This is a genomic window from Prevotella aurantiaca, assembly GCF_015262605.1.
GTDB classification, from domain to species: domain Bacteria; phylum Bacteroidota; class Bacteroidia; order Bacteroidales; family Bacteroidaceae; genus Prevotella; species Prevotella aurantiaca.
The window spans coordinates 1-57671 of sequence record NZ_JABZSJ010000004.1; the positions used below are offsets into that span (position 1 = coordinate 1).

General features: G+C 42.3%; 51 protein-coding genes, 1 tRNA gene and 2 pseudogenes (1 of these 54 running past the window's edge). 21 read left to right on the forward strand and 33 right to left on the reverse strand.

Features of this window, described 5'->3' with window-relative positions; all coding sequences use genetic code 11:
- Window positions 1–75 precede the first annotated feature (75 nt).
- Window positions 76–1821, reverse strand: a complete 1746-nt coding sequence (locus tag HXN26_RS01650; RefSeq protein ID WP_273158319.1) for a phospho-sugar mutase — start codon at window positions 1819–1821, stop codon at window positions 76–78.
- A 222-nt stretch (window positions 1822–2043) separates the two neighbouring features.
- Here HXN26_RS01650 and HXN26_RS01655 point away from each other — a divergent pair, with 222 nt between their 5' ends.
- From HXN26_RS01655 to HXN26_RS01665, 3 genes are all read left to right on the forward strand, one after another.
- On the forward strand, window positions 2044–2349 hold the full coding sequence (locus HXN26_RS01655) for a DUF4491 family protein (RefSeq protein ID WP_273158320.1): 306 nt from the start codon (window positions 2044–2046) through the stop codon (window positions 2347–2349).
- Window positions 2350–2352: 3 nt separating this feature from the next.
- Window positions 2353–2823, forward strand: a complete 471-nt coding sequence (rlmH, locus tag HXN26_RS01660) for a 23S rRNA (pseudouridine(1915)-N(3))-methyltransferase RlmH (protein WP_273158321.1) — start codon at window positions 2353–2355, stop codon at window positions 2821–2823.
- 528 nt (window positions 2824–3351) lie between these two features.
- Complete coding sequence (locus tag HXN26_RS01665; protein ID WP_273158322.1) at window positions 3352–4758, forward strand: hypothetical protein; 1407 nt, start codon at window positions 3352–3354, stop codon at window positions 4756–4758.
- Between the two features lie 144 nt (window positions 4759–4902).
- Here HXN26_RS01665 and HXN26_RS01670 read toward each other — a convergent pair whose 3' ends face one another.
- The 6 genes from HXN26_RS01670 to HXN26_RS01695 form a co-directional block, all read right to left on the reverse strand.
- The gene (locus HXN26_RS01670; protein ID WP_273158323.1) at window positions 4903–7491 is read right to left on the reverse strand and encodes a DUF5686 family protein; all 2589 of its coding nucleotides are present in this window, start codon (window positions 7489–7491) and stop codon (window positions 4903–4905) included.
- Window positions 7466–8773 (reverse strand): inositol-3-phosphate synthase, encoded by a 1308-nt coding sequence (locus tag HXN26_RS01675; protein WP_273158324.1) that lies wholly within the window; start codon window positions 8771–8773, stop codon window positions 7466–7468. The genes HXN26_RS01670 and HXN26_RS01675 overlap by 26 nt, the downstream gene beginning before the upstream one ends.
- A gap of 75 nt (window positions 8774–8848) precedes the next feature.
- A complete protein-coding gene (locus tag HXN26_RS01680; protein WP_273158325.1) occupies window positions 8849–9550 on the reverse strand; it encodes an HAD family hydrolase in 702 nt (233 codons plus the stop codon).
- A 6-nt stretch (window positions 9551–9556) separates the two neighbouring features.
- Window positions 9557–10510 carry a CDP-alcohol phosphatidyltransferase family protein gene (locus HXN26_RS01685; protein WP_273158326.1) on the reverse strand — a complete coding sequence of 318 codons (954 nt, stop codon included), beginning with the start codon at window positions 10508–10510 and terminating at the stop codon, window positions 9557–9559.
- Window positions 10511–10556: 46 nt separating this feature from the next.
- The gene (locus HXN26_RS01690) at window positions 10557–11345 is read right to left on the reverse strand and encodes a hypothetical protein (protein WP_273158327.1); all 789 of its coding nucleotides are present in this window, start codon (window positions 11343–11345) and stop codon (window positions 10557–10559) included.
- Window positions 11333–12070 (reverse strand): nucleotidyltransferase family protein, encoded by a 738-nt coding sequence (locus tag HXN26_RS01695; RefSeq protein WP_273158365.1) that lies wholly within the window; start codon window positions 12068–12070, stop codon window positions 11333–11335. Before HXN26_RS01695 ends, HXN26_RS01690 begins: the two co-directional genes overlap by 13 nt.
- Window positions 12071–12632: 562 nt before the next feature.
- On the opposite strand from HXN26_RS01695, the gene HXN26_RS01700 reads away from it, so the two are divergent.
- The 5 genes from HXN26_RS01700 (at window position 12633) to HXN26_RS01720 (ending at window position 19183) form a co-directional block, all read left to right on the forward strand.
- Complete coding sequence (locus tag HXN26_RS01700; protein WP_273158328.1) at window positions 12633–13988, forward strand: DUF5687 family protein; 1356 nt, start codon at window positions 12633–12635, stop codon at window positions 13986–13988.
- A 57-nt stretch (window positions 13989–14045) separates the two neighbouring features.
- The gene (locus HXN26_RS01705; RefSeq protein ID WP_273158329.1) at window positions 14046–14750 is read left to right on the forward strand and encodes an ABC transporter ATP-binding protein; all 705 of its coding nucleotides are present in this window, start codon (window positions 14046–14048) and stop codon (window positions 14748–14750) included.
- A 32-nt stretch (window positions 14751–14782) separates the two neighbouring features.
- The gene (locus HXN26_RS01710; protein ID WP_273158330.1) at window positions 14783–15655 is read left to right on the forward strand and encodes a GLPGLI family protein; all 873 of its coding nucleotides are present in this window, start codon (window positions 14783–14785) and stop codon (window positions 15653–15655) included.
- Entirely contained in the window at window positions 15652–16503 is an 852-nt protein-coding gene (locus HXN26_RS01715) for a GLPGLI family protein (protein WP_273158331.1), read from the forward strand. Before HXN26_RS01710 ends, HXN26_RS01715 begins: the two co-directional genes overlap by 4 nt.
- A 124-nt stretch (window positions 16504–16627) precedes the next feature.
- A complete protein-coding gene (locus tag HXN26_RS01720; RefSeq protein ID WP_273158332.1) occupies window positions 16628–19183 on the forward strand; it encodes a carboxypeptidase-like regulatory domain-containing protein in 2556 nt (851 codons plus the stop codon).
- A 298-nt stretch (window positions 19184–19481) separates the two neighbouring features.
- Here the strand turns inward: HXN26_RS01720 and crcB are convergent, their stop codons facing one another.
- Window positions 19482–19844 carry a fluoride efflux transporter CrcB gene (gene crcB / locus HXN26_RS01725; protein ID WP_273158333.1) on the reverse strand — a complete coding sequence of 121 codons (363 nt, stop codon included), beginning with the start codon at window positions 19842–19844 and terminating at the stop codon, window positions 19482–19484.
- 150 nt (window positions 19845–19994) lie between these two features.
- On the opposite strand from crcB, the pseudogene HXN26_RS01730 reads away from it, so the two are divergent.
- Window positions 19995–21929: pseudogene (locus tag HXN26_RS01730) on the forward strand (endonuclease MutS2); the annotation flags it as partial.
- A gap of 69 nt (window positions 21930–21998) precedes the next feature.
- Window positions 21999–22628 (forward strand): annotated as a pseudogene (locus HXN26_RS10885) (Smr/MutS family protein); the annotation flags it as partial.
- A gap of 513 nt (window positions 22629–23141) precedes the next feature.
- Here the strand turns inward: HXN26_RS10885 and HXN26_RS01735 are convergent.
- Window positions 23142–23214 (reverse strand) — tRNA-Met (locus HXN26_RS01735).
- A 320-nt stretch (window positions 23215–23534) separates the two neighbouring features.
- Here HXN26_RS01735 and HXN26_RS01740 point away from each other — a divergent pair.
- On the forward strand, window positions 23535–24293 hold the full coding sequence (locus HXN26_RS01740) for an SDR family NAD(P)-dependent oxidoreductase (RefSeq protein ID WP_025000129.1): 759 nt from the start codon (window positions 23535–23537) through the stop codon (window positions 24291–24293).
- 93 nt (window positions 24294–24386) lie between these two features.
- Here the strand turns inward: HXN26_RS01740 and HXN26_RS01745 are convergent, their stop codons facing one another.
- The 7 genes from HXN26_RS01745 to HXN26_RS01775 all read right to left on the reverse strand — a co-directional run bounded on the left by HXN26_RS01745 (window position 24387) and on the right by HXN26_RS01775 (window position 29990).
- The gene (locus HXN26_RS01745; protein WP_273158335.1) at window positions 24387–24653 is read right to left on the reverse strand and encodes a hypothetical protein; all 267 of its coding nucleotides are present in this window, start codon (window positions 24651–24653) and stop codon (window positions 24387–24389) included.
- Between the two features lie 98 nt (window positions 24654–24751).
- A complete protein-coding gene (locus HXN26_RS01750) occupies window positions 24752–25417 on the reverse strand; it encodes an RluA family pseudouridine synthase (protein ID WP_273158336.1) in 666 nt (221 codons plus the stop codon).
- A gap of 65 nt (window positions 25418–25482) precedes the next feature.
- Window positions 25483–26229, reverse strand: a complete 747-nt coding sequence (fabG, locus tag HXN26_RS01755; protein ID WP_273158337.1) for a 3-oxoacyl-[acyl-carrier-protein] reductase — start codon at window positions 26227–26229, stop codon at window positions 25483–25485.
- Between the two features lie 190 nt (window positions 26230–26419).
- Window positions 26420–27037 (reverse strand): TetR/AcrR family transcriptional regulator, encoded by a 618-nt coding sequence (locus HXN26_RS01760; protein ID WP_273158338.1) that lies wholly within the window; start codon window positions 27035–27037, stop codon window positions 26420–26422.
- A gap of 270 nt (window positions 27038–27307) precedes the next feature.
- The gene (locus tag HXN26_RS01765; RefSeq protein WP_273158339.1) at window positions 27308–28069 is read right to left on the reverse strand and encodes an MBL fold metallo-hydrolase; all 762 of its coding nucleotides are present in this window, start codon (window positions 28067–28069) and stop codon (window positions 27308–27310) included.
- A 9-nt stretch (window positions 28070–28078) separates the two neighbouring features.
- Window positions 28079–29083, reverse strand: a complete 1005-nt coding sequence (murB, locus tag HXN26_RS01770; RefSeq protein WP_273158340.1) for a UDP-N-acetylmuramate dehydrogenase — start codon at window positions 29081–29083, stop codon at window positions 28079–28081.
- Window positions 29084–29135: 52 nt separating this feature from the next.
- The gene (locus tag HXN26_RS01775; protein WP_025000123.1) at window positions 29136–29990 is read right to left on the reverse strand and encodes a DUF4348 domain-containing protein; all 855 of its coding nucleotides are present in this window, start codon (window positions 29988–29990) and stop codon (window positions 29136–29138) included.
- Window positions 29991–30153: 163 nt separating this feature from the next.
- On the opposite strand from HXN26_RS01775, the gene pheS reads away from it, so the two are divergent.
- On the forward strand, window positions 30154–31194 hold the full coding sequence (gene pheS, locus HXN26_RS01780) for a phenylalanine--tRNA ligase subunit alpha (protein WP_025000122.1): 1041 nt from the start codon (window positions 30154–30156) through the stop codon (window positions 31192–31194).
- Window positions 31195–31617: 423 nt separating this feature from the next.
- Here the strand turns inward: pheS and HXN26_RS01785 are convergent, their stop codons facing one another.
- The 6 genes from HXN26_RS01785 to HXN26_RS01810 all read right to left on the reverse strand — a co-directional run bounded on the left by HXN26_RS01785 (window position 31618) and on the right by HXN26_RS01810 (window position 35329).
- The gene (locus HXN26_RS01785) at window positions 31618–32199 is read right to left on the reverse strand and encodes an SMI1/KNR4 family protein (RefSeq protein ID WP_273158341.1); all 582 of its coding nucleotides are present in this window, start codon (window positions 32197–32199) and stop codon (window positions 31618–31620) included.
- Window positions 32200–32329: 130 nt separating this feature from the next.
- Window positions 32330–32761, reverse strand: a complete 432-nt coding sequence (locus tag HXN26_RS01790) for a hypothetical protein (RefSeq protein WP_273158342.1) — start codon at window positions 32759–32761, stop codon at window positions 32330–32332.
- Window positions 32762–32782: 21 nt separating this feature from the next.
- Window positions 32783–33289 (reverse strand): gamma carbonic anhydrase family protein, encoded by a 507-nt coding sequence (locus HXN26_RS01795; protein WP_025000119.1) that lies wholly within the window; start codon window positions 33287–33289, stop codon window positions 32783–32785.
- A gap of 55 nt (window positions 33290–33344) precedes the next feature.
- Window positions 33345–33920: a Maf-like protein gene (locus tag HXN26_RS01800; protein ID WP_273158343.1), complete on the reverse strand. Its 576-nt coding sequence runs from the start codon at window positions 33918–33920 to the stop codon at window positions 33345–33347.
- 80 nt (window positions 33921–34000) lie between these two features.
- On the reverse strand, window positions 34001–34519 hold the full coding sequence (locus tag HXN26_RS01805) for a KdsC family phosphatase (protein WP_273158344.1): 519 nt from the start codon (window positions 34517–34519) through the stop codon (window positions 34001–34003).
- Between the two features lie 36 nt (window positions 34520–34555).
- Entirely contained in the window at window positions 34556–35329 is a 774-nt protein-coding gene (locus tag HXN26_RS01810) for a Rossmann-like and DUF2520 domain-containing protein (protein WP_273158345.1), read from the reverse strand.
- 220 nt (window positions 35330–35549) lie between these two features.
- Between HXN26_RS01810 and HXN26_RS01815 the strand changes: the two genes are divergently transcribed.
- The 6 genes from HXN26_RS01815 to HXN26_RS01840 all read left to right on the forward strand — a co-directional run bounded on the left by HXN26_RS01815 (window position 35550) and on the right by HXN26_RS01840 (window position 41776).
- Window positions 35550–36443 (forward strand): GNAT family N-acetyltransferase, encoded by an 894-nt coding sequence (locus HXN26_RS01815; RefSeq protein WP_273158346.1) that lies wholly within the window; start codon window positions 35550–35552, stop codon window positions 36441–36443.
- A 70-nt stretch (window positions 36444–36513) separates the two neighbouring features.
- Window positions 36514–37266, forward strand: coding sequence for a 3-deoxy-manno-octulosonate cytidylyltransferase (gene kdsB / locus HXN26_RS01820; protein ID WP_273158347.1), 753 nt, complete (start codon window positions 36514–36516; stop codon window positions 37264–37266).
- A gap of 487 nt (window positions 37267–37753) precedes the next feature.
- Window positions 37754–38710 (forward strand): signal recognition particle-docking protein FtsY, encoded by a 957-nt coding sequence (gene ftsY / locus HXN26_RS01825; RefSeq protein ID WP_273158348.1) that lies wholly within the window; start codon window positions 37754–37756, stop codon window positions 38708–38710.
- Window positions 38711–38773: 63 nt separating this feature from the next.
- A complete protein-coding gene (gene rimO / locus HXN26_RS01830; RefSeq protein ID WP_273158349.1) occupies window positions 38774–40078 on the forward strand; it encodes a 30S ribosomal protein S12 methylthiotransferase RimO in 1305 nt (434 codons plus the stop codon).
- A 58-nt stretch (window positions 40079–40136) separates the two neighbouring features.
- The gene (locus HXN26_RS01835) at window positions 40137–40424 is read left to right on the forward strand and encodes an HU family DNA-binding protein (protein ID WP_025000113.1); all 288 of its coding nucleotides are present in this window, start codon (window positions 40137–40139) and stop codon (window positions 40422–40424) included.
- Window positions 40424–41776 (forward strand): HU family DNA-binding protein, encoded by a 1353-nt coding sequence (locus tag HXN26_RS01840; protein ID WP_273158350.1) that lies wholly within the window; start codon window positions 40424–40426, stop codon window positions 41774–41776. The genes HXN26_RS01835 and HXN26_RS01840 overlap by 1 nt, the downstream gene beginning before the upstream one ends.
- A gap of 726 nt (window positions 41777–42502) precedes the next feature.
- Here HXN26_RS01840 and HXN26_RS01845 read toward each other — a convergent pair.
- The 5 genes from HXN26_RS01845 to HXN26_RS01865 all read right to left on the reverse strand — a co-directional run bounded on the left by HXN26_RS01845 (window position 42503) and on the right by HXN26_RS01865 (window position 45865).
- Window positions 42503–43024: a hypothetical protein gene (locus HXN26_RS01845; protein ID WP_273158351.1), complete on the reverse strand. Its 522-nt coding sequence runs from the start codon at window positions 43022–43024 to the stop codon at window positions 42503–42505.
- Window positions 43025–43170: 146 nt separating this feature from the next.
- Window positions 43171–43752, reverse strand: coding sequence for a crossover junction endodeoxyribonuclease RuvC (gene ruvC / locus HXN26_RS01850; protein ID WP_273158352.1), 582 nt, complete (start codon window positions 43750–43752; stop codon window positions 43171–43173).
- A gap of 4 nt (window positions 43753–43756) precedes the next feature.
- Window positions 43757–44401, reverse strand: coding sequence for an MBL fold metallo-hydrolase (locus HXN26_RS01855; RefSeq protein ID WP_273158353.1), 645 nt, complete (start codon window positions 44399–44401; stop codon window positions 43757–43759).
- A gap of 54 nt (window positions 44402–44455) precedes the next feature.
- Complete coding sequence (gene rsmG, locus HXN26_RS01860; protein WP_273158354.1) at window positions 44456–45082, reverse strand: 16S rRNA (guanine(527)-N(7))-methyltransferase RsmG; 627 nt, start codon at window positions 45080–45082, stop codon at window positions 44456–44458.
- Window positions 45083–45097: 15 nt separating this feature from the next.
- Entirely contained in the window at window positions 45098–45865 is a 768-nt protein-coding gene (locus HXN26_RS01865) for an RsiV family protein (RefSeq protein WP_273158355.1), read from the reverse strand.
- A gap of 63 nt (window positions 45866–45928) precedes the next feature.
- Between HXN26_RS01865 and HXN26_RS01870 the strand changes: the two genes are divergently transcribed.
- Together HXN26_RS01870 and panB are read left to right on the forward strand one after the other, a co-directional pair.
- A complete protein-coding gene (locus HXN26_RS01870; protein WP_273158366.1) occupies window positions 45929–46552 on the forward strand; it encodes an HAD family hydrolase in 624 nt (207 codons plus the stop codon).
- Between the two features lie 18 nt (window positions 46553–46570).
- Entirely contained in the window at window positions 46571–47389 is an 819-nt protein-coding gene (gene panB / locus HXN26_RS01875; protein ID WP_273158356.1) for a 3-methyl-2-oxobutanoate hydroxymethyltransferase, read from the forward strand.
- A 412-nt stretch (window positions 47390–47801) separates the two neighbouring features.
- On the opposite strand, the gene HXN26_RS01880 is transcribed toward panB, so the two are convergent.
- Both HXN26_RS01880 and HXN26_RS01885 read right to left on the reverse strand, forming a co-directional pair.
- Window positions 47802–48875, reverse strand: a complete 1074-nt coding sequence (locus HXN26_RS01880; RefSeq protein WP_273158357.1) for a 4Fe-4S binding protein — start codon at window positions 48873–48875, stop codon at window positions 47802–47804.
- Window positions 48876–48892: 17 nt separating this feature from the next.
- The gene (locus HXN26_RS01885; RefSeq protein WP_273158358.1) at window positions 48893–50650 is read right to left on the reverse strand and encodes a 1-deoxy-D-xylulose-5-phosphate synthase; all 1758 of its coding nucleotides are present in this window, start codon (window positions 50648–50650) and stop codon (window positions 48893–48895) included.
- Window positions 50651–50964: 314 nt separating this feature from the next.
- Between HXN26_RS01885 and lipA the strand changes: the two genes are divergently transcribed.
- On the forward strand, window positions 50965–52788 hold the full coding sequence (lipA, locus tag HXN26_RS01890; protein WP_273158359.1) for a bifunctional lipoate--protein ligase/lipoyl synthase: 1824 nt from the start codon (window positions 50965–50967) through the stop codon (window positions 52786–52788).
- A 476-nt stretch (window positions 52789–53264) separates the two neighbouring features.
- On the opposite strand, the gene HXN26_RS01895 is transcribed toward lipA, so the two are convergent.
- From HXN26_RS01895 to HXN26_RS01910, 4 genes are all read right to left on the reverse strand, one after another.
- Window positions 53265–53645 (reverse strand): hypothetical protein, encoded by a 381-nt coding sequence (locus HXN26_RS01895; RefSeq protein WP_025000852.1) that lies wholly within the window; start codon window positions 53643–53645, stop codon window positions 53265–53267.
- Window positions 53646–53667: 22 nt separating this feature from the next.
- Entirely contained in the window at window positions 53668–54144 is a 477-nt protein-coding gene (gene ribH / locus HXN26_RS01900) for a 6,7-dimethyl-8-ribityllumazine synthase (protein WP_025000853.1), read from the reverse strand.
- A gap of 13 nt (window positions 54145–54157) precedes the next feature.
- Window positions 54158–54832 (reverse strand): tetratricopeptide repeat protein, encoded by a 675-nt coding sequence (locus HXN26_RS01905; RefSeq protein ID WP_025000854.1) that lies wholly within the window; start codon window positions 54830–54832, stop codon window positions 54158–54160.
- 197 nt (window positions 54833–55029) lie between these two features.
- Window positions 55030–57671, reverse strand: the 3' portion of a protein-coding gene (locus HXN26_RS01910) for a thiol protease/hemagglutinin PrtT (RefSeq protein ID WP_273158360.1). Its footprint extends 352 nt past the window's final position; the window shows 2642 of its 2994 coding nt (coding positions 353–2994); its start codon lies beyond the right edge, outside the window — the gene reads right to left on this strand; it ends in the stop codon at window positions 55030–55032.

Genomic DNA, 57671 nt, shown 5'->3' on the forward strand with positions numbered 1-57671 from the left:
TCGGAGCTTTGTGCATAAAAAAGAGGATGTATCAATTTTGACACACCCTCTTTTTGTATATTACAGCATTGCTGTTTATGCTAAACCAAGGCTCTTTTTAATGCCTTCAATCTTTTCGTAAGCACGTGCACGGCAAGCCTTAAAGTCGGTTGCAGTTTGCATATTGTCCTTTATTTCGAGATAGAACTTAATCTTTGGCTCAGTTCCCGAAGGACGAACGCTCACCTTTGTGCCGTCAGTGCAGAACCATTGCAATACGTTGCTTGTTTCAGGCATAACGAGTTTGGTCTTGTTTCCTTCAGCATCAGTAGCTTCAAGAGAAGCATAATCCTTCCACAAACAAACAGTACTGCCGCCCAAATCCTTTGGAGGGTTAGCACGGAAGTCGCGCATCATCTGCTGAATCTCGTCTGCTCCGCTCTTTCCTGGACGCTCAACGTTGATGGTAAACTCCTCGCTAAAGCCGTATTCAAGGTATATATCCATGAGCAAATCATACAGCGTCTTGCCCTTATCCTTAGCGTATGCGCAGATTTCAGCGAGCAAAGCACACGCACTAACAGCATCTTTATCGCGGTTAAAGTCCGATGCCATGAAGCCATAGCTTTCCTCTCCGCCTCCGATATAGTTCTTTTCACCTTCTGAGATGGCGATTTCGTGAGCTATCCACTTGAATCCTGTGTAGCAATCGCGCATTTCTATATGTTGCTTCTTAGCTATTTCGGCAATTACTTCAGTGGTTACGATGGTCTTAACGATATAGTCTTTCGGTGTCATCTTACCCAAAGCCTGTCTGTTTGTAATGATATACCAAAGGAATATCAAGCATGTTTGGTTACCATTGATAAGAATCCACTCTCCATTACTATCCTTACAAGCCATTCCAACACGGTCTGCGTCAGGGTCAGAAGCCATCAATATGTCGGCATCGAGCTTCTTAGCGTCGCGCAAACCAAGCGTAAGCGCTTCGGCAATTTCAGGGTTTGGACGGTCTACAGTAGGGAAGTTGCCGTCTTTCACCATCTGTTCCTCAACGCAATGAATGTTTGTAAAGCCCCAGTCGCGCAGTGCTCGTGGTATCATAACGCGGCCTGCACCGTGCAGCGGAGTGTAAACAATGCAGAGATCGTGTTGTCGTTTGATAACTTCAGGGTCGATACAAACCGTCTTTACATTCTCAAGATAAACTTTATCTACGTCTTCTCCGATGATTTCGATAAGGTCTTTGTTGCCCTCGAACTTCACATCTTCAATCTTAACGAGGTTCACTTGGTCGATAATACCCTTATCGTGAGGAGCCAATACTTGCGCACCGTCGTCCCAATAAGCCTTATAGCCATTGTATTCGCGTGGGTTGTGGCTTGCAGTAATGTTTACACCGCCTTGCGCTTTAAAGTGTCTGATAGCGAAAGAGCACTCTGGAGTAGGGCGTAAATCCTCGAAAAGATAAACCTTAATGCCATTTGCTGAGAAGATATTAGCAACTGTTTCGGCAAACAAACGAGAGTTGTTGCGGCAGTCGTGGCACACTACTACAGAGATTTGCTCTTTATCTTTGAAGCTCATCTTAAGGTAATTAGCAAATCCCTGTGTTGCCATTCCTACGGTATAGACGTTCATTCGGTTAGAGCCAGAGCCCATAATGCCACGCAAACCGCCTGTTCCGAACTCAAGGTCTTTATAGAACGACTCAATAAGAAGGTCTTTGTTGTCGCTGTCCAACATATCTTGAACGGCCTTGCGGGTTGCTTCGTCGAAAGCAGGAGCGAGCCATTGTTTTGCTTTTTGCTCGCATTGAGCAATAAGTTCTTTGTTCTGCATAGTTTCCTGATAATTTTTAGAGAGCGCTATTCAATGACTCTCGTATGTTATAATAATTTAGTTGATGCTACCTGCGCACTATTGCCGTTGAACAAACGAAGTTGTATCGCACGCATATAGTACTGCAAATATACAGAAAATAATAAGATTATTGTTCTAATTGTGGGAATATTTTTGTATTTTTGTGTCCAGTTTAAGAAATTAAAGCTAAAAAATAGAATCATGGAATTATATTATAAAGGTGTCATTCTTGCCATTTGTACCTTTTTTATAATAGGCATGCTGCACCCCGCAGTAATTAAATGGGAATACTATTTCGGCACAAAAGGTTGGTGGATGTGGCTCGTTGGAGGCATAATATGCTGTGTTTCGGCCCTGTTCATAGCCGAATTGTTTTGGTCGGCCCTGCTTGGTGTAACGGGAGCATCGTTGCTTTGGGGCATCGGAGAACTGTTCGAACAGGTAGACCGTGTAAGAAAAGGGTGGTTTCCGATGAACCCTAAGCGCAAAGATGCGTATAAAAAGTAAAGAATGAAGGCTACTTTAATATTAGTTGGAAAAACAAACGAAGAGGTGTTTGTGCGTGCCATTGCCGACTATACAGGGCGCATAGGCCACTATTTGCCGTTCAATATCATTACTTTACCCGAACTGAAGAACACCAAGAAGTTATCGGAAGCACAGCAAAAGGACCGCGAAGGCGAGATGATACTAAAGGAAATACAAACGTCTGATACGGTTGTGCTGCTCGACGAGCACGGTAAAGAGTTCCGTTCGGTAGACTATGCCGCATGGTTGCAAAAGAAACAGAACACAGCAAAGCGACTTGTGTTTGTTATCGGTGGCCCTTATGGGTTTTCTAAAGCGGTGTACGATCGTGCCAACGAAAAGATTTCGCTTTCTAAAATGACTTTCTCTCACCAGATGGTACGCCTGATTTTCGTTGAACAACTCTATCGAGCGTGCAGCATTATTAAGGGTGAACCATACCATCACGAGTAAAATAGAGAGATAGTTCTCTCGCTTTCTGCTCATTTCCTTTACTTTTTTGTGCCTTTTTAACCCTCTTTTTGTAAATATATAAACAGTATATTTCGGCCCCAAAAAAAGGGTTTGATACGTTGAAAAAACCGCACTCTTCTGTAAAGAAAAATACCATTGAAAAACGATACCAATTGTTTTGTGTTCTAAAAGTGCCTGTTTTGCGTTGCAAAAGAGCCTGTTTTACCACGTAAAACAACCCCTATTGCAAGGGTTTGAAAGTGAGATGGTTACACGATATTTTCTGTTTGGTGATTTCTTTACACTTGTATGATCTTTCAACAGTCTTGATTTCATCATTGCATTAAAAAACTTTCATTTTATAAAAGAAAAACTTTGGCATTATTTTGCATTACAAAAAATAATTAGTAACTTTGTGTCGTTAGCCACTAAACCGAATTGTATGCTCTGCATGCAGGGCGGCATTACGATGTGGTAACGCAACTAAGATTAATCACTAAGTTTCAGATAATTAACCAACAAATCCCCATGGATATTACAAAAAAACTAACGGCGTTTTACCATCATTTGAATGAAGACGAGGTAGATAGAACCATTTTATCCGTAAAACTCGGCGATGGGAAAACCGAATTCCTAAACAAGTTCAAAGAAAAGTATAGCAACCAATATGCTTTTTACTCGCTCACACCTATCAATTACCAACTTACAGCAAACGAACAGATTATTGAATACGTCAAAAGAGACTTACTTGCACAGTTGGTTTTAGATGGTTCGCTTAATCCAAGTATTAATGTTCCTGCTCCAATTTTGCTGCAATGGTACTTGAACGAACGGCCTTTGGATGTTATAAAAGATATTATGAGGTATGTTCCATCGGTGTTAAGGAATGGAAACGAGCTTGGAGCACTCTTAAAAGGTGCCATAAATATGGCTGAAGGAATTACCAATCAGTGTAAGAAATTGAAAGGATTTAAAGAATATTTAGAGGCAGCTGAATTTGATAAGGCTACGAAATCTGTTACGAAATATTCTGCTGAAGCCAATAATCTGACTGAATTGGACCCGCTGAATTGGCTGATAACGAGGAGCGTAGCAGGGAATAAGAAGACAACAGTGCTACTAATAGAAGACTTCGACCGCATTGACCCTGTTCATTTGTTCGGCATTTTCAATATATTCTCGGCACATTCTGATAAGAAACTAACAAGGAAGGATGTTGTAGAGTTTGAATATGACTCGGACAACAAGGCACAGTTCCTTAATAAATTTGGCTTTGACAAGATTATCTTCATTATGGATAGCGTAGCAATGAGCACGGTATTTAGGAATTATTACGGTGATGCTAACTATGAAGGATATATCAAAGAGTTTGTTTCAAAGCATACTTTCTATCACTCTGTAAGCGAACATGCAAAGAGTTCGTTGCAGGCTTATGTTAAAGAAGAATGCAAAGTGGACTTTGAGATCGTAACTAAGGGCTTGTCGGCAGTGGGTATTAAGCTGGAAAAGAACGATGCAAGAGAAGTTGTTAAGGTGCTTGACAACTTTGAAGATGCCTATATTAAAGAGGAAGTTAGCGTAACTGACGACTTCCACTTCCTATCTGACACGCCGCTTGTAAAGCTTATTGCTTTGCTAAGACGCTTGGGAGTGAGAGAAAATCAGCTGTTAGACTTCTTCACAGCCATTCAAGTGGAAGATAGTTTCATGGAGTTGTTGGGTTGTTTTGCCGTAACTAAAGATTCAATACAGCGACATGGAAAGATTTGTCACAATGGTGTGCTTTATCAAATGGTTGTAGATGAAGATGAAGGAAAATACAAATCGTTCGATCGTGTCATGAATATTCCAAGCATGGTGTCGGTAGATGACTATCGTTTTTTGGAGGTTGATATTAACAAGGTAATAGGAAAAGCTTTGGAATATGTAAGGTAGCGGAAGGTTGTAATGCTGTTTCAACCAATCACTGATGCCTATTATATATAAGGTGTAAATGCTTTTTAAAGAATAAAAAAAATGTAGAGACAAGCCGAAAGGTTTATCTCTACATTTTTTTATTGTTGTTTTAATCTGTCGTTTTTAGAACACTACATTGAAGCCAAGACGTATGCCGTGCTTTGAAATGCCAGGCAAGTTGGTGTAAGTAAGGCGTCGTACATAGTCAATTTCAAGCATTCTGAAGATGTTATGTATTCCCAATACAAGCTCTAAGTATGGAGTATTGGTCATTACATTGGTGCCTTCAGGGAACTTATATAGCTCGGTGTCAGCAACATTCTGTGGCAACAACGGATTGTTCTTGTCGGTAAGGTGTCCCCACATTCCCTTAAACGCAACATACTCGCGCCATTTCAGCTTCTTAACGAGTGGAATTCGGTTGAAGATTTTACCTTCCAAGTTCCACGCAAGATTGAATTGTGCAAAGCGATCGTTAAGGAATTCCATGTTCTCCATGAGGTTAAACGACCCTTGATGTTCGAAAAGTGAAGTGTTAACTGGAGGCATTATGAGCAAGTGATAAGGCACTTTGTTCCATTGTGCACCTGCCATTAAACGCATATCGAAGTTTCCCCAGCTTCCCAACCATAGGCGTTTGTAAGCTGAAAATTCGGTAAGGTTGTACGTAAACTGGCTTCCTAACACGTTTTTAAGACCGATTGTGTGGGTCAATGTAAACTGCGGAGCATCTAAATTCACCTCTATTCGACGCTGTTTCGAGTTGATATAACTCTGTCCTGGGCGGTAATCGAAGCCTAAAGTGAACGATGTCATGCGCACCTTATCAACAATCGAGCCGTCCATACGCTCATAAATGAGTTTTCCCATAGGGCGATTACTCTCGGTATTGAGCTTCAATTGCGTAGAAAGACCATAGTCGGTTTCCCATTGGAAGCCCAATCTTTGCCTATTAAATAGGTAGAGCTTCTCAACTTTTACGGGACGGAAGGTCATAAAAATATTGTCCTTGTTGTGTACAAGATACTTATCTGATGGCGATTCCAAGTCCCGATACGACTCAAATGAGAGGGTTCGGATTGGGAATTCAGTCGGTTGATACTCCGGTTTATTAAACGAATACGTTATTTTACTACCATAATAGTGGCTCTTTGACTTCGTTCCGTAAGCGTAATATCCCTCAGCAAACCAATGCGGACTAAGGTTTGCAGTGGTTCGAGCAGAGGCTCTTAAGCGTATTCCGTCTGTATAGTTCTTCGATATAAAGGTGTTTACAGGACCAATATCCACCTTACTTGGTGTGTTTTCAGACCCCGTTTCCACGAAATTCTCCATGAAAGTTTTAAATACAAACATAACTGTCTTGAAGCCTTTGGTACGTCCCATGCGCTTAATAAAGTCTCCCATGCCGTGTTCGCTCTTCGATAATGCAGTCGTACGGTGCTCTTCCCAGAAGCTATCATCCCTCATTTTCGCGTGAGAGTCGTACTTTTTCTTTGCTTTTCCCTTGAAAAGACTTGGCTCTATAGGCTCAAACGAATAGTTTTGAAGCCCCGTTGTGCGGATAATGAGCATCTGTTGGAGCATACTAACTATCTCTAACTCTGCCATCATGTCGTCTGTGGTGAGCGCCCATTGGCCATTTGGAAGCTTAGAGTACTCTTGTTTGAACTTCATAGCGGCTACAAAGTTCACGCCAGTGCCTGCAGGAAGCTGCATATCGCACTTTCTTACGTGCAGAGAACCATCGTTTAGCACATACAACTCGCCTCTAAAGCCAAAGTCTTGTTGGTTTGCGGGCATGAATTGGAGGCGTATACATTCGTCGTCGCCCACCTTTAGCGTGTCGTCGATATAGAAATGATAGAACGAAATGGCCGTCGAACCAATAGGAGATGGGAAGCGTGCCTGCAACAATTCTATCTGGTCGTCGTACAAATCTATGTCTTTAAACAAGTCTTTTATGATGGTATTCATCGCTTCGCCCGTCTGAATGAGTTGCGAAATACCCTTTGTGCTCTGACCTTTTATAATGTCTTTCTCATCTTTCGGAGACTTTCTGTAGATGTGTTGCGTTACCGTTTCATCTACAGAGATAGGCAATATCAACTTATTATTATAAGGACACATCTCCACTTGTTCCTTTAACCAAGGCAAATTCTTAAACATTCCCGTCTCCAATTGGGCTTGGGTGATGTTGTTAAGAGCCATTGTTACCTTCTGATACTTATCATATTGATAGAAGTCGTGGTTGGTTAGGTCTGTCTTTTGCTTTGCAGCGATGACTCGTCGCATAAGTTCCACGGCTGGATTGTCCTTTCTTGAATACCTATGGCGGCGCTTTGCCTTTACCACAACGCCATCTAATTGCTTCGAAGTAGCTATTAAAGTAATTAGAAGTTCGTTAGGAGACTTTTCCGTAATCTTTATTTTGCGTGGTTTATAGCCTACCGATGTAATTTCAAGGAGTTCTCCATCATGTCTTGCAATGGTGAATTGACCTTTTTGGTCGGCCGAAGTTGCAATCTTTAAACTTCTGTAAGTGGCATTTGCATACGCAATAGTATCTTGCGTTTGGGCGTCAATCACTGTGCAGTGCAGGTCTTGCGCCACTGTCGTTGTTATCCCTATAAATAAGCCGAGTAGCAAGAAAGCAATTCTTGCTGCTCGGTTTTTATGTGTAATCTTAGTCAATTTCTTCATCAGCTTCATAACCGCCCATCTCGCGGATTGCATTCTTCAGCATGGTGTATTGCTGGAAAAGGTTGTTAACAGCCTCCTCTTCCTGCGTGAAATCGTGCATTGGACTCTTGAGATAGAAGCTCAAGAACCTTTGAATACCGTAGCGTCCATCACGCGCAGCAAGGTCGCTTAAGAGCGCAAGGTCTAACAAAAGCGGTGCAGCGAGGATAGAATCGCGGCAGAGGAAGTTAATTTTAATTTGCATTGGATAGCCCATCCAGCCAAAGATATCAATGTTATCCCATCCTTCTTTATCGTCGTTGCGAGGTGGATAGTAGTTGATTCTTACCTTATGGTATATGTTTCCGTAAAGGTCTGGCTGTTCATCGGCTTTACAAATAGTCTCTAATGTAGAGAGTTTGCTTACTTCTTTGGTGCGGAAGTTAGCTGGTTCATCAAGCACGAGGCCGTCGCGGTTGCCCAAAATATTGGTTGAGAACCAACCATTCAAGCCCAATGCGCGAGTTCTAATGATAGGAGCAAAGCCCGATTTCACGAGAGTCTGACCCGTTTTGAAGTCTTTTCCCGCAATAGGCATGCGTGTTTTCTCCGCCAATTCCCACATAGCAGGAATGTCAACCGTAGTATTTGGTGCACCCATTATGAAAGGACAGCCTTCTGTCAGAGCCGCATAAGCATAGCACATAGATGGTGCAATATGTTCTTTATCGTTAGCTTTCATGGCTGCTTCAAGCTTTTTGAGTGTGCCATGGTACTCTTCTTCGTACGGCACATATATCTCTGTAGAAGCTGCCCATAGTACAACGACACGGCTAACTCCCTTTTCTTGTTTGAAGTTTTGAATGTCTTTGCGCAGTTCTTCCACCATTCCCCAACGTGTTACACCTTCTTTCACGTTGTCGCCATCGATGCGTTTCGCATAATTCTTGTCGAAAGCAGCCTTCAAAGGCTTTATTGCTTCCAGCTCATCGCGTACGGGTTCGATGTCTTTAGCCTTTAAAACTTCAGCATAAACAGCCGCTTGATAAGCGTTTTGTGGGTACACGTCCCATGTGCCGAATACGATATCGTTCATGTCGGCAATCGGTACGATGTCTTTGTAGTGGAGGTACTTCTTGTCTTTTCCTTTTCCAACACGTATTTTGTCGTACTGTGTCATGGCGCCAATAGGCTTTGCCAAGCCTTTGCGAGCCATTAAAACACCTGTTATGAATGTGGTTGTAACGGCTCCACAACCCACAACCATAATTCCCAATTTACCTTCTGCGGGTGCAACTTTTGCTTGTTTCATTTATTTATTAGTTTTAAATTTTAAAACGATTTCTAATTTCTTATATTGTAAAAGTTTTAATCCCTTTATGCTTTTTTATATATTTAATTCTGTCAAACTGCTTATCACACAATCTGCTACCCCCTGTTCTATTTTGTCAGGAGTCCAGCTTTCGCCTTTTATCCATACAGTTTTGCAACCTATGGAATGAGCTGGTACAATGTCTTTGTCGTAGCTATCGCCCACGACAACGATGTTTTCGGCAGGCAATTGTAGGGCTTTTACGCCCAATTCATAGATGCGTGGGTCGGGTTTACATACCTTTACCACTGCACTTTCGACTATTTCCTGGAAGATACCATCTAAATTGAACTCTTTCAGTACTACTTCGATGTTCCCATAGAAGTTGCTTACCAACACAATAGGGTATTTTTCCTTTATTTTTAGCAGCACTTCCTTGCTTTCGGCAACTGTTTTTACAACGTCACTGTATAGCATTTCCACCAGTTTAGCGCATTTATTGGCAAGCGAAAAGCCCGTTGCTGCAACCAGTCCTTGTTGTTGCAGATGCTCAAACTGCAGCCGTATCTTCTCTTCCAAAGTGCGATGGAAAGTAAAGTCGGACTGTATAATCGGATTTTTACCCAATGTTCGTTCGGCATAAACGTAGGCTTCACGATACTGTTCCTCCGTTACGGGGAACCCAAGTTGTTCGTATGCGTGCCAAATCTTCATGCCCCAATGGCAGCCAGACGTGTCTATCGTACCGCCATAGTCGAATATATATCCTTTAATCATAGTCCATCAATTGTTTAATAGTGCTCGCATCGCCTTACAATGGTCCTCGTGTCGTTTGTGCATATACATATAAATGATAGTGTAAAGCACTATTTCGATAAAGAGATATACCCACGGACAATTGGCTAACACCGTTATATAGATGAGTATTGCGCGCGAATTGAACGATAGAAAGTTCGTTAATGGCATCAAAGGGCGGCTCCCTTGCAAGAATTTAGCCTTCCATTCGTCGGGTATATCCTCTACATTGGCATACCGTTCGTTAAGTTCTTGTCTTAATTTCTGGAACTCTGGCGTTCTTTTTTCTTGGTTTTTGCAGTAGTGTTGATAGTTAGAATGGAACGCTTTGTCCCAAAATACACCCTTCTTTCCCTTCAAACTCTCCACGATAGCGTGCTCTGCGGCATAGCTATCAAGTTCCGAGCCAGCTTTACCCTTTAAGAAATACAAGTGAATTTGGCGGTAATAGTCGGCCAGCGAACTTTGTTGCGAATGGCAAACGATGCCTGCAATAGCAGCAAGAGCAAGTCCGAATAAGCCCCATTTCACGTCTATCCCTGGCATAGGTTGGTTCCAAATGCGCAACACAATGCCTAAATAGATGGATACAAACCACGTATCGCCTGCGAAACCATCTAAGCAGCGACCCTTCATAGAACGTTGATTGGTGAGTCGGGCAAGTTGTCCGTCGGTAGAATCGCATAGGTTTGCCAACACCAAAAGCACTATACCTATTATATTATACCATACATTTTGGAAGTAAAACATAGGTCCTGCGCCTACACCTAAGAAGATTGACAAGATGGTTATGGTGTTTGGCGTAACGCCTAAGCGGTACCATAGCAAGGCAAAAGCCAAGCCTACAGGTCTGGTAAAGTATATATCGAGCCATTCCTCCGTGTCGTCAGACTTCATAGAGGCCTTTAATAGTTCGCTAAAAGATTTATTTTCTATACTCATATTAGTTCATCTTACTGACCGAAACAGAACAAACATATTTCCGTTTCTATAAGTTTTGCCGTGCTGCTACACACGAAATGATAGCCTTTGCAGCCTCATCTTTGCACCGAGAGAAGCTCGGCCAATCGTTGAAATCGATAATGCAGAACGTTCCCTCAGCCGTTATAATGGCGTCGCCCCCATACACTGGTGTTTCAGCAAGTGTTGCTAAACGGTTGGTTGTCGCTGCCAATGCTGTGCTATCAAAGGCATAATGGTGTGCAATACCATTGCGTTGCTCGTCGCTAAACTTCGTTGCGCCATCGTCGGTAGGGTAGAAGTAGCGAAAAAAAGCAGTACCCTCAACACCATAAAACTTCACAAGGTCGCCCTCAACGTGTGCTTGTACCACCATGTTTGTAATGTTACGACTCCGGAAAACAGCCTTTGCTGCCTCCAGTTGAGCCTTGTTGGCACAGTATAACACATCGTTTTGCGTCTGTGCAGCCTCATCACCGCGTTTAATCCAGTATCCGTTGCTACCCTTTTCAGGCGGTGTGGGAATGTCGGCATGGTGCATCAGCGTTGTAATTCTACTGCGCTGGCAGTTTCTTATGCCCACTGGCGAGTTTACAATACACTTTCCGCTTCCATATTCTTCAAGCAATTGCAAGGTATTTGCCATGCGTCCCATGTTCAATATCGTGTCTGCTGCAACAACATCGTCAATGGTTAGTTCGCCTTCGGCTATTATTTTACCTTCCATCGGCAACGCCACTGCCGAAAGAATAGCAAGGTCTTTCTCTACCGAATTGGGCGAAAAGCGTGGGTCGCGTTGTATGGCTATTGTCCGCATTCCGTACTATTTAAGAACTGTTCAGCCTTTTCAATGTCGGAAGCGTGGTCAATATCGAGCACCTTCGTAAAAGAATGAGCCACCGTTTTGCGTCCGTCTGCAATCAATGCCCGCTGAAAATTGCGCATACGACTTTCGTTTCGCTGCATACAATCGTTGAGCGTGCAAATCGCCTGTGGGTGTAATCCGTAGATACCGCCCGATATGTAGCTGCAATTTGTCTCGTTATTATCGTAGAACCCCGTAATGTTGCCCTCCTCATCGGTGCCCACATAGAGTGGCTTTTCGTCGTCAATATAGGCCGTTACTCCCATATAAGCTTGCACACCTTTGGCAATTGCCTTTGTAAAAGCGTCGATATATGCTTTAAATTCGTCCTCACGGAAGATGGTATCTACCGTTGTTAGCACAAAAGGTTCGTCGGTTAGCCATTCGCTCAGCACTGCAAAACTGTGCATAGAACTGGGTGTTGATTTTACAATAAAGCGCAACGGAACCTGCTTTCCAGCTACTCCGTGCTGCTGAATATGGGCAAGATGCGCCTGCACATCGGTCATTTCCTCGTTGCAGATAACCACAATTTCGGTGGCATTGTTGCTGCAGAACACACGGATAAGGCGGTTAATAAGCTGTTCTCCATTGACTTTTACCAATGGTTTCGGTGCTGTTACGCCTTCTTTAGCAAGTCGTGAGCCGTTTCCTGCGGCAATAATGGCATACTTCATTACTCGTTTTACCACTTAATGAATATTGTTCTTGTTCTATTCAAAACACAAAGATACACCTTTTTTATTTAAAAAGAGAAGCCAAAATAAGGTTTTTTGCATTATCTGAAAAATATGAATGATAGTCATTTTTATGGCTTTAAAATACGAATAAAAGTGTTAAGATTTCGGAATAACGATATTCTTGTGTAACTATGTCATTATCAAGGTTTTGCAATATAGGCTCTTTTGCGTTGCAAAAGTGCCTGTTTTGCACGATAAAAGAGCCTGTTTTGCACTGCAATATAGGCACTATTGCAATGCAATACAACTTACCCTGCTTTTCACTTGTACTTTTCTTTACAAATTAAGGTGTTTATATGCGCATTTTAAACCCTTTTCGTTAGTGCAAAATTCATCTTGTTTTCCATCGAAAATGGTCGGTAAACGTTGTACTAATTTTAAGTAAAAACATAATAATAAGATATTTTTTTTGTTGCTCCATCAATATTTTCTTATCTTTGTACCAGAAAAGATATCTATAAATTCTACAATTAAACGCATGTTAAAACAACTTTTACTGATGCAAATAACGAAGAAGCGACGCAGCTTTAAGTGGAAAGACTTCTTCCTTGCAACCTACTTTTACTTTCTTGTAGCAGTGGTTATAGTTAGTGTTCTGTTTGGAATGGACGACAAAACATGGAATTTGTTAGCAGAAATAAAGTGGGAAAACATTATGCCTATCGTTGCATCATCGTTGCTTTTGCCCGATATCATATCGAAATTGATATTCTCTTCCGACTCGGCAATTATCGATTCGTACATAAAAACACGCCCTATTAAGAAACGAACGTGGATTCGTTTCGTATCAATTGCACAAATATTCAACTTCTGGACACTGGCTTGGGCGTTGCCACTTGCCATTATCTGCTTCTTTATCATGCCTTTTGGTCCTGCCATAGTGTCGGCGTTGCTGTTGCTTTCTGTATCTTTTATAAACAGTATGGCTGCCGTTATGTTTCGAACCGCACAGGGTTGGGAGTGGAAATGGGCCGTAGTTGTGGGCTGGCTTATGTGGTGGTCGTTGGCGTTTGTACACGGAATCAACTTCTTTGGCATGTCGTTGGGCGTACACATTACCTACTTCTTTGTGCTAATCGCCATAGGTATCTATCTCGAATTGCATTGTTTGGGCTATTTGCGCAGCTACGACGAGAACAAGAAAAAGAAGAAAGAAATCCGTAAATCGAGCCGTTCGGCGTTCTTTATAGAGATGCGTCCTTTCTTAAGAGGTAAGCGATTGCGTATGGTTTTTGTATTACCAGTAATCTTTTTAGCACAGTCTTTCTGGTACGCAGCGATTGGTTACGAGGACCCTGATGCTGTGGATCGTAACATGTTTCTACCCCTTGCTATCATGGTAATGCCTCTTATGGCTCTTCAACTTACGTTTGCATTAGAAGGAAACTACTTTGATGGTGTGTGGACGCGCCCTATTAGCATTGAGAAACTACTGCTTCGCAAATATTATACTGCCATTCCTATGGCGGTATTATCATTCTTAATACTGCTTATTCCTCACTTCTTGTACGATACAAGCATCATTCTTATGGTGGGATCATTATTATTTTCGGTAGGTTTTTCCAATCTATTGATGCTCACTTTCTGCTTCCATACTAAGGCAATTGATATTTTTGCATCGGGCTTTATGAACACACAAGGCAACGATTATAGTGTTTCAAGCTTCGCAACCACTTTGTCTCTGATGTTAATAACAATGGCTTTGGTAGGTGTTTTACCTCCAAATACTTGTGGAATCATATTCGGTGTGCTTGGTATCATGGGATTTGCTGTGCACAAATACGCTATTTCGTGGATTGCACACCGCTACGAAGCAAAGCGTTATAAGCACTTTGAACGTTACAGAAACAAGTAACGATAGTGCAAAACTTATACTTAAACAAAAAGAAACAATAGAAAATAATAGCCAAATATGGAAATAAAGATAGAGAATTTAAAGAAGGTTTACGGAACAAATACGGTAATTGACATTCCTAATCTGACACTTCACAAAGGTGAACTCATTGGTCTTGTGGGCAATAATGGGGCCGGAAAGACTACGTTAATGCGTCTGATACTCGATCTTATCAGTGCTACCGAAGGACAAGTGTTCTCTAATGGCAGTCCTGTAAACGAGTGTTTTGACTGGAAAAACTATACAGGCTCGTTCATTGATAAGGGTTTTCTTATTGAATACTATACCCCTGAGGAGTTCTTTGACTTTATTGCGGCAGCTTACAACATAGATGAAGCAACGCTTTCTGAACGCTTACAGACTTTCGAAGTGCTGATGCGAGACGAGATTATAGGCACGGGGAAACTCATTCGCGACTTTTCTGAAGGCAATAAACAGAAGATTGGCATCATCGGAGCAATGATAGTGAATCCTGAAATACTCATTCTCGACGAGCCTTTCAACTATCTCGACCCTTCGTCGCAGATAAACATAGCACGCATTATCCACGAGGTTAACAAACAACATGGTACTACTGTGCTGATATCAAGCCACAATTTGAACTTCGTTTCAGAGATTTGCAACCGCATAATACTTATGGAAAAGGGTATAATCTTAAAGGACTTGTTCAACGCCGACGAAGCTGCAGCCAAGGAATTGCAAAGCTATTTCGAAGGAATGTAGACGCAACGGCAGGAACATAATACAATAAAGATATGATACAGAGAATGCTTTTAACTACTTTCATCTGCCTTTCTGCCACACTTTCTACTTATGCAAAACCGAAAGAGGGAGGGAAAATAGACAAGGTAAAGTACGAAATTACCTATCGTACGAAAAGCATTACCGACACCACGAAGGTCGATTCGCTCGGCAATTTCATCTACAGCGAGGAGGATATGCGCCTCGAGGTGGGCGAGCAGGTGAGCTTCTTTTATAGTTATTCCAACACTCTCTACGAGCAACAGCGCATCGAAATGATGAACAAAGGCAACTTTTCAGTGCCTAATATGCGAGGTGGAAGCATCAATTGGAAGCTATTCAAGAACTTCCCAACAGGCAAAACAACTTACGTAGACAATGTTTTCCGTGATGGATTTCGTGTTGTAGAACCCATAGAGCAGCCCCAATGGGAACTGATATCCGACAGTACAGCCCGCATTCTCGGCTACGACTGCCAGATGGCACGCTGCAATTACAAAGGCAGACAATGGTTTGCATGGTTCACAACCGATATTCCAATCGACAACGGACCGTGGAAATTGGACGGATTACCGGGACTTGTGCTCCGTGCATACGACAATTCCCGCCACTATATCTTCGATTGCGTAGGCTTAAAGCAAACCGACGGCACGCGCAACATAGTGTTCGATGACTGCTTTAACAGCTACGAGGCAACCTCTATGAGCAACTTACAGCGACTCAAAGCCAACACCACGCCTATGGATATTATGAATAGAAGTGGCAAAGGTGTAACGTTCAAGGTAGTAAGCGGCAGTGTTAATGGCAAGCTAACCGAAGCACAGCAAGAGTCAATGCGCAAGCAAATGCAGAAAAGACAACCACAAAACCCAATAGAAAGATTATGAAACGTATTATTTTAACAACGGCAGCACTCGCCCTTGCAGTGCTTACGGTAAGTGCAAAACCTAACAAAAAGGACCAAAACAAAGTTATCGACAAACTCAAGTACACCATTACCTATCGGACAAAGAGCGTACGCGACACCACAAAACTCGACTCGGTGGGTCGCTATAACTACGGAAACGACGATATGCAGCTGCTAATTGGCGATAAGGTAAGCTACTTTTATAGTGCCACATATCGCGCTTACGAGGAAGAGTTGCGTAAGTCTGTCGATGCAAACAATATCGCAATACCGTCTTCAACCTCCGCACGAGGCAGCATTTCGATGGACTTCTATCGCAATTATCCTACAGGAAAGTCTACTTATTTAGACAAGGTGATAAGAGAAAAGTTCCGCATCATCGAGCCTTTAGAACAGCCCCAATGGGACATTATAGCCGATAGCACAAAGCAAATACTTGACTATCATTGTCAAATGGCGCGCTGTTCGTTCAAAGGACGTACGTGGACGGCATGGTTTACTACCGATATTCCATTGGATAATGGCCCTTGGAAGCTATGCGGACTGCCTGGATTGATACTCCGTGCTTATGATTCTAAGCAACAATACATATTCGATTGCGTCGGAATGAAGCAGGCTAAAGAAGGTGAAAACATTACTTACGACTCCAAATTCGATAAGTATGTCTCTGCAACAATGAAGGAATTTGTAGACTATCAAGCCAAAGCTGTGCCTGAAGATATGTTGTCTGCGGCTGGAATACAAATCGAAGTGCCAGAAGAAATGAAGGCTGAATTTATGAAACAAATGGCAAAACCCATGCCGAGCAACCCGATAGAGCTGTACTAAATTGCTTTTTCTGCTCCACAAAACTTATTGATTAAAAGGCTCTGAAAGACTTTTTGCCACTATAAAAGTCTTGTTCAGAGCCAACAAAGCTATCTTTACCAAAACACCTATAACGCTATTTACAATGAAAAGAATACTAATAGCAACAGCTAAAACAACCGCACTATTCAAGTCGAAGTGGGGCAGGGTGAGGGCTATTGTTTCTTTCCTATTCCTTATTTTCACTCTTTCTGCTTCGGCACAAGACCATATTTCGGGTGTTGTTGTGGATTCTTTAACCCACAAGCCTATCGCAAAAGCCAACGTAATGTTGCTAAAAGGTGGCAAGGTGGTTACCTTTTCACGCACCAACGATAGGGGAGAATTCAGCCTTTCGCATAACAACGACAACCTTAAAGACTTACAGCTGCAAGCCACAGCAATGGAATACCAAAAGAAAAGAACCCATATTACCGCCTCAACGGGCAACCGTATTGAGATGGCACAGAAGGTTTTTGAGATGCAAGAGATAACGGTGAAGGCGGGACCCATAACCAATAACAAGGATACAATAACGTTCGACCTCACTCGTTTCGCCTCGGAAAGAGACAATTCGTTAAAGGATGTGCTTGCAAAACTGCCTGGAGTACACGTCGGAAGCGACGGAAAGATAAGCGTAAACGGCAAGGATATCAGTCGATTTACTGTAGAAGGGCTTGATCTTAGCAACGGAAAGTACAACAAACTTACCGAGAATATAAAAGCAAAGGACGTGAAAAAGGCGGAAGTAATAGAGCATGACCAACCCATAAAGGCCTTGCGCAACAAGGTGTTCAGCGACAATGTAGCAATGAATGTAACGCTGAAAGACGAAGCTCGCGACCGTCTTTCGATAACGTTGCGCCCCTATCTTGCCATCGGGAAGCCTACTCACGTGGCTGGTTCTGCCAATATGATGAGTATAGGAAAACGCAAACAGATGATGTACGACGCTATATACGACCGCAGAGGTAGGGATGTGGCGCAGTCGGGCTTTGCTTTTGTCATCGATTACATGGCTCCGCAACCTGCCAATCTCTCGTCGTGGTATTCCGTTCCAAGTCTTAAAGCTCCGATAGATGCCGACCGCCTGCGCTTCAACACGTCGCAAAGTTATAGCATTAACCGACTAATAAAGACGAAAAACGATAACGAAATGCGTATAACGACAGACTATTTCCGCAACGTTGTTCGTCAAAATACGTATAACAACTCTACCTATTACTTTGCCCAAACGCCTACCACGACCAGCGAAAAACATCATTTAATGTTGAAAGAAGATGTTTTCAACTTCACTATTGATAAGAAAATAAACACCGAAAAACGTTATGGCTCGATGCATTTCAGTGTGAATGCAGAGCAGAGCGATGCCTTATCGAAACTCGAAAGTACGGGTCATACTAATCTTTCGCAGCGAGTTCGTACGCCAGAAGCGAATGTTAAAGGCTACATTACCACTTCGCAGAACAGCGAGCGAGGCACCCTTACACTGCAATCAATAGTAGATTACCACTACTCACGTAATGATTTGTATATCAATACAGACCAAAAAAGCATTCATTCGAACCTTTGGCACAATAATAACGAGGTGAGTTGGCGCACTTCAAAGAACGGTTTCACACAGAATTACAACTTTTCTGCAGACTTGCAACACTTGAATGTACGCAACGGACACACACAGTTAGAATTCAGTTCGTCGCCTTCGCTCAACTACGAAAAGGGAAAATGGCGTGCAACCATGCGGCAAGGGTTCAACTTAAAATATCTTACGCAGCAACGCAAATGGTACTTCCAGACATCTCCCTCACTGTATGTAAACTATAAGAAGAGCACTCGCACCGAAACGAATGCATCATTTGGCTACAACCAATCCATACAAGGACTGTCTGATTTCGCCCTTGACAGCTACCAAACTAACTACCGCACATGGCAGACATCGCCCACTTTCATGCCACGTACCAATTCGCTGAACTTCTCTTTTACGCACAATTATAAGCGTGTTGTTAAGGAATTCTTCTCTAATTTCTCGCTTTCTGCTAATCGAATGTGGAGCAATTCGGTGATGGATATGCAGATTCAAAACGGAAACTACCTAATGACCTATGTGCAACACAATACAAAAAGCACTAATTTAAACGGGCGATTTTGGTTTTCAAAAGGCTTTTATAAACACCATTTCAAGACATCGTGCGGCATAACAGCAACTTATAGCGACGGCGAACAATACACTGGCGGTAAAGTTTTGGGCTATGAATACCGTTCGTTAACGCTATCGCCATCGCTCACTTATTCGCCATCATGGGCGTATATCAGCTACAATGGCGATTTTATAATGAGCAAATCATCATTCGATAATGCTTCTTTGGCATCACGTTTCAATTGGAAACAGAGCTTAACGCTTACTTCTACCATTCGAAAAGTGGACCTTTCGCTGTCTGGTATATACTATCACAACCAGTTAGAGGGCGCTACGCTCAACACATTTCTTGCCAATGCGAAAGTAACATGGCGACAAAAGAACTTCCTTATCTTTGCTATGCTATCCAATTTGTTCGACAAACGCAACTACATAGAGACTTCCTATAATGGCATTGGAGTCTTTACGAACAGCTACGAACTACGCCCAAGAGAGCTTATTATTAGCTGTGAATTTAGCTTTTAAAGCGTGATGAAAGTGTAATAAAAGTGTAAAGATTTTACAAGAGAGAGTCTATCGTATAACTATCTCTTTTCCAACGCTTTGCAATACCCATTGTTTTACAATGTAAAAGCGCCTGTTTTGTCGTGCAAAACAGGCGCTTTTGCGCTGCAATATAGGCACTTTTGCAACGCAAAAGCGATTCTATCGTTTTTAGCATGTACTTTCTTTACAAAATGAAAACGTTTGTTCTGTATCTTTTTCTATATTCAATGGGAAATCTGTGGTATTTAGTTTCCCTACCTTTTACAGTCCAAACGCACTAAAAAAGTTTTGCAATAAGCTGTCCAATTACTACTGCAAGGAAGCCAGCAACAATGCTTCCAATAATGTAAAGCAATGCTGTAGTAGGTCTTCCGTCCTTAAAAAACATGACATTCTCGCTGATAAACGTTGAGAAAGTGGTGAAACCACCGCATAATCCAGCCGTTAATAGTAGGCGATTACTGGTGCCAAGCGATGCGAATACGGGCAAACCAGAAACAAAACCTATGATAAGGCAGCCCAAAACATTCACGATAAACGTGGCTAAGGGGAAGGGTGAAGTGATATATCTCCCTATTAGGTATGACACAGAATAACGTACCATGCCCCCAAAGAAGCTGCCTAAACCTACAAGTATCATATTTTTAACCATCTCTTTTTTGTGCGCAAAAGTACAAAAATTACAATTAAAAAACAAACTCGCATCGGTATTAAAAAGAAAAATAGTAACTTTGTCGCTCTAAATATGCCTATATTAAGGCACACGATAACGACAATTTTACAAACAAAGATGATATATCCCAACAATTTTGAGCAGAAAATAGGCTTTAACGAAATACGTACGCTTTTGCGAGAACACTGTCTTTCTACACTCGGACAAGAACAAGTGGACAGCATGGAGTTCTCTATCGACACACAACAAATAAATCGTTGGTTGGCAGAAGTGCGCGAATTTAGACGTATTCAGGAAGGTACGGAAGTCTTTCCGCTCGACAATGTGTTTGACGTTAGGGCGAGTGTGGCACGCATTCGCCTTGAAGGTACACACATGGAAGAGGACGAACTCTTCGATTTAAAGCGTTCGTTGGAAACCATCATCGCTGTTGTGAAGTTCTTAAGTGCTGGAGACGAACTGCCTAATGGCGACATTCAGCACACTTATCCTGCTCTTTATGCACTTGCTGATGGCGTGGCGATCTTCCCAATATTGGTGCAACGCATCAGTCAAATTATCGATAAATTCGGTAAAATGCGCGATTCGGCATCGCCAGACCTACTCCAAATACGCAGAGAACTGGCTCGAGTGGAAAGCAGTATATCGCGAACGCTGAACCGTATCTTGCTTTCTGCACAGAGCGAAGGTGTGGTTGACCGTGATGTAACGCCTACAATGCGCGACGGAAGACTGGTTATTCCAGTGGCACCAGGTATGAAACGCAAGATATCGGGCATTGTTCACGACGAGAGTGCGACTGGAAAGACGGTCTTTATAGAGCCTACTGAGGTGGTAGAAGCCAACAATAAGATACGCGAATTGGAGAATGAAGAACGCAAAGAGATAATTCGTATCCTCCGAGAGTTCGCTAAATTGGTGCGTCCATACGTACGAGAGATACTCGATTCATACCATTTCCTCGCCTTAATCGACTTCATTCGTGCGAAAGCAGAGCTGGCTCGCATGTTCAAAGCCATTGAACCAGAGGTTGGAACAGAGCCTCATGTGGACTTCATACGTGCCATTCACCCGCTATTACAGATTTCATTATCGAGAAAACAGCGTACGGCTGAGAACAGCGATGCCCCTTTAACAGTGGTTCCGCTGGACATTCAACTCACAAAAGAGAAACGTTTGCTCATTATCTCGGGCCCTAACGCAGGCGGAAAGTCGGTTTGTCTGAAAACCGTCGGACTGCTTCAATATATGCTTCAATGCGGTCTTTCAATCCCAGTGAGTGAGCGTTCCACTGCAGGAACGTTCAAAAACCTCATGATTGACATAGGAGATGAACAGAGTATTGAGAACGATTTGAGTACATACTCGTCTCATTTGATGAACATGAAGAACATGATGAAGCAGGCAGATCGCCATACGCTCATCTTAATAGACGAGTTTGGTACTGGAACTGAGCCTCAAATAGGTGGTGCTATCGCTGAATCTGTGTTGAAACAGTTCTGGAAAAAGCAGGCGTGGGCGGTGATAACGACCCACTATCAGAATCTAAAGCACTTTGCAGAAGACCATAAAGGTGTTGCAAACGGGGCGATGTTGTACGACCGCCACGAGATGCGACCACTCTTTCAGTTGGCTATTGGCAGACCAGGGAGTTCGTTTGCCATTGAAATAGCGCGCAAAACGGGTATCCCCGAAGAGGTTATCAGCGACGCTTCAGCCATTGTTGGCTCGGATTATATACAGAGTGATAAGTTCTTACAGGACATTGTTAGGGACAAACGCTACTGGGAAACAAAGCGACAGACCGTGCATAGCCACGAAAAAGAACTGGAACGAACCATTGCCAAATATGAAAAGGAAATGGAAGAGTTGCGACAAAGTCGTAAGGAAATCATTAAAAAGGCAAAGGCGGAAGCTGAGGAGATAATCCGAGAAAGCAACAAACGCATTGAAAACGTTATACGAGAGATTCGTGAACAGCAGGCAGAGAAGGAGTCAACCAAGCGTATTCGCCAAGAACTTGCTGAATACGAGCAGGCTATGCTTAACGATTCTATAGCCGCTTTAAAGAGTAAAAGCAAGTCGAAAGTCAAGAAATCAACCAATAAACAGGCGATGCGAGAAGGCGGTTTGATGTCTGACGAAGAACTAAAGGCTAAGATTGAGAAGATAAAAAATAGGAAAGAGCGACACGAACGCCATTTGCAGGAGAAGGAAGAACGCAAGCAAAATGCTGCCGAAGAACTGAAAGCTGCTGCACAGAAACGTGCTGCTAACCGTCCAATCGGTGTCGGCGACTCAGTGCGCATAAAGGGATTGACTTCTATTGGTAAGGTTGAGACAACCGACGGTAAGCAAGCTATGGTGATATTTGGTGATATGCGCACTAAGATGGCGGTATCTCGATTAGAGCATGTGGACGCTGCTACACTACAAGAAAGCCAAAAACAGTTTGCAGCATACAATTATAGTCGACAGACGCGTGAAACGATTGATCAGCATCGCAACCAATTTAAGCAAGAAATAGACGTGCGTGGCATGCGTACGGACGAGGCGATTAACCAAGTGCAATACTTCATTGACGATGCCATACTTGTGGGAGTAGGGCAAGTTCGCATACTTCATGGTAAGGGAAATGGTATTTTGCGCACCATGATTCGCCAGTATTTGAACTTTATTCCCAATGTGAAAAGCTGCCGAGACGAGCATGTTCAGTTTGGTGGAGCAGGCATAACGGTTGTGGAATTATAGGGCTTAAAGAGGCTAATAGGGCTCTGTTGCATAGAATTTCTAGTTCTTATAGAAACTCTAGTAATTCTATTTAAAAAGCTGAGGTAGGCATAACGGTTGTGGAATTATAGGGCTTAAAGAGGTTTGTAGGGCTCTGTTGCATAGAATTTCTAGTTTTTATAGAAACTCTAGTAACTCTATTTAAAAAGCTAAAAACACCCCGCAACTTTGTAAAGATAATTCCGAAGAAAAACGATAGTAGCGTTTCTACATAGCAAAACAGGCTCTTTTACGATGCAATAGTGCCTGTTTTACCGTGCAAAACAGCCGCTTTTGCAATGCAAAACAATGGGTATTGCAACGCGCTGATAGTAAGGCGGTTGTGTAAGATCATCTATTCTGTAAAATGTTTACACTTTTATCGCTCTAATATTTTAGCGTTCAAACATTGTTTTGGCACTTGTAAGAGAAAGGAGTAGGGGGTATATAATGAAAGAAAGTCGTTCCTTTTGAGAACGACTTTCGTTTGTTTAGTTGCGGGTGCAAGACTCGAACATGCGACCTCCAGGTTATGAGCCTGGCGAGCTACCAACTGCTCCAACCCGCGATATTAACCATTTGCAATTTTAAAAAAAGTTATTTGGACTTGTTCCTGAATTGCGATTGCAAAGTTACACAATTCTTTTGAAACGTGCAAAATATTGTGGAAAGAATGAAAGAAAAGTACTCTATTTTAACATTAGTAAACATTTTAAGCCTTTAAAAAGTTCATAAGTGGGTGGAATATAATTTTGGTAAGTAAATAATTTCTATTACCTTTGTCATTCATTTTACCTATTGCCGCAAGGGTAAAGGTGGATATGAAACATAAACAACAATTATATGGTGTGGCATAACAGCCACGCTGCAACTTAGACAATATAATACATGGAAAAGAAAATTGTAATGGTTACGGGCGCAACAAGCGGTATCGGCGAGGCTTGCGCTAAGAAATTTGCACAAGGTGGATACGATGTTATCATCACAGGACGTCGTAAAGAAAAGCTTGACACACTAAAAAAGGAACTCGAAAATATGGGTGCTGAAGTGCTGGCCATGCAGTTCGACGTGCGCGAACGCGAGGCTGCGAAGAAGGCAATAGAGTTCTTGAAAGGTAAGTGGGCTACTATCGATGTGCTGATAAACAACGCTGGGCTTGCATTGGGCTTGGATAAGGAGTACGAAGGCGACTTTGAAGATTGGGATATAATGATAGATACCAATATAAAAGGCTTGCTGAACATGACTCGTTTTGTAGTGCCTGCAATGGTGAAGCGTAACGAAGGACACGTTATCAATATTGGTTCGGTGGCTGGCGATGCAGCTTATGCGAACGGAAATGTGTATTGCGCTACTAAGGCAGCGGTGAAAACAATTACCGATGGTTTGCGTATTGACGTAGCAGAGAGCAACGTTCGTGTTACAAATGTAAAGCCTGGATTGGTGCAAACCAACTTCTCGAATGTTCGTTTCCATGGCGATGATGCCCGCGCCGATAATGTTTACAAGGGTGTGAAGCCGCTAACGGGCGACGATATAGCCGATGTTGCATTCTATGCAGCAAGCGCTCCTGCTCACGTTCAGATTGCTGAAGTGCTCGTTTTGGCTACACATCAAGCCAGCGGGTCGGTGATTGTGAGAAAGTAAACGGGGGTATTGTAGTGCAATAATCTCGAAAACTAAAAGGCGAAGTAGGGGAATGTCGTGGTTGCGGCAGTCCCTTACTTCGCCTTTTGGTATTTATGTGCGTGGCTTCTTCAGCTTTTCTTTTAGTCGTTTAAAGCTTTTTACGCCTAAGATAGTTAATCCGCTATATTGGAATGTCTTTGCTAATCCGAAGAAAATAAACCACAATATGCCTTTTGTTGTAGCAGAATTGTCGAGCGATAATTGGGCAAAAGAGGCTATATAGAACGGAACACACATGGCCAAAACGATGATGCCAGTGCGAAACGACAGACTTTTAAGCCACGCTATGAAGCGTTTCAATACAGTAGGTGTTGTCATTTAATGGTTTGTTTGTTATCCCTCAGAGGGAGCGTTTCCTTATTATAGAAATGTGCAAGTAAACTTTTTGCTGCTTGTTTTAGTTTGCGGAAACGTGCTTATCGGAAGTTATCCCACACCTTTTCAGCGGGTAAAGGCGAAACCACAGCTATGTTTTCTTTGCTTACGGGGTGTATAAACTCAACCGTATGACTGAGTAATGATATGCTACCGTCAGGGTTTGAGCGGCGCGCGCCGTACTTTAAGTCGCCTTTAATAGTGCAACCAATGGCCGAAAGTTGGCATCGTATCTGATGATGGCGACCTGTTAGTAGATTCACCTCGAGCAAAGTGTAATGCTCTGTCTGCCCAATGGTTTTATATTTTAATATTGCTTTCTTTGCATTAGGCACTTCGTGGTTGTGCGCATAGCTTTTGTTTTGCTTTTCGTTGCGTACCAACCAGTGGGTCAGTGTACCTTCCGACTCTACTGGTGGTGTCTGAACCATCGCCCAATAAGTCTTCTTCACCTCTCCATTTCTGAACATATCGTTTAGTCGAGATAGTGCTTTCGACGTCTTAGCGAAGACTACTAACCCCGACACAGGGCGGTCTAAACGATGCACTACGCCCAGAAACACATTGCCAGGCTTGGCATATTTTTCTTTTATCCACGCCTTAATGGTTTCCGAAAGCGGTTTATCGCCCGTCTTGTCGCCTTGTACTATCTCGCCGCTTTCCTTATATACGACGATAATATGGTTGTCTTCGTAGAGTACTTGCATAGTGAATGAAAGTCTATCGCCCTTCTCCTACGATGGAGAAGGGGATAGAAATATAGAAAGGAATATTACATATTCATACCGCCATCAACCTGAATGACCTGTCCAGATACGTAGCTTGAAAGGTCAGAAGCAAGGTAGAGGGCTGTGTTTGCAACGTCTTCGGTTGTTCCACCACGGCGCATAGGAATCTTTGCAGCCCATTCTTTGCGAATATCCTCAGAGAGTTGCTCTGTCATAGCGGTCTCAATGAAGCCAGGAGCAATAGCATTAGCACGCAAACCCTTAGGTCCCATCTCCTGTGCAACGCTCTTTGCCAAAGCAATCATACCTGCTTTAGATGCTGCATAGTTAGCTTGTCCAGCGTTACCGTGTACACCTACTACACTCGCCATGTTGATAATGCTACCTCCACGTTGGCGCATCATTACTGGAATACATGCGTGAATGAAGTTAAAGGCACTCTTTAGGTTCACAGCAATAACTGCGTCCCACTGCGCTTCAGTCATTCGAAGCATCAAACCATCCTTAGTTATGCCTGCATTATTGACAAGTACGTCGATGCTACCGAACTCTTCCTTCACTTGTTTAACTACTTCTTCAGTCTGAGAGAAGTCTGCTGCGTTGCTCGCATAGCCTTTACACTTAACTCCAAGTGCCGCTATTTCAGCTTCAGTAGCCTTTCCGTTTTCGTCAATAACGAGATCTGTGAATGCAATATTAGCACCTTCACTTGCAAACTTAATGGCGATAGCCTTACCTATACCACGTGCAGCTCCTGTGATGAGGGCTGTTTTACCTGTTAATAATCCCATGTTCTGTTTGTGTTTATTTTGTTAATACCAATGTTCTTAATATGTTTTGCTCACAATTTTTGTTGCTATTGTCTATATATAAAATATGTGTTAGCATCGTCTTATTGTGTTATAATCTGTCTTTTCAAGGCAAAATATCTACATTTTCAATGCGCAATGCCTGCTTTTTTGCTTAAGATAGTTTACTTTCTTAATAGCTATTATCTTCGCGTTTGGGCTTTCCCATCTTGTTTCCGAGTGCTCCGTACACCACTTTAGCTACGAGAGGGCGACTGCTTTCTTCGGTAAGACCATGTCCGAGACGGCCGTATATGAATGGAACTTCGAGACCTTTGATACAATAATGGGTTATATCGGCAACCAAATCAACGTTGTCGATGTCGAAATCGCCGTCAGTTTTCGCTTCAGTATATACCTTTCTGAAGAGCTCTATTTCGTCTTCGTCGAAGTTCTTGCGTACTCTTTCCACCATCCAGATATTGCGAAAGAACTCCGCTCTGAGGTTTCCGTTTCGCATTACAGTCTCTTTTATCATGCTTAGGTGGGTGTAAATGAGTTCGATAATCTTGTCGTGAGGAGGTATTCGCTTCAACGCCACCTCGTCTAACTTGTCAGACAAGCGTTCCAACTCGGCCTCAATAACCGCAAAATAAACGTCGTCCTTACTTTTAAAGTAGGTGTATAGCGTGCGACGACCCTTGCCTGAGGCCTCCGCAATATCGTTCATTGTAGTGTTAGCAATACCTTTTTTTGCAAAGATTTGCCTTGCTACGTCTACAAACATCTGTCTTGTTTTGGAAATCGACATCTTTTTTCTCCTCCTAAAATACTCTTTTTTGTGTGATGAAAGTCCTACGCTTTCGACCATTGCACAATGTTATTATTATGTGCAAAAGTAGAGAAAAAAAACTAAACGCACAAGTAATTCAACAAAAATACTTATTTTTTAGGATTCTAAAGGTTGATAAATGTTTGAGATTTCCGATGAAAGATGGTGAATCTATAACCCTAACGACAACTAAAAACAAAAGAAAACAAGGTGTGTCGGAAACCTTGTTTTCTGCAACTTTATACTATCTTACACTTCAATCTCCAAGCCGTCGTAGGCAAAAAATACATTTTCGGGCAGATTGTTTTGGGCTTCTTCGTGAAAACCTATCTCGTGTGTAAGGTGTGTTAGATAGGTTCTTTTGGCCTTAATAGTACGGCTGAAGGCGATGGCATCGTCGATAAGCTGATGCGAATGATGCTCTCTCTGCCAACGTAAAGCATTCACCACGAGTGTTTCAACGCCTTCGAGATACGGCAATTCAGAAGGATTGATGGTCTTCATATCGGTGATATAGGCGATGTTTCCTATACGATAGCCCAGGATAGGGAGCTTTCCGTGTATCACTTCAATGGGTTCAACAGTGCAATCGCCTATCGGAAACGCATTATGTGGGGCGATAGCGTGCAGGTTTAGCTTAGGTACGCCAGGGTAAAGATGCTCTTTGAAGCAGTAAGGGAAGTTGTGGCGCAGTCCTTCACAAGTGTCTTCGTTAGCATAAATCTCTAAATCGGAAAGCCAACTAAAGGGGCGAAGGTCGTCAATTCCGCCTACATGGTCGTAGTGGATATGCGTTATGAGGATACCATCTATCTTCTTATAAGGTACAGGAAGTATCTGTTGGCGGAAATCGGGGCCACAATCAATGAGTATTCGTGTGGTTTCGGTTTCAAGTAAAGCCGATGTTCGCAGTCGTTTATCCTTTATATTACTGCTTTGACATACTTTACAGCTGCAGCCAATAACGGGTACTCCGTTTGAAGTTCCAGTACCTAAAAAACGTAATTTCATTGTTGTTGCTTAGCGTATGTTCACCTCTGGGTTGATTTCAATGCCGAATTTCTGCATCACATCGTGCTGAATGGTTTCGCAAAGGCGTACCACTTCGTTTCCTGTTGCCCCACCACGATTTACCAATACCAATGCTTGCTTATCGTGTACGGCAGCTTTTCCCATTGCTTTTCCTTTCCAGCCACATTGTTCTATCAGCCAACCTGCAGGTATTTTCTCGTGTTCGTTGTCGATAGAATAGTGGGGCATACCTTCGTATTGTTGTGCTAATTCGTTATATTTCTGTGTCGATACCACTGGATTCATAAAGAAACTGCCAGCATTGCCCAGTACTTTTGGGTCGGGTAACTTGGCATTTCTAATCTCAGTAATAACCTCTCGGAGTTCGGTAGCCGTAGGAAAGTTGATTCCTTTTACTGCTAAAGCAGCACGAATGTTACCATAATCCAATTTAGGTTCATAGGTTTTAGAAAGCTTATAGGTTACTGCGGTGATGAGAAAGCGGTCCCGCCATGTGTGTTTGAACTTACTTTGGCGATAGCAATAGTCACATTCGTCGTTCGTAAAACGACAAATACGACCTGTTTTAATCTCTACAGCCTCCACAGACACTATCAAATCCTTTGCTTCCACGCCATAAGCGCCAATGTTTTGCACTGCGCTGGCGCCTACTTCGCCCGGTATTATGGATAAATTCTCTGCTCCGTAGAGTCCATTAGCTACGCAATAGGCCACGAAATCGTCCCAAACGTAGCCCGAACCACAGCGAACGTGGCAAGAATCAATCTGTTCGAGAAAGCGAATACCTGAATGTAACACTGTTCCATCATAATCGGCAGTGAGCAATAAGTTGCTTCCTCCACCGAGAATAAGTAAAGGTTGGTCGGCATCGGTAAGCATTTTAGCCACCTGTTGTGCCTCTTCCACCGAATTATATTCTATGAATCGTTTGCATTTAGCTTCGATTCCGAACGTGTTATGCCTTAGCAGGCTGTAGTCTTTCTCGTCTATCATAGTCCCTTTCAGGTTGTCTTTCGTTCCTATTCCTTTTAAATAGCTTTGCTTTTTAGTAGGCAATAATCTTCTCTAAGCGCCAATCGTTGCCCTTTTGCTTGAACTCTAGCTGTGTTTCAACACCATTAGAGAGTCCTCGGAACACAAGTATTTTCTTCTTACCTTCACCATATTTCTGCCCGTAAAGTATGTTGTAGATGTAGTTTTTAGGTACTTCTGGAAGGTAAGTGCTCCATTCTGACGCAGGAATTGTAGTGTTTACCTTGTTCGTACCTTCTCCTTCAGGGTCTAAACCAGAGTATGGCAGTGGGTTTTTAATGCTTCCTCGTCCGTCGTTAGCAAAGAATTTCTTCAAGAAATTGAGGAAAGAAGTGTTCTTTTTCTGCTCGAAGCTGACGTTCATAATCTTGTTCATCTTCCATTTACCATCTTGATGGTCGAAGCAAAACTGCTTTGCTATACCTTGATGCAAGTTGATTTTTTCCACGATTACAGTGTCAAGTTCAGTTGATTTAGCGTATTTAGCTTGCTCTTCGTTGTCGAAAATCAGCGTGTAATAGCCTTGTGGACGGAAGAATCTTTCCATTTTCCAATTGTTACGTGCTATCTGTTTCGTCATGTTTCCATTGGTTTCAACAGGCAACGGGAACTTGATGCGATTCAGTTGCAACTTTTTATTGGCGATAAAGTTGAAGAAAAAGTCGTCGAAAAGTTGGTCGGCGGCTTTTGGCATAGGGGTTTCTGCAATGATTTCTGTTACCGAATCTACTGTATCAGTAGTGTCAGTAGTGGCTATTGGGTCAGCTTTTGCAGAATCAGCTGGCTCTACCTTTTTGTTGTTACAGCCTGTTGTGAAGCATAACATAGCTACACACAGACCAAAGACAAGTAAAATAGCTTTTCTCATATTCTAATAAATGTAATTCTCAAATTATGATGCAAAAGTACTACATTTATTTTATAATAATGTTGTAAAGTCAATATAATAATGCTGTAAAGGTAATAATTTTCTTTCATAGCGTTTCCCTGTTCAAATTATATATTGTATCTTTGCACTAAAATTAGGAATTATGATTCTCGAAAAGATAGAAGAACTATTAAAGGAAGTGAGTGTTGTTTCGGCTAAGAATGCCGAAGACGTAGAGCAACTCCGCTTGAAATATCTCAGTAAAAAGGGCGAAATAAACGCTTTAATGGGCGAATTCCGCAACGTTGCAGCCGATCAGAAGAAGGTTGTAGGCATGAAAATCAACGAGCTAAAGCAGCTTGCGCAAAACAAAATCAACGATTTGCGCGAACAATTGGAGTCATGTGAAGCACAAAGCAACGATATAGACCTTACTCGAACAGCCTATCCAGTGGAGTTAGGCACCCGTCATCCGCTTTCATTGGTAAAGAAAGAGATTATAGATATATTTGCACGAATGGGCTTTACCCTCTATCAGGGACCGGAAATCGATGACGATCAGCATGTATTTACGATGCTTAACTTCGCAGCGGACCACCCAGCGCGCGACATGCAAGACACTTTCTTTATAGAACGCAGCAGCACTATGGACGTAACAAAGAACGTTTTGCTGCGCAGTCATACTTCTAACGACGAGGCACACTATATGTCTACCCACGAGCCACCTATCCGTGTGCTCTGTCCGGGGCGTGTTTACCGCAACGAAGCCATCAGTGCGCGTGCGCATTGCTTCTTCCATCAGGTTGAAGGATTGTATGTAGACAAGAACGTTAGCTTCACTGATTTGAAGCAAGTGTTACTTACTTTCGCACGCGAAATGTTTGGAGCAGACACCAAAATACGCTTGCGTCCAAGCTATTTCCCCTTCACTGAACCCAGTGCAGAGATGGATATAAGCTGTAATATATGCGGTGGCGAAGGCTGTGGGTTCTGTAAACACACTGGTTGGGTAGAGATTTTAGGCTGTGGAATGGTCGATCCTCACGACCTTGAAGCTTGTGGTATCGACTCATCGGTTTACACTGGCTATGCATTTGGTATGGGTGTAGAACGTATTACCAACCTTAAGTATCGTGTTAGCGACCTCCGTTTGTTCTCGGAAAACGATGTTCGCTTCTTGAAAGAATTTGAAAGTGCAGAGTAAAAGCGTTCGCTTGATAATATAATAATGTAGGGGACAAGTTGCAATAACTTGTCCCCTATATTGTTTTCTTACTATTTTTAAAATCCGATGGAACCTTAATGTCTACCCACTTCTTTTTATTTCTGATAGCTTTATAGCAACTTCTCCATGCTTATAAATCCATAAACAGCGACCTCAAAAAATGTAAAGATTGTAGAAGATAGTTCGTTCTGTGTAACTACCACATTGTCAATACTTGCAATACCTATTGTTTTGCAATGTAAAAGGGCCTATATTGCACGGCAAAACAGGCTCTTTTGCGTCGTAAAACAGGCACTATTGCAATGCAAAACAATCTGACCCGTTTTTTAATAGAATTTTCTTTACAAAATAAAACGATGTACAATGCTTTCTTTGCGTAGGGAAATCGTAGAAGAAGGACAACTATTCTATGGTGTCAAAGCACCGAAATGTGTTGGGAAGTGGGTGTGTGGCGTAGGGTAGAAGTTCTTTATATTGGTTGTCATCAGTTAGTTTTTGTATTGCCTCATATAGATTATCAGCTACCTTTTGCATTGCCAATCCTCTGAAATCCGTTATGTAAATGTCCATTTCACCGCTTTCATTGCTGCCCGATGTAAGGTCCCAAAAGAGGTATTCGCCATTGTTGCTACAAGCAAAAGGGTAGAGGTTTTGCAGTATGGAGGTGGTAACTTCAGGTGCAACATCGAACCAAAGTTCTCCATTTATAACATCGTCATAATACGTTGAGCGTATTTCAGCCGACCTTACAAATAGGGAGTCGCCATAGTTTCCCATCGGAATGTATATATGAAACATATCGGCTGTAAGACCATACCCATATTTTCGTACAAAATCTACATAGGAAACGGGAAACGTTCGTCCATTTTCGAATGTGTGAGAACTTAACGTTTGTAAGTCTCCAAAACTGTTTTGCGTACCTATTATCTCAAGTTTAAATTTGTTTACCTTATCCATGACAAAGTGTTTTCGGTCTTTATACATTATCGTTTCAGCAACTTTCTATTGTATTTCTGCGGTTCCGAAATTCTTAAAACCATTATGAAGCATCGTATTGCATGCGAGCTGAAAGTGCAGTTATGAATAGGATAGCCAGAAATTCAACAGAAATAACTCAGTCTAAGTCCTGACTCCAGTCGATAGAATCGCCAAACCAACCATTCTTTTGTCCTAATTCCAGGACCCGCTTTTTAAACTGTTCTCCATCGAAACTGGGGTTATCTTTAACAAATTCCTTATTACCAAGACCTTTGTCCAACCATTGTAGAAAGATAATACCCAGTTCAAACTGTTGTTCTATCTGATATTTCGTTTCGTAATCCTCAACCGAAACACAGAAGTCAATGGTCAGATACTTGTCTTGTTTCGCATAGCGAACAAACGATTTCCTATTGTACGATTCAGGCAAACAACGAATAGCAACACCAATCGATACCTCTTCGGTTGCAAAATCGTTGTTTATTTCCTCTACCAAAATATCTCTTAAAGCATCTCCAAGAAGGCCAACCTTTGCGCCAGCAGTGTCTGTTACTATCGAAAAATTCATTGAGAAGTGTCTCCTTTCTAATTATTCCTCGTCCTCGTACCACTTCTTGATATACAGATAATGGTCGGCAAACAAACGCGATTGTCCTGGTTTGGCATCCTTGATGCGCTTGGCTGGAATGCCGCCCCATATCTCGTTGGGAGGAATTATCGTACCTTGCAGTACCACAGCCCCTGCTGCTATCATCGAATTTTCGCCCACTTCGGCATTGTCCAGTACCGTAGCGTTCATGCCAATGAGGGCGTTTTTGCGGATAGTAGCGCCATGTACCACTGCCGAATGACCTATGCTGGCACCGTCTTCAATCACTACTGGCTTGCCTTCGGTCTGATGTATGCACGCCAAATCCTGCACATTCACCTCGTTTCCCATTATAATGGCGTCTACATCGGCCCGTATTACCGCACCAAACCACACCGAACAATCGTTGCCCATGGTTATATTACCTGCCAATGTAGCGTTTTCGGCGAAGTAGCAACGCTCTCCCCACTTTGGACTTTTGCCCCTTGCTGATTTTATCAGAGCCATCTTTCTTTGTATTTTATTGTTGTTTTCTTTTGTTTAAATGTCGTTAGTACATTTGCTAAAGGTTATTTAGCTCTTCCCAAATGCGCTGCACGGGCAGTCCCATCACATTGAAATAGCTGCCTTCAAGCGCTGTAACACCAACGTAGCCAATCCATTCCTGTATGCCGTAAGCACCAGCCTTGTCTAACGGAGAATAGGTTTCAACATAGTATTCAATCTCTTTTTCCGTCAGATTCTTAAATGTTACGTCTGTCGAAACCGAGAAACAATGCTGCTTTTCCGTCGTTGTTAGGCACACACCGGTAACCACTTGATGCTTCCGACCGCTTATTTTGCGCAACATTTCCTTCGCTTCGTCATTGTTAGCAGGCTTTCCAAGAATCTTGTTGCCCACTATTACCACTGTGTCTGCCGTAATAATAAGCTCGTGTTCAGTTATTGTATCTTTGTAAGCATTGGCCTTTTCGCGGCTGATATAGCCAGCAACGTCTGCAGGAGCGGCACTTTCGGGATAAGTTTCCGCTATGTCTGGCTGCACACGCACGTCGAATGCAATGTCAAGACCACGCAACAGCTCTTTCCTTCTTGGCGAATTGCTCGCCAATATAATATGATAATCTTTGAAACTCATAGTTGTTTTATTTCTCTTTTCGTATTAGTTCTAACGTTGTTTCCAATGCTTTGTTGGCAAAAACAACGATTTCAACAGAGTTACCACCCAAAGGCTTTTGCGTTTTTCAGCCACTTTCCCTGTGCACGAAGCACCTGTTCGATGATATCACGAGCCACTCCCATGCCGCCTTCATAGTCGCTTACGTAGTCGGAAATAACTTTAATGTCTGCGCAAGCGTCCTTTGGACAGCACGAACAGCCCGCTCTTTGCATGATTTCGTAGTCGGGAATGTCGTCGCCAACGTATATAATCTCTTCTGGTTGTAAGCCGTTCTCCTTCAGATATGCGTCCCATGTGTTCAGTTTAATGGCGCAATTAAGGAACACATCTTGTACTCCGAGATAAGCATAGCGCTTTCTTATTTCCTCGTTGCGGCCCCCTGTCATTATCGCAACCTTTAGTCCGAGCTTCACCGCCAGCTGTATGGCATAGCCGTCTTTAATGTTCATGGTTCTTATGGGGTCGCCTTCGCTGTTCATGGCAACCGTGTTTTGCGATAGAACTCCGTCTACATCGAAAACAATAGCCTTTATTTTCTTTAACTCGTAGTTTATCATTGCATTATAATAAATAGTTAAATGTTTTCTATATGCTTATTTTTTACTTTTCTCATGAATGCTTTTTGCCATCAGCTCGTATATTTTTTGTGCTTTTGGATTGTCGTTCATAAGTTGCATTTGTGCCTCAATAATGTTTTCATCGTAACGAATGGCAGGTCCTGTTTGTGCCTCACGAGGCGACAATTCGTGTATTTTTCTTGCCGTTTCATCAGTCAATGGCAACATAACATCGAAGGGAAGATCCACCTTTTGCAGTACTTCTGCTGCCAAATCATAGCAATGATTGACGTAATTGCATGCCCATACGGCTGCCAAATGCAGATAACGGCGGTCAGTAGAAGACAATTCTTGAACGTTATCGCTAACCGATTGTGCCACGCCAATAATGGTTTGCATCGTTGAAATACTATTTGCTTCAACGAAAACAGGAATGTTACGGAAATCGACAATACGTGTTTTAGAGAACGTTTGCATCGGATAGAGTACGCCATAGCGCTCTGTTCGTCCACGAAACACATCAATTGGCATCGAGCCAGCGGTATGAACGAACAGCTTTTCGCTACGATTGGGACATATTTTGCCGATAACTTCATGGAGAACACTATCCTTTAGTGCGATAATATAAAGGTCGGCATCGTTCGTTATAGTCTCCAAATCGTCTGTTGGCACGGCGTTCAGCCTTTCAGCCAACTGCTTTGCTGCCGCCATCGTTCGGCTATAAACCTGCACAATGTCGTGTTTGGCGTTGTAAAGAGCATGCCCTAAAACGGTGGCAAGATTGCCGGCACCTATCAATGCTATCTTCATAATAAGTACAAAATTACTAAAAATAAGGAGAAAAGCTAAGCTTTCCTCGCTTTTTTACAAAACATTTGCTATTTTTGCAAGTGCTGTGTACGAGCCAGTTTCGTGCATATTTCATTGTGTTTTGACCGCTTTATTGATGCAGACCCAGATATTTACACACAGCAAAGACCTGCCAACGCTTTGCGAAGGCAACTTCTTTCACAGTCGGGACTTGTTCTGTATGTTAGAACAAACGCCACGATTGCAGCCGTGTATGGTGGTTGTTACCAACGAAAAGGGCGAAACCATCGCGCAAATACTGGCACAAATCCGTAGCAAACGACGTATTCTCGGTCTCAATTTCACTCGCAGAGCCCGCATATATGGGGAAGGAGTGTATCGTAACGATGTCGATTTTACAGAGAAAACTAAGCTGTTCGATGATATGATGGACGCTCTTGTGCATTACATGCTGCGGCATTGGTGCTACCATATCGAGCTAAGCGATATGTCAAAGAAGATGTTTGGCTATCGAACTCTGCGCCAACACGGCTTCGTTCCTATTCCTTGGATACAGCTACACCATTCGTTACACAGTCGAACGCCTGAAGAACGAGCTTCTGAAAAGGTGCTTCAGCGTGTTAAATATGCCATGGAGAACGGGTTTGAGACACGCGAAGCCAAAACAAAAGAGGAAATTCACCAACTCTATCGCCTCATAAAAAGATACTATTTGCTACGTAAACAGCGCTACATACCTAAGGAAACGCTGTTCCAACAGATAGGTTCCAGCCATCACGGGCATATTTATATCACCTTATACAAGGGCCACATCGTTGGAGGAAGCGTTGTTGTGGACTCTGGACGTGAGTCTATGCTGTGGTACGATGCCGCAATGGAGAAACGCTACTTGTTCTATCACCCCCACACACTGACAGTTTGGAATGCCATTAAGGAAGCCCACAGACGAGGACAAGACCACATTCACATTCTTAACATTGGACTTCCGTTCTCGCGTAGCAAGTATCGCGACTTCATGTTGAGCTTTGGTGGTAAACCAATAGGATCTTATCGGTGGTTTCGTTTTTCCAATTCTGTTATGCGCCGTTTCATGTTTTGGTACTACCAAATATAGATGTAGGAACCCATTTCGTGCGCAAACACACAGTCTATATGCAAGAAACAGAAAACAATACATATATATAATGAAAGTAATAGGAATTATCCCAGCCCGCTATGCGTCCTCTCGTTTCCCGGGTAAACCCCTCGCTAAGCTGGGTGGAAAGTATGTAATACAACGCGTTGTAGAGCAAGTTAGCTCCGTACTCAGCGATGTTTACGTTGCTACCGACGATGAACGAATCTACAATATCGTGATTTCGCTGGGTGCAAAGGCAGTAATGACAAGTTCAGACCACCAAAGTGGCACCGACCGCATAGCTGAAGCATTGGCAAAAATAGGCGGAAACTTCGATGTTGTAGTCAATATTCAGGGCGACGAACCATTTATTCAGCAGAGCCAAATAGAGACTGTTGTGGCCTGTTTCCTCGATGATGACACGCAAATAGCAACGCTTGGAAAGAAGTTTGCAACCATCGAAGAAGCTAAAAACCCCAATTCTCCAAAGATAGTTCTCGACTATCGTAGCTACGCAATGTACTTTACACGTGCTCTTGCTCCCTATGTTAGAGGCAAAGCAGAAAGCGATTGGCTTTCAGTTTATCCTTTTCTTAAACACATTGGTCTATATGCTTATCGCACAGAGGTATTAGATGAAATTACAAAACTTCCTCAATCGTCTCTCGAATTGGCTGAAGGCTTAGAGCAATTGCGTTGGTTGCAGAATGGATTTAAGATAAAAGTGGGACTTACAGATGTGGAAACTGTCGGCATAGATACCCCCGAAGATTTGCAAAGAGCAGAACAATTTCTCGCTCAACAAGGCGAGAATAAATAATAAAAAAAGTCTTTTAGTATTTACGCAACGGTGCTGTCGTTTCATTGATAGTATCGTTGCTTTTTTTGTTTTTGCCACTTTTCTGCTATTGAAAATGCGGTCTGGTTTCTCTATTTATAGTATTTGAATATGTAAAATATATGTAAAGATATTTCGCAATCACCATTTTTGTGTAACTGTCTTACTTTCAATACGTTGTAACACCCATTGTTTTGCATTGTAAAAGTGCCTATTTTGCGCGGTAAAACAGGCACTTTTGCGTTGCAATATAGGCTCTTTTGCAAGGCGAAAGTATTTGTTTCGCTTTTCGTTGAAATATTCTTTACAAAATAAAAGCAATATAATGATGTTGTAACCGCTATTTTATGGTAAAACAATCGTCTTACTTTGAGCTTTTCTAAACGTTCTTCTTAAATAAAATTATTAGCACGCTTATTATTTGCTACTTTAGCTGTTTTTTGGTAACTTTGCCACAAATTAGCTAATTATGGGATTTTTTGGGCTTTTCAATAAGAAGAAAAAAGAGGTCCTCGATAAGGGTCTTGAGACTACAAAGCAAAGTGTATTCTCGAAAATAACACGTGCAGTAGCAGGTAAATCAAAGGTAGACGACGAAGTATTAGATAACTTAGAGGAGATACTTATAACGTCTGACGTTGGTGTTGATACCACTTTGAAGATTATACAGCGTATCGAAGAGCGCATAGCACGCGATAAATACGTTTCAACTTCCGAGTTAAACAACGTCTTAAGAGCCGAGATTGCAACGCTATTGACGGAGAATAACACTGAGAATGCGGAGGATTGGGACCTGCCAACCACCCATAAACCATACGTAATATTAGTAGTTGGTGTGAACGGAGTGGGCAAAACAACCACCATTGGTAAACTTGCCTACCAGTTTAAGAACGCTGGAAAGAAGGTATATCTTGGTGCGGCAGACACCTTCCGTGCCGCTGCTGTAGAGCAAATTCAGATTTGGGGCGACAGAGTAGGGGTGCCAGTGGTGAAGCAACAGATGGGTTCCGACCCAGCAAGTGTGGCTTTCGATACCCTACAAAGTGCGAAAGCAAATGGTGCCGACGTCGTTATTATCGACACAGCTGGCCGTTTGCACAATAAGGTTGGCTTGATGAACGAGTTGAAAAAGATTAAAGACGTAATGAAAAAGGTTCTGCCTGAAGCACCAGACGACGTTATGTTGGTACTCGACGGTAGCACGGGACAGAACGCATTCGAGCAGGCTAAGCAGTTCGCATCGGTTACACAGATCACCTCTCTCGCTATAACGAAACTCGACGGAACCGCTAAAGGCGGCGTAGTCATAGGCATTAGCGACCAATTAAAGGTGCCAGTGCGATACATTGGCTTGGGAGAAGGAATGGAAGACCTGCAATTATTTAATAAAGAACAGTTTGTTGATAGCTTGTTCAAGCAGGATTAAGCTTTTCTCTCGCACCGTATTCAGGTGGAAAAACAAGAACCCAAAGCGTGGGAAAACAATTGAATGAAGAAGAATCAGATAGATATTATAACAATGGGATGCTCGAAGAATCTTGTCGATTCAGAACTTCTCATGAAACAATTTGAAGCAAACGGCTACGATTGTGTACACGATTCGGAAACCCCAGAGGGCGAAATTGCCGTTATAAATACCTGTGGTTTCATTGAAACAGCAAAGGAAGAGAGTATCAATACAATACTCGAATTCGTGAATAGAAAGGAGAACGGACAGCTAAGACAACTATATGTGATGGGCTGTTTGTCCCAAAGATATAAGGAAGAGTTGGAGAAAGAGATTCCAGAAGTGGATAAATTCTACGGCAAATTCAACTTTAAACAACTCATTTCCGACCTCGGTAAGGCTGAAATACCATCGTGCGATGGACGCCGACACCTTACAACGCCTCCACATTATGCCTACATCAAAATTGCTGAAGGGTGCGATAGGCATTGTGCTTACTGCGCTATTCCACTGATAACGGGCAAGCATCGCTCGCGAAAGATGGACGATATCTTGCAAGAAGTGGCCGAATTGGCAGCTAACGGAGTGAAGGAGTTCCAGATAATAGAGCAGGAACTTACTTACTATGGCATTGATTTAGACGGTAAACACCACATTACTGAACTTATTTCGCGTATGGCTGACATATCCGGAGTGGAATGGATAAGGTTGCATTACGCCTATCCGAACCAGTTTCCATGGGACTTGCTCGATGTTATTCGCGAGAAACCACAGGTCTGCAAGTATCTTGATGTAGCGCTTCAGCACGTTTCCGATAATATGTTATCGCGCATGCGCCGCCACGTAACAAAGCAGGAAACAATGGATTTCATTCGTGCTTTGCGTGAAAAAGTGCCAGGATTGCACATTCGCACAACGCTTATGGTGGGCTTTCCAGGCGAAACGGAAGAGGATTTCAATGAGTTAATGGAGTTCGTAAGATGGGCACGGTTCGAACGTATGGGCGCTTTCGCTTACTCACACGAGGAAGGTACATACAGCGAACAGCACTATGAGGACGACGTTCCAGAGGATTTGAAACAGGAAAGGCTCGACAAACTGATGGCTTTGCAGCAGGAAATAGCTGCAGAAATAGAGGCTGAGAAAATAGGACAGACACTAAAAGTGATTATCGATCGCAAGGAAGGAGACTACTATATCGGTAGAAGCGAATTCTGTTCGCCTGATGTTGACCCTGAAGTATTGATAAAAGCAGATGTCAAACCCCTTGTTATCGGCAACTTTTATGATGTGAATATAACGTCAGCCGACGAGTTTGACCTCTACGGAGATGTGGTAAACGAATAACAATTTCGCATCGTTGAGATAGCACACTTTACGTTTTTTAAAAGCAAATAACCCAAAGATGAACAACAAGGAATTTATAAGCACATTGGCAAACAGAATGGGTCGTTCGCAAGACGAGACACAAAAGCTTGTGAATACCGCCTTACAAGCTATGGGCGATAACTTCGAATCGGGCGAGCCTGTATTGGTTTCGGGCTTCGGTTCGTTTGAAGTGAAGAAGCGACTTGAGCGTATTATGACCAATCCAGCGACTGGATTGCGTATGTTAGTGCCGCCAAAGTTGGTCCTTAACTTCCGTGCTACGGGGTCAGTAAAGGAGAAACTGAAGAAAGGAGGGGCTGAATAATGGCGAAAACAGCACTACAACTTATTGCCGATGCGGTGGCAAAGAAACACAAAATAACGGTGAAAGAGGCCGAAAAGTTTGTGTCTGCCATGTTCGATGTGGTAAACGAAGGGTTGAAAAACGACAAACTTGTTAAGGTGAAAGGGCTTGGTACGTTTAAGGTTCAAGCTGTGAAGCCTCGTGAAAGTGTGAATGTAAACACTGGAGAACGTGTGTTGATTGAAGGCCACGATAAGGTTTCGTTTACTCCTGATGCTTCTATGAAGGAACTTGTGAATAAGCCTTTCGCACAATTTGAAACGGTTGTGTTAAATGATGGCGTAGATTTTACCGACATAGATAATAAGTCTGACAACGTAGAAAAGGTAGAAAGCACCGATGAAATCGTAGATTCATTGAACGAAAATGCGACTTCTGAAGTGGAAAAGGCTGAATCTAAGGAAGAAATAAACCACAAAATAACAGAAGAAAAACCTGTTGAAGCGGTGCAAGAGCCAGTAATTGAGGCTCCAGCGGTTGCGGTTGAACCAAAAGAAGAGGTTGTAGAAGTACCGCAAGTTGAAAAGCAAGAGGTTGTTGAAGAAAAAGAAACGGTTGTGGAAGAGCAGGCTGAAGCTGTTCAAGAACTGCCTACGGCTATTGCTGAAATACCAGAAGCAATCGTTGAGATACCCGAAGTAGTTGCCGAACAGCCTAACTCTAACGACGAAGAACTTCCTAAAGCTAATATTGAACCAGTGGAGTCTGCTATGGAAGAAATAACAGACACCAAGACAGAACAACCTGTTCCAGAAGTGAAAGAGGTACCTAAAGCGACTATTGAAGTAACTGAATCAATATCTACTAAGCATCAGGAAGTTACAGAACCAACTGAACGACCAAAGAAAACGAATTGGTTACTATGGTCAGCGATAGGTTTTGCTATCATAACGATTATGTATTTCTTCGGCTATAAGTTTGGAAAAGATGCTGCACTTAGCGACAATAAGCTTGCAGTTCGTACCCAAACGGAGAATAGTACAGCTAAAAAGATAAAGAAAGCAGCGCAGAAACCTGTTGTCAAAGCGCAGAAGCCAGCTGTAAAAGAAGTTGATTCAGCAACTGAAGAAATCAATAGGTTCAAGCAGATGAGTTCAGATAAGCGCATTAGATATGGTGCTTACGACATCATTGGTATAGAAAAAGTAGTGGTATTGAAGAAGGGTCAGACCATGCAATCGTATAGTAGAAAGGCACTCGGACCCGATATGGTGGCATATTTCCAAGTGTTGAACAATGCCACAACGATGACAGCAGGCGACACAATGAAGGTTCCAAAGGTGGAACTACGCCCAGAATACCGCACAAGATAAAGTTGTTCTTTTTGTAAATACACTTTATTAACTAATAAATGCGTGGCCCTTTAAAAAGTCACGCATTCTTTGTTGATAGAGCATGCAAAACGTTTTGGAGATGTAAACAATGGTTCGAAAGAAATGATAAATATGGAGTAGTAACCTACTCCCTATACCGTTGATAGATAGTAGATATGTAAAGAATTTACATAAGCGGTATTATCGTATAACTCTTTAGTTATCAATGCTTTGAAATATAGCCTGTTTTGCGTTGTAAAAGTGCCTATATTGCACGGCAAAAGTGTCTGTTTTGGAATGCAAAACAGGCACTTTTACAAACTCAAAGTATAGTGTTGGTTATTTCGTTGAATAATTCTTGACAATTCAAAGGAGTTATATTCGGTGAGATTGGAGGGCATAATGCATTATATCAATGCAAACGTTTGACAATGTAAAAGTCGTATTTATATGCTTTTGTTATGAATAATATCATTGAAAAGCACTAAATTTGCGTTGATAATAGTATTAGTAATGAAAGTAAAGTTGATGATTAGAATATCAAATAAGATAAGTTTGTAGTTAGGAAAACAAGTTTTTCCATCTTAGAAACTTTATTTTAAGTTGGTATTAGAAATTTGATTAGTACGACTAAACATTTTTATTGGTTTAGAGTAAAGCCCCATTTGCTGATAGAAGCAAGTGGGGCTTTCATTTGTTCGTATATGAATAAGGTGAAGAAAAATCTTATTTCAGCTGTTTCTTTACCTCCTCAAGTGCTACAATCCAGTTGGTATCGAGCGAGAATTGAGTAGGGTAGTCTTCACGATTGTAGTATGCTAAGATTACTTCGTCGTCCTTATCGCCATATAATGGGTTGTTTATGCTGGCATCACGGAATATCTTCTTCACACGATCTTGCTCTTTTTCGTTCGCTGCCTTTGCGAAATTCTTAAGGTAAAGATTCACGTAGTCGTACATATAGTAGGCCATTGAGTCTAAGCGAGAGTTCAAATGAGCAATCTCTTTAGGCGTTAATTCCTTGTCAGACACAGACAATGCCTCCAAAGTTTTGGTCTTTAGATATGATATAGCGTCTACTTTGAACGATGCAATCTTACGGATTTCGGTGTCTTCAGACTTATCTGTAGCGACCTTATACGAGCTTCTATAAATCTGTTCGTACACACGTTGCGGTGTTTGCGCATAAGTAGTGGCAGTTAATGCCAAGGCAATGACTGCCAAAGCTGCTTTCTTTAATTTAATCATTATAATCTTGAGTTTTGTTGTTATCTTATACTTTATAATATTGAAAAACCTTCTTTCTTTTCACGAGGAATGTGTTTCGTGATGCAAAAGTACTACAATTTTGACATAAAAACGTGCAAAACGTTTAATTTTTATATAGTTTTATGTTATTTATTACTAATGCGTGACTTGTTCTTTATGGCGAAATCCTTCCACGAACCATAATGTTTGGCATCTGTTTCGGGGCGGTTCGACTGTAGGAAATGGCAGTATGCAGCGCCAAGAGCGTCGGTTGCGTCCATAAATTGAGGCATTTCGTTATCCTGTAAGTGCAATAAACGTTGCAGCATACCAGCAACTTGGTCCTTAGAAGCGCCTCCATTGCCCGTTATTGCCATCTTTATCTTGAGTGGGGCATACTCGAATATCGGCACATCTCGCTGTATTGCTGCTGCAATAGCTACACCTTGAGCGCGCCCTAACTTAAGCATTGATTGAATATTCTTGCCAAAAAATGGTGCTTCTATCGCCATTTCATCGGGTAAATACTCTTCTATGATACTAGTAACACGTTCGAATATCTTGCCCAAACGCAGATAAACGTCTTTCTCTTTGCGCATATCGATGACTCCCATCACCACCATTTCGGCTTTATTACCTTGTGTTCGGATAACGCCATAGCCCATAACGTTGGTTCCAGGGTCTATGCCAAGGATTATTTTAGTAGGTCGTTGCTGCGCTGTTACCATGTTCTTATCGGTCCATATAAGGGTTGTGTGCCAACTCGTAGCCTATTGTTGTTTGCTCACCATGCCCAGAATAAACCACAGTAGTGTCAGGAAGCTGCGATAATTCCCTTAAACTGCTAATCAGTTGAAACATACTTCCACCCTCAAAGTCCGTTCTTCCCACGCTACCACGGAAGAGAGTGTCGCCTGTAAACGCCATGTTTTCTTCCTTACAATAGAACGTTACGCTGCCAGGAGTGTGGCCAGGAGTGTTGATTATCGTAAGTTCGTGCTCGCCAAACTTAATGTTTTCGCCTGCTTCAAAGGTCTTTCCGACTGGTGGAAAGTCGTAATTAAGCTGCATTCCGAACATATTTTGGGCTTGTTCCTTAAGCGAACGCAAGGCAGGAGCGTCCTTTTCAGACACCTCTGGTAGTAATCCGAAAACGTCGTTGATGGTGTTTATACCGAAATTATGGTCGAGATGGGCATGCGTTGCCAGCAGATGAACAGGCTTCAAGTGATTCTCCTTGATGAAGTTTACTATCGTTTGACGCTCTTCTTCATAGAAAGCACCACAGTCAATGATAACACATTCCAAGCTGTTATCCCATAAAACATAGGTGTTTTCTTCTATCATGTTGAACACAAATCGCTTTACTTGTATCATATTTCTTTGTTTATTGAGTCCTCTTTTTTACTTTAATACATTACAGTTAATGCACTAAACACGAGGTACATATATTAAATTCTTTTCTTCAAACCACTCTTCTGTGAACCATTGCGATAGGTTTTCGACCAGCGCAACCTTTCTATAGGGTTGCAATTCCTCTTCAAGGTTGCCTCCTTTCAGTACGATTACACCATTTTCGAGTGCGTTATGGTTATCCTTAGCGATATTCTTGCGCACGATTTTCATTAGGTCTGGAAGCGGCATTACTGCTCTTGAAACGATAAAGTCGAACTTTCCCTTTTCTTCTTCCCCACGTTTGTGTTGTGGAAGTACGTTTTCCAGTCCGATAGCATTAGCCACTTCCGTTGCAACCTTAATCTTTTTGCCTGTTCCATCAATCATTTTGAAGTTTGCTTGAGGGTATATTATCGCCAAAGGGATACCCGGAAAGCCACCGCCAGTGCCGAAATCGAGCACGTTAGTATCGTCTCTGAAGTTTATAAACTTGGCAATAGCGAGCGAATGGAGTACGTGGTGTTCGTACAAATTGGTTATATCTTTGCGCGAAATAACGTTAATCTTTGCATTCCAGTCCTGATATAGGTCGTACAAAGCAGCGAATTGCTCCTTTTGTTTACTTGTTAGTTCGGGGAAATACTTAGTTATAATGTCTATCATTATATGCTTCTTAAATTAGTTTTCTATAGTTACACGTACTTCATTCTTACTGATTTCGCCTGGCGAATAGACGAAAGTTGTAGAGTCATCGTACAGAATGAAGTTCTGAGAAGCGTAAGGCTTTATGCCCACAAAGTAGCCTTTGCTTTGCGCTTGCGCCTCATCGTCGTCGTCCCAGTCGTTGTTTTTCGCCATCTGAGCGATGATTTTCTTCGTCAAAGTCTCGTTATAGTCGTCTCCAAAGACCTCTTTCAGCGTGATTTGCCTACCCGTTTTAGGGTCAATATTAAAGCAAAGAGAATACTTTGTTGTGGTTTTACCCGTCTTTATCGCTATATCCGAGATATAAACCACATAGTTTTCCATTCCAGGAACTATCCGTGTATTGATATTTAGAGCCCAATCAAGTTGGCTTTTCTCATGTTCTCGGTCCTTCAACCAGCGTGCCAGCTCGGTGTATTCCGCACCATAGTGGCGTGCCAATTCCGATATGGCGCGCTGCGGTGTTAGCTTTTCTGCACTCAAAGCAAAGTAATTGGGTTGCAACGTACCCATTCTTAGCAATGAATCGTTTGCAGATGCATACTCATTACCCTTTAAAAAGGCATAACTTATATGTATTTTGCATGCAGCGTCTTTATTGAAACGTATGGTTGTATCCATTGTTATCTTGTCAACGGGCACCGCTAACTTAGCTTGTTTGGCCTTCTTTCCGTTGCAACCTGTTACGATAAGGCAAGCTAAAGCAACCACTGAAAGGCATATAAAACTCTTCTTTACCATATAAATGGCAAAGTTACAAAAAACTTTCGTAACTTTGCATAACGTTAATAAAATATGAATAAAATGATAAAAGCGTGTCTTTTCGATTTAGACGGAGTGGTTTTCGATACAGAACCGCTTTACACTGAGTTCTGGGGGAATATCTTTAAGGAGTTCTATCCTACGGAACAAGGTTTGGAATTAAAGATAAAGGGGCAGACGCTCAGCCAGATTTATGGACATTATTTTGCTGAACAACCCGACCGACAGGCTGAAATCACACGCCGATTAGATGCTTATGAAAGTAAGATGCAATACCATTTTGTTGATGGTTTCACCGAGTTCGTGCAACAGTTGAAGCAAAATGGCGTAAAAACAGCTATAGTAACGAGTTCCAATAAAGCCAAGATGGAAAATGTTTACCATCAGCATGCTACCTTTAAACAGCTTTTCGACGCTGTATTTACGGCTGAAGACTTCCGTGAAAGTAAGCCTTCGCCAGACGGATACCTTACTGCTGCGCGTGCGTTAGGAGTTGAACCAACTGATTGTATCGTATTCGAGGATAGCTTTAATGGATTGCGTTCAGGGCTTGCTGCTAAGGCAAGAGTAGTTGGTTTAGCCACTACAAACTCGGTAGATAGTATTAAAGAGTTTACAAAAGAAGTAATACCAAACTTTGTTGGTTACAAGCTAACAGAACTATAACAAAACATAGAAGCCATAATGGGTTATTTATCAACAGACAGAAAGAAGATTACGGCAAAGACACTTCGTGAGATGAAGGTTGCTAAAGAGAAGATTGCGCAGATTACTGCCTATGATTTTACAACAGCAAAGATATTCGACGAAGCAGGAATAGACAGCATTTTGGTTGGCGATTCGGCATCAAACGTAATGTGTGGAAACGATACTACTTTGCCAATCAGCTTAGATGAAATGATATACCATGCCAAATCAGTGGCTAAAGCATGCTCTCGCGCCTTTGTAGTGTGCGATATGCCCTTTGGTAGTTACCAGGTTTCTCGCGAAGAAGGTGTGCGTAATGCTATCCGAATTATGAAGGAAAGCGGTGTTGATGCAGTGAAATTGGAAGGTGGTAGTGAGATTATTGACACTGTAAAAGGTATTCTTGCAGCTGGTATCCCAGTGGTTGGACACCTTGGATTGACTCCTCAGAGCGTCCATAAGTTCGGTGGTTACGGGGTTAGAGCAAAGGAAGAGGCGGAAGCAGATAAGTTATTGAAAGACGCTAAGTTACTAAATGATGCAGGAGTGTGCGCTTTAGTATTAGAGAAAGTGCCTCGTTCGCTTGCAGCGGAAGTATCGAAGCAAATTGAAGCGCCCACGATTGGCATCGGAGCAGGCTGCGATACCGACGGACAAGTGCTTGTTTATGCTGACGCTTTGGGCATGACGCATGAATTTAAGCCTAAGTTTTTGCGTCATTTTGCCAATGTTAGTAAGTGCATGACAGCAGGAATAACAGACTATATGAAGTGCGTTAAGGAGCAAACATTCCCTAATGCAGATGAGTCTTATTAAGAGTTTGGCGATTTTCTTCAGCATTTCTTAAACAACAAAAGATAACAGATAAATATTAGTAATGGCCCTTGTGAAATCATAGAAAACCATTCTTATTTTGTAAAGAAACTTCAAATATATTTCCGTACAATCGGTTTTACATTGCAAAAGAGCCTATATTACAACGCAAAAGTGCCTGTTTTGTTCAGCAAAACAGGCACTTTTACAATGCAAAACAATGGGTATTATAATACATTGATAACGAGGTGATTGCGCGAAACAACCTCACCTGCAAATTCTTTACACTTTTTTTACAGCTTTTCTTCAACTATATGGCTATGAAAAAGGGTAGCAAGTAAAAAATAAAAGGTAGGGCGTTCTTTGATTTTGCCCTACCTTTCTTATTTTAATTCTATTTGTTTTATACTATTTTCTAACGGCGTTCGATAACTCTGAATAGTGTTCCCGTTGGACAAACGAACCGACAATAGGGGCGCGCAACGAAGAATGAGAGCACTAAAAATACACAACCGAGCACCAAAACAACCACAGAGGCAGACTGAAAGATGAAGGCTGTAAACACTTCATAGTCCATCCACTCCAGTCCAACGCCTGCTAACGTGAGTACTAACAAGGCTGCAAAGAGGAACTTACGGAAGGCATTCAGTCGCTTTACCATATTGATGCTCAGACGCCACTTCTTGTTTTTCGTTTTTGCAGCTATATCTTGGATTGCTCCACACGGACATACGTTCGTGCAATAGTAGTTCTTTTTGCCGAAAAGTGGGTATATAAAAGCCGTTATCAGCATGATAATCGGAATGAGCGAAGCCCAAAAATGAATTCCGCTTGACATGTAATTGACAAACAACGACCATGATAAAAAGGTGCCACAGCCAAACCCCAATACTATCACATTGAGCAATAGCTGCACCGTTCGATAGTGCTTGTTGCGATAAAACAGCGGAACGATGGCAGCAAGGAGTACAACCAGGAGTCCTGCAATGGTCTTTTCGTCGAGATTCATCTGCTCTAATATTGATGGTTCCACCGCTTTTTTGGCAGCATAAGCCAATCCTTGCTGCATATTACCGATGATTCCGTGCGATGAATAGGTTGCTCCGCTGATGGCATCTACCTTTAAAGCCTGTGCCTCTTCGATGGTTTTACCATTCCATTTGCTTAACAATGGCTGCACTTGTTCGAAGAATTCGGGTGTTTCGGCGTTCTTTAGCGCCTTCACCTGCACGATGATGCCCTTTTTAATGTATATTTCTAATGGCACAGCACCACTATATCCCACGATGTTTTTGCCCAATTCGGTGGTGTTTATCACCCTTGTGCCATCGTCAAGTATGTGCATTGTGTCAATCTTTGTGGTCTTTATGCTGTCGGCAACTACCGCTTTTACACTGTGTCCCCATACCTTTCCATCGCGCTGAGTGGCCGCAATAGCCAGGACAAGGAAGCATAGTGCAAGCATTAAAACCTGCTGTAGTTTCTTCATTTTACTTGTTTGTATGTTTAGATTATATGTTCTTTGATGTCTGCAAATATCTGTTTATCAGTTAGATGGTTCTCTATCAGCAGTTCGTTTACATCGTATCGATCGTAAAGTTGCTTCTTAACACCGAAGCAAAGTGTGCGCATAGTAGACGGTCCGTAGTATCTTGCAATGCGTTCGCCAAAGCCTCCGTCGAGCGAACCGTCCTCAATGGTTGCCACAAGTTGGTGGTTCGCCTTAAGAGAATGCAGCAATGGTTCGTCGATTCCCGATAAATAGCGTGGGTTTATCAGTGTTGCGTCTATGCCGTCGGCCCTCAATGCCTTTGCTACATTCTCGCCTTTCGCATAGAAATCGCCTGCTGCAATGATGGCAACCGTATTGCCTTGGTGCATCACCTTATACTTATTGAGTTCCGAATAGTCGGTATCTACAGGTTCAGTGGCATGATATGCGCCATATTCAGGCACACGAATGGCCACCGAATATTGGTTTTGATAGATAGCCCAGCGCTCCATTGCAATCATTTCCTCGTAGTTTGTAGGTGCAAGATATACCAAATTAGGAATGTGCGACAGCATTGGTATGTCGAAAAAACATATATGTGTGAAGTCGTTCATGCCATAAACGGAAGCGCCCGTAACGTTAATGACGGCTGGATTGCCGTTTACTGCAAGGTCTTGACATAGCTGATCGTATGTGCGTTGCATGAAAGTGGCGTGCGTTGTAAACACTGCATGAGCGCCACGCTTGGCCATTGCCGACGCCATAGCTACTGCAGCTTCTTCTGCAATGCCCACATCGAAGTGCTGTGCGCCTACCTTTTTGCGGGTTTCAGCATCGAAACCAAGAATTGCAGGAACGCCTGCTGAAAGACAAACTAACTTCGGATTCTGCTTCATCTCATCACGTAGCCATTGTCCGAGCATTGCTGGCATGTACTCACGCTGCTTGTGTGGCTTGCGCAAAGAGCCATCTTCATTGAACGGGAAGTGCCAATGCCATTGTTCTTTGTTATCTATGGCAGGCTGAAAACCATGTCCTTTCTCGGTGTGAATATGCACAACGATAGGGTGGTCGATATCTTTCACACGCTGAAATACCTCCACCAACTTTGCCACATCATTGCCTTCTTCAAGATAAATGTAGTCTAAGCCGAGCGTACGGAAGTAGTTTTGCGCACACGTACCATTGCTTTCACGCAGTTCGCGCAAGTGTTTATAGAGTCCGCCGTGGTTTTCTGCAATACTCATATCGTTGTCGTTCACTACCACAATGGCATTTGTTCCGAGTTCGCCAACGATGTTCAGTCCTTCAAAAGCCTCTCCACCAGAGAGCGAACCATCGCCAATGACAGTTATAACATTCTCTTTTCCGCCCTGAATATCGCGACCTTTCATCAGTCCAGCAGCCAAAGCAACCGATGTAGAGGTATGTCCTATCTCGAAATTATCGTATTCTGGACTCTCCAAAGGCGATGAATAGCCCGAAATACGATCCATTTCGTTGTCGTCGAAGAAGCCCGCTTTGCGTCCTGTAAGTATCTTATGGGGATAACTCTGATGCGAAATGTCGTACACAATCTTATCGTTTGGTGCATCGAAAACATAGTGTAGAGCAACCGTTGCTTCCGTAAAACCAAGGTTAGGACCTACGTGTCCGCCATGTTTCATGACACGATTCAACACTCCTTGACGCACTTCTGTTGCCAAAATATGCAGTTCTTCCATTGTCAAGCCCTTCATATCGGCAGGCGAGTCTATCTTTTCTATTATCATATTATCCCGTTTTAAATTACAATTTTACTTTGTTTTTAGCGGCAACTATCATCTGTTTTCGCTTGCAAACGATGGAGCAAAGATAAGAAAAATATTTCTTTTGCTGAAGTTTTTGGTGTTTTTTAATGTAATGAAAACTGCTTGTTTGGAATAAAAAAGAGGGCATTCTCGCCCAAACCAATATTTTTTTGTAAATTTGCAAACCCTCGATTGCGGTGGCGAAACATCGACTTTTGCTGCCAAGCGAAAGGATACATATATATAATAAGGTGGAAATTATCCACCACCAAATATAAAAAATACAGGTCTAAACAATGAAATATATCATCATTCCTGAGCGAAAAACAACCCCTCAGTTGCCTTTCTACTTTGCCGTAGAGGAATATGTGGCACGTACTTACACCGATGATGATTACTTTATGGCGTGGCGTGTGGAGCCAACAGTGATGATTGGACGCAACCAGCTTACGGAAAATGAGGTGAACGTTGACTACTGTAAGCGCAACGGCATACATATTTACCGTCGCAAAAGCGGGGGAGGTTGCATCTATGCAGATAAGGGTTGTATGCAGTTTTCGTACATATCGTATGCTGAAAACGTAAATCGTGCCTTTGTAGAGTATATGCAAGGCATTGCCGATATGATTAAAAGTCTTGGCATAAACACCGAACTTTCTGGCAGAAACGATATTCTTGTAGAAGGAAAAAAGGTTGCAGGAAGTGCCTTTTATGGTCTTAAAGGACGCAGCGTGTTGCACAACTCGCTTTTATTTAGTACTGAATTGGAACATCTTGAGCATGCTTTGACACCAGGAAAGGAAAAGTTGCAGAGCAAAGGAGTGGCTTCTGTGCGCCAGCGTGTTACCAATGTGGGCAACTATACCGACCTCAGTATTGAGGCTTTTATGGACTATGTGCGCAAGTATATGTGCGGTGATGAAGTGTTGGAACTGACTTCCGACGACATGAAACATATTGAAGAAATAGAGAAAGAACTTGCTTCTGACGACTTTACATACGGCAAAAACCCTAAATATACGGAGGTTCGGAAGAAACGTTTTGCTGATGTTGGAACCATTCAGGCTCACATCGAATTGAAGAACGAGAAGATTTTGAACATCAATTTGATGGGTGATTACTTCCTTTTGGGAGATATTGACCGTGAATTGCTCGACCTATTGCGTGGTGTTGATTTTACGCGCGAAGCAGTATCTGCAGCAATTGAAGGTATAGAAATAGGCAATGTAATTCGTAATTTAACTACGGAACAATTCTTGCGCTTGCTATTTGGACGTCCGCCACATGTGATGAAGCCTGATTGGTTAAAGATAAATCTGACCTCGAAGAAGTCTTCTGGCGAAACAGCGGGCATTCTTGCGCGACACCATATGAACACGATCTGTACCAGCGGACTATGTCCTAATCGCACCGAATGTTGGGCTGCACGCACTGCAACGCTAATGATTGGTGGTGAAATATGTACTCGTAAATGTAGATTTTGCAATACATTGAGTGGTCGTCCTAATGCTTTGAACCCGAATGAACCGCAGCATGTGGCTGAATCTATTAAGGCTTTGAACCTTCGTTATGCCGTTATTACATCGGTAGATCGCGATGACTTGCCCGATTATGGTGCCGACCACTGGGTGAAAACGGTGGAAGCTATTCAGAAACTGAACCCTGACACTAAGATAGAACTACTGATTCCTGACTTTATGGGCAAGAAAGAGCTGATTCAAAAGGTGTTGGCAACAAAGCCTCATGTGTGTGGACACAACATGGAAACGGTGCGCCGACTGACTCCTTCTGTGCGCAGTGTAGCACAATACGACCGCAGTTTGGAGGTATTAGCAGAGATTGCACGTAATGGTGTACAGGCAAAGACAGGCTTTATGTTGGGCTTAGGCGAAACGCACGAAGAGATTTTGCAAACTATGGACGATATTCTTGCAACGGGTTGTAAGCGTTTGACGTTGGGACAATATCTCCAACCTACTGCAAAACACTTGCCAGTAGCTGCATACATCAGTCCGAAGCAGTTTGAAGAATATAAGAAAATAGGATTGGCAAAAGGCTTTAAGCACGTAGTTAGTGGACCATTAGTGCGCAGTTCGTACCACGCAGCTGAAACAGTATAAGCCGAACGAATGCTTTTTCGATGTGTTGGGGGGTAGGGATACCATGTTCTTAACAGTGGAGAAAGAATAGGATTATCTAGAATTTTTAGTTTTCCTAGAACTTTCTCAATATTCTAGTAAAGAACTCGAGAATACCCTTTATTCTGTAAAGATAATTCGTTGGATAAACAGCAATATCGGTTTTACATTCCAAAAGTGCCTATATTGCAATTCAAAAGCGCCTGTTTTATCATGTAAAACAGGCGCTTTTGCGATGTAAAACAACCCCTATTGCAACCCATTGATAACAAGGTAGTTGCAAAGAAATTACTCTTCTGTAAAATCTTTACACTTTTCTTGTAGTGTTTTAAGTTCTATATAGTAAGGTATAACCCTTATTTCTATAGTAGAAAACGAAATATACAGCAACGAAAAAAGGCATTCCAAACTACATTGGAATGCCTTTTTGCTTATTTATAATCTGCTATTTCGTACTCTTATCTACTGATAAAATTGTAGTCAGAATCGAACTGTTTGGGGTGCCGACCGATGAGAACAGTGTTTAAAAGGCAGTTAGCCACAACCTCTTCCTTCGACAAATCCACCTTCGGATCGATGCGAACATCTTTTCCTAACAACACTTCCCAAGGACCATTGAAGTTGCTATCGTCTGCACCAAAGAACATTTCGTTCGTATCTGGGTCCTCCATGAGTTGGTAATGAATATACTTTTTCGATGCAATAGGGTTGATGTCTAACAGCAATTCGTAAGCGTGCTGGAAGGCTTTGCGCTGATTGCGTGCCTTCGGATACATCAATCCGATGTATGGAAAGATTTCTTCAAACTCGTATGCCTGGAAGTATTCTTTTAATTTCATTGTGTCGTTACTGACTTGTTCTTTAGAATTTAGCCATCTTAATGGCTACTATTGCACATTCATCGCCTTTGTTTCCGTACTTGCCACCACTTCTATCCTTTGCTTGTTGAAGGTCGTTAGTAGTGAGAAGTCCGTATATTACAGGGATTTCACAACTTGCATTAAGGCGCGAAATACCATAGGTTACACCCTGACAGATATAGTCGAAGTGAGGCGTTTCGCCACGAATGACACTTCCGAGTATGATAATGGCATCGTAACCACCATTGAGTGTCATCTGATGAGCGCCATATACGAGTTCGAAACTGCCTGGAACGGTCTTCACATGAATGTTTTCGGGTATGGCTCCGTGCTTCTCTAACGTTCTAACAGCGCCATCAAGAAGTGCGCCAGTAACCTCTGGGTTCCACTCTGATACTACTATTCCGAAGCACATGTTACTGGCATCGGGAACAGAAGTAAGGTCGTAATCCGATAAATTGTGTAATGCTGTGGACATTTCCTATATCAGATTAGTTGCTTGCGCGCTCGATATACTTATCAATATCTTGGCTCATAGGAGAGTTAACATACTTTGTTTTAATCTCTTCGTAAAGCTTTAATGCGTCAGCCTTCTTGCCTTCGCTTTCAAGAATAATGCCTGCTTTTCTCAAAGCCAATGGTGCTATGCTCATATTAATACCTTCGAAGCCCTTAGCATTGGCCATATCAGCTGCCTTTTTAAAGCTTTCTACAGCCTTATCGTTTTGGTTATTGTTTGCATAAATGTCTCCAAGAGCCATCTGAGAGGCTGGACTGATGATCTGATCGTTCGATGTTGAGTACTTTTGAACGTTCTCTAAAGCCTTAGACCAGTTTGGTTTTTCTTGGTGTGCATAGCAAAGACCAATGTAAAGATTAGCGAGATTGCCAGCGTTAGTGCTGCTATAATCGCTTTGTACCTTTTGGAATACCTTGAGAGCTTGGTCGAACTGCTGCGCTTGGAAAAGCTTTTGAGCTTGTGCCAGCTGTGTGCTTGCTTCTGTTTCTTTAGGTTCAGAAACGAAAGTCTTGTAGAGGAAGAACCCAGCAACTACTACAAGGATTGCTACAATAGCAATGATAGCTGTCTTTCCGTGCTTCATGAAGAAGGCTTCCGATTTGTTGAGGGTTTCTTCATAAGTGCCCTCTGCTTTTTTGTTTACCATTTTTGTTTATCTTTTTTTATTATTTTCGCTTTGTTTTTGCTACGCTCTTGTTAGATGCAAGTTTGTATAACGTGGCAAAATTACTGATTTTCTCGCACATATTGAAATATATTACGCTTTTTTTTAACATAGATATTAAAAAGGCCGCACTTATCTATAAGAGCGGCCTTACGTTTAAACCATAATGCTATAATCTATTACCTAATTCCTATTTTCTTTGTAATTGTGCCTTCAGTTGTTATAATACGTACAACATATACACCATTATGGATAGGTAGGAAGATGCTGTTGGCAATGTTAGTTGTACTAAATGCCTTTGTACCAGCTATATTATAAACTTCTACGCAACGTACGTTCTTGGTGTTGTTGAAGTTGATAACGTTACCATTTATGGTGAAATTAGCTTCGTTTCCGGTTGTTTGAATCTCATCAATGCCTGTTACTACACCTAAGTAAACTACTTGAGTGTTGTGTCCTGCAAGTGGAATTTCTTGTCCATACTTCTTGCCTTTAGGACGGTATTCGGCATAAAGGAGATACTTACCAGGCTGTAATGCAGCCTCAGGAGCCAACGAGAAGGTGTATTCTTCGCTCTTTCCTTCTTCCAAAGTAACTGATTTCATGAATGCCATCATACCTCCAGCACGTGTAGCAGGGCGTAAACGTACGTAAACAGGTACTCCCTTAACTGCTTTGCGTGCAGTAATCTTGAGCTTAAAGCCGCTTGTACGCTTTCCAACTTCAAGTTGTGATGTTGGAATAGTGAACTCTGTGCACGACAATTCAATAGCGTCGTTGTCGAGAACTTCAAGCGTATATTCCTTCTTTTGACCACCCATAGGAGTTTCAACACCATTTACTACATAGTAAGGAACGAGCGAATACTTACCAGCAGCTAAGTCTAAACGTGAAGAGTAGACTGCTTTTGCTAATTCCATCTTCTTATAATCAGCTTCCTTCGTCTGAATAATGTCGTATACTTTACTATTATCGGTTACATCAACTGCCTTCATCAGCATTGACGAATTACCTGCAGCGCCATAGTTTCGTGCCTCTTGGAGAATGGCAATAATATCGCCTTGCTTAACAGCAGCATTGTTTTCTTTGTTGGTATTGCTAATCCAGAGCATCTCACTTTCTTGGTAGAAGACAGGAGTAGTTATCTCTTCTAATACCTCAAGGATATTATCTTCGGTGAATGCAGGCTTGAAAGGATAGCTTTCCCACTTTGCAATGTTGTCTCTATAGCGTTGTTTATCTTCTTCTGTTGCATCTTCTTTAGGTTCAGTTACATTTACATTCTTCTCAAATGCAGTTACTTTGTACTTACCAGCAGGTAGGTCGTTAGGAAGTTCACAAAGCAATTGAATCGTCTTTTCGCTATTATCGTACACCTGATGGAAGGTGGCTTTGTCGTTCTCATGAACATAATAGACCTTTGATTCGTCGTTTACAGAAGTGAACTTGAGCCAGATATGGTTGAGATAAAAGTCGTCGCTGTTATTCTTTAGTACTAATGTGAACTTACCAGACCCTTTTGCATGAAGTTCGTTTTCAGCAGTAATAGGCTTCATAAGTGTAACGTTTGGTACAGGTTCGTGCTGTTTAACGCTTACGATCTTATTATCTTCTACGGTTGCTTCGCCATAGTTTGGCAAGTTGTTAGGGCATAAAACAAGTTGCCAATCATCGCTTCCATTGGCCTTTACAGCAAATTGTATTCTATAATCGCTGCCGTTTGGCACGTTGCCATCAATCTCTTTTTTAACCCAATGGCTGATGTAGAAGCCTGTAGTATAGAGGTTTCCGTCAACATTTACAGGGGCAAATGTCTTGTCTTCTTCCTTCAAAACGGCTTTCACCTCATTGTTCTTGTCAATCAAAACAAGGCCTACCTTACCTATAAACTTATCGCAATCGTGGTTATCGATGCGTTGCATGCCCAGAATTTGGCCGCCAGCTTCGACTACTGCAATGCGACTTGAACCGAAAATAGCCCATGATTTCTTTCCAGGAGTACCGCCATTGAGAGGTTTAATGCCCGTGATGATTTCTTGTTGAAGGTTATAACCTCCACCATTAGCGCCAATTCCAAGAGAGTAAGGCTCAAGAGCATTTACTCGGAAATATCCGTTGCTCTTGCCATACCAACCCCAGTTGAAATGGAAATAGTCCTCGCTGTCGTATCCATCGCACACAAATGCGTGTCCACCCTTGCCATCTTCGTTAGTTGCAGAGTAGAAAACAGGACGTCCCGCATCAAGTTCGGCCTTAATCATGCCTATCCATTGAGGAGTAGAATAGTACTCGCGTCTCTTATAAGAGATACCTGTATCGTAGCCAAAGTAGTTAACCATAGCTCCAGTTACGGCTTGTGAGTAGGCACCAGCCTCACCGCTGGGCATGAAAGACATATGTACGCTGAATGCAGACAAGCTACTTAGCGTAGCAACCATATCGTTTTCAGTTTCGTCGGCATTGTCTTTCTCCAATCGCTCAGGCATTTTTGTCCAATCAAAGTTGCCTGTTGTGAAGTCGATATCGTGTCTTTTACCAAGGTTATCTGTGTAGCTCATGTTACCAGTACCCTGTGCTGGCCACTTGTGATAGCGCATAATCTGTGCCATAGCAGTAGCAACACACCCTACATAATAATGTTCTTTCGGATTGTTTTCGGTGGGTTTCTTAGCAGGCATCTTATTGAAGAAAGGCGCGTCTTGTCCCCATTGTATGTTGTTCAGCAATGGTTTAACCTTTACTTCGCCACGTGGGGCAACGCGTTCGTCCTCTTTTACGAAGTCAGTAGAGCCTGTTCGTTGTTGTCTTTCAACAGCATTTG

What these genes read in the sequence shown, in the direction of transcription:
- HXN26_RS01885 (WP_273158358.1), bottom strand. Translation starts at nt 50,650, where the DNA reads ATGATAATAGAAAAGATAGACTCGCCTGCCGATATGAAGGGCTTGACA.
- fabG (WP_273158337.1), bottom strand. Translation starts at nt 26,229, where the DNA reads ATGGGATTATTAACAGGTAAAACAGCCCTCATCACAGGAGCTGCACGT.
- HXN26_RS01905 (WP_025000854.1), bottom strand. Translation starts at nt 54,832, where the DNA reads ATGGTAAACAAAAAAGCAGAGGGCACTTATGAAGAAACCCTCAACAAA.
- HXN26_RS01880 (WP_273158357.1), bottom strand. Translation starts at nt 48,875, where the DNA reads ATGAAGAAACTACAGCAGGTTTTAATGCTTGCACTATGCTTCCTTGTC.
- HXN26_RS01805 (WP_273158344.1), bottom strand. Translation starts at nt 34,519, where the DNA reads ATGATAAACTACGAGTTAAAGAAAATAAAGGCTATTGTTTTCGATGTA.
- HXN26_RS01750 (WP_273158336.1), bottom strand. Translation starts at nt 25,417, where the DNA reads ATGCAAGTACTCTACGAAGACAACCATATTATCGTCGTATATAAGGAA.
- HXN26_RS01760 (WP_273158338.1), bottom strand. Translation starts at nt 27,037, where the DNA reads ATGTCGATTTCCAAAACAAGACAGATGTTTGTAGACGTAGCAAGGCAA.
- HXN26_RS01800 (WP_273158343.1), bottom strand. Translation starts at nt 33,920, where the DNA reads ATGAGTTTCAAAGATTATCATATTATATTGGCGAGCAATTCGCCAAGA.
- HXN26_RS01865 (WP_273158355.1), bottom strand. Translation starts at nt 45,865, where the DNA reads ATGGTAAAGAAGAGTTTTATATGCCTTTCAGTGGTTGCTTTAGCTTGC.
- ruvC (WP_273158352.1), bottom strand. Translation starts at nt 43,752, where the DNA reads ATGGTAACAGCGCAGCAACGACCTACTAAAATAATCCTTGGCATAGAC.
- rsmG (WP_273158354.1), bottom strand. Translation starts at nt 45,082, where the DNA reads ATGATAGACATTATAACTAAGTATTTCCCCGAACTAACAAGTAAACAA.
- ribH (WP_025000853.1), bottom strand. Translation starts at nt 54,144, where the DNA reads ATGTCCACAGCATTACACAATTTATCGGATTACGACCTTACTTCTGTT.
- HXN26_RS01795 (WP_025000119.1), bottom strand. Translation starts at nt 33,289, where the DNA reads ATGGCTCTGATAAAATCAGCAAGGGGCAAAAGTCCAAAGTGGGGAGAG.
- HXN26_RS01705 (WP_273158329.1), top strand. Translation starts at nt 14,046, where the DNA reads ATGGAAATAAAGATAGAGAATTTAAAGAAGGTTTACGGAACAAATACG.
- HXN26_RS01870 (WP_273158366.1), top strand. Translation starts at nt 45,929, where the DNA reads ATGATAAAAGCGTGTCTTTTCGATTTAGACGGAGTGGTTTTCGATACA.
- HXN26_RS01680 (WP_273158325.1), bottom strand. Translation starts at nt 9,550, where the DNA reads ATGATTAAAGGATATATATTCGACTATGGCGGTACGATAGACACGTCT.
- HXN26_RS01740 (WP_025000129.1), top strand. Translation starts at nt 23,535, where the DNA reads ATGGAAAAGAAAATTGTAATGGTTACGGGCGCAACAAGCGGTATCGGC.
- HXN26_RS01815 (WP_273158346.1), top strand. Translation starts at nt 35,550, where the DNA reads ATGTTAGAACAAACGCCACGATTGCAGCCGTGTATGGTGGTTGTTACC.
- HXN26_RS01790 (WP_273158342.1), bottom strand. Translation starts at nt 32,761, where the DNA reads ATGAATTTTTCGATAGTAACAGACACTGCTGGCGCAAAGGTTGGCCTT.
- HXN26_RS01715 (WP_273158331.1), top strand. Translation starts at nt 15,652, where the DNA reads ATGAAACGTATTATTTTAACAACGGCAGCACTCGCCCTTGCAGTGCTT.
- HXN26_RS01700 (WP_273158328.1), top strand. Translation starts at nt 12,633, where the DNA reads ATGCAAATAACGAAGAAGCGACGCAGCTTTAAGTGGAAAGACTTCTTC.
- HXN26_RS01650 (WP_273158319.1), bottom strand. Translation starts at nt 1,821, where the DNA reads ATGCAGAACAAAGAACTTATTGCTCAATGCGAGCAAAAAGCAAAACAA.
- lipA (WP_273158359.1), top strand. Translation starts at nt 50,965, where the DNA reads ATGAAATATATCATCATTCCTGAGCGAAAAACAACCCCTCAGTTGCCT.
- HXN26_RS01695 (WP_273158365.1), bottom strand. Translation starts at nt 12,070, where the DNA reads ATGAAGTATGCCATTATTGCCGCAGGAAACGGCTCACGACTTGCTAAA.
- HXN26_RS01655 (WP_273158320.1), top strand. Translation starts at nt 2,044, where the DNA reads ATGGAATTATATTATAAAGGTGTCATTCTTGCCATTTGTACCTTTTTT.
- HXN26_RS01710 (WP_273158330.1), top strand. Translation starts at nt 14,783, where the DNA reads ATGATACAGAGAATGCTTTTAACTACTTTCATCTGCCTTTCTGCCACA.
- HXN26_RS01835 (WP_025000113.1), top strand. Translation starts at nt 40,137, where the DNA reads ATGAACAACAAGGAATTTATAAGCACATTGGCAAACAGAATGGGTCGT.
- rlmH (WP_273158321.1), top strand. Translation starts at nt 2,353, where the DNA reads ATGAAGGCTACTTTAATATTAGTTGGAAAAACAAACGAAGAGGTGTTT.
- HXN26_RS01670 (WP_273158323.1), bottom strand. Translation starts at nt 7,491, where the DNA reads ATGAAGCTGATGAAGAAATTGACTAAGATTACACATAAAAACCGAGCA.
- HXN26_RS01675 (WP_273158324.1), bottom strand. Translation starts at nt 8,773, where the DNA reads ATGAAACAAGCAAAAGTTGCACCCGCAGAAGGTAAATTGGGAATTATG.
- HXN26_RS01690 (WP_273158327.1), bottom strand. Translation starts at nt 11,345, where the DNA reads ATGCGGACAATAGCCATACAACGCGACCCACGCTTTTCGCCCAATTCG.
- HXN26_RS01685 (WP_273158326.1), bottom strand. Translation starts at nt 10,510, where the DNA reads ATGAGTATAGAAAATAAATCTTTTAGCGAACTATTAAAGGCCTCTATG.
- rimO (WP_273158349.1), top strand. Translation starts at nt 38,774, where the DNA reads ATGAAGAAGAATCAGATAGATATTATAACAATGGGATGCTCGAAGAAT.
- HXN26_RS01765 (WP_273158339.1), bottom strand. Translation starts at nt 28,069, where the DNA reads ATGAAATTACGTTTTTTAGGTACTGGAACTTCAAACGGAGTACCCGTT.
- murB (WP_273158340.1), bottom strand. Translation starts at nt 29,083, where the DNA reads ATGATAGACGAGAAAGACTACAGCCTGCTAAGGCATAACACGTTCGGA.
- HXN26_RS01720 (WP_273158332.1), top strand. Translation starts at nt 16,628, where the DNA reads ATGAAAAGAATACTAATAGCAACAGCTAAAACAACCGCACTATTCAAG.
- HXN26_RS01810 (WP_273158345.1), bottom strand. Translation starts at nt 35,329, where the DNA reads ATGAAGATAGCATTGATAGGTGCCGGCAATCTTGCCACCGTTTTAGGG.
- HXN26_RS01745 (WP_273158335.1), bottom strand. Translation starts at nt 24,653, where the DNA reads ATGACAACACCTACTGTATTGAAACGCTTCATAGCGTGGCTTAAAAGT.
- HXN26_RS01665 (WP_273158322.1), top strand. Translation starts at nt 3,352, where the DNA reads ATGGATATTACAAAAAAACTAACGGCGTTTTACCATCATTTGAATGAA.
- HXN26_RS01840 (WP_273158350.1), top strand. Translation starts at nt 40,424, where the DNA reads ATGGCGAAAACAGCACTACAACTTATTGCCGATGCGGTGGCAAAGAAA.
- HXN26_RS01895 (WP_025000852.1), bottom strand. Translation starts at nt 53,645, where the DNA reads ATGAAATTAAAAGAATACTTCCAGGCATACGAGTTTGAAGAAATCTTT.
- crcB (WP_273158333.1), bottom strand. Translation starts at nt 19,844, where the DNA reads ATGATACTTGTAGGTTTAGGCAGCTTCTTTGGGGGCATGGTACGTTAT.
- HXN26_RS01785 (WP_273158341.1), bottom strand. Translation starts at nt 32,199, where the DNA reads ATGTATAAAGACCGAAAACACTTTGTCATGGATAAGGTAAACAAATTT.
- HXN26_RS01775 (WP_025000123.1), bottom strand. Translation starts at nt 29,990, where the DNA reads ATGAGAAAAGCTATTTTACTTGTCTTTGGTCTGTGTGTAGCTATGTTA.
- HXN26_RS01855 (WP_273158353.1), bottom strand. Translation starts at nt 44,401, where the DNA reads ATGATACAAGTAAAGCGATTTGTGTTCAACATGATAGAAGAAAACACC.
- pheS (WP_025000122.1), top strand. Translation starts at nt 30,154, where the DNA reads ATGATTCTCGAAAAGATAGAAGAACTATTAAAGGAAGTGAGTGTTGTT.
- panB (WP_273158356.1), top strand. Translation starts at nt 46,571, where the DNA reads ATGGGTTATTTATCAACAGACAGAAAGAAGATTACGGCAAAGACACTT.
- kdsB (WP_273158347.1), top strand. Translation starts at nt 36,514, where the DNA reads ATGAAAGTAATAGGAATTATCCCAGCCCGCTATGCGTCCTCTCGTTTC.
- HXN26_RS01845 (WP_273158351.1), bottom strand. Translation starts at nt 43,024, where the DNA reads ATGATTAAATTAAAGAAAGCAGCTTTGGCAGTCATTGCCTTGGCATTA.
- ftsY (WP_273158348.1), top strand. Translation starts at nt 37,754, where the DNA reads ATGGGATTTTTTGGGCTTTTCAATAAGAAGAAAAAAGAGGTCCTCGAT.